Annotated in this window: 43 protein-coding genes; 18 read left to right on the top strand and 25 right to left on the bottom strand. The window is 53.1% G+C overall.

The features are described from left to right. The first annotated feature begins 267 nt into the window (after nt 1-267). Both fabI and ACKC9G_RS15810 read left to right on the top strand, forming a co-directional pair. Nucleotides 268-1,047, top strand: a complete 780-nt coding sequence (fabI, locus tag ACKC9G_RS15805; RefSeq protein WP_411407136.1) for an enoyl-ACP reductase FabI — start codon at nt 268-270, stop codon at nt 1,045-1,047. Between the two features lie 62 nt (nt 1,048-1,109). After that, a complete protein-coding gene (locus tag ACKC9G_RS15810; protein ID WP_411407138.1) occupies nt 1,110-3,059 on the top strand; it encodes an alkaline phosphatase D family protein in 1,950 nt (649 codons plus the stop codon). A 47-nt stretch (nt 3,060-3,106) separates the two neighbouring features. Here the strand turns inward: ACKC9G_RS15810 and pcaD are convergent, their stop codons facing one another. Both pcaD and ACKC9G_RS15820 read right to left on the bottom strand, forming a co-directional pair. After that, entirely contained in the window at nt 3,107-3,910 is an 804-nt protein-coding gene (gene pcaD / locus ACKC9G_RS15815) for a 3-oxoadipate enol-lactonase (RefSeq protein WP_411407140.1), read from the bottom strand. Nucleotides 3,911-4,040: 130 nt separating this feature from the next. After that, nucleotides 4,041-4,199 (bottom strand): YqaE/Pmp3 family membrane protein, encoded by a 159-nt coding sequence (locus ACKC9G_RS15820; RefSeq protein ID WP_411407142.1) that lies wholly within the window; start codon nt 4,197-4,199, stop codon nt 4,041-4,043. Between the two features lie 189 nt (nt 4,200-4,388). On the opposite strand from ACKC9G_RS15820, the gene ACKC9G_RS15825 reads away from it, so the two are divergent. Next, on the top strand, nt 4,389-5,048 hold the full coding sequence (locus tag ACKC9G_RS15825) for an HD domain-containing protein (RefSeq protein ID WP_411407144.1): 660 nt from the start codon (nt 4,389-4,391) through the stop codon (nt 5,046-5,048). 7 nt (nt 5,049-5,055) lie between these two features. On the opposite strand, the gene ACKC9G_RS15830 is transcribed toward ACKC9G_RS15825, so the two are convergent. Beyond that, nucleotides 5,056-5,712, bottom strand: a complete 657-nt coding sequence (locus ACKC9G_RS15830; RefSeq protein WP_411407146.1) for an HAD family hydrolase — start codon at nt 5,710-5,712, stop codon at nt 5,056-5,058. Between the two features lie 145 nt (nt 5,713-5,857). Between ACKC9G_RS15830 and ACKC9G_RS15835 the strand changes: the two genes are divergently transcribed. Beyond that, entirely contained in the window at nt 5,858-6,355 is a 498-nt protein-coding gene (locus ACKC9G_RS15835) for an RNA pyrophosphohydrolase (RefSeq protein WP_411407148.1), read from the top strand. Nucleotides 6,356-6,477: 122 nt separating this feature from the next. Beyond that, a complete protein-coding gene (gene ptsP / locus ACKC9G_RS15840; protein WP_411407150.1) occupies nt 6,478-8,784 on the top strand; it encodes a phosphoenolpyruvate--protein phosphotransferase in 2,307 nt (768 codons plus the stop codon). A 54-nt stretch (nt 8,785-8,838) separates the two neighbouring features. On the opposite strand, the gene ACKC9G_RS15845 is transcribed toward ptsP, so the two are convergent. Together ACKC9G_RS15845 and ACKC9G_RS15850 are read right to left on the bottom strand one after the other, a co-directional pair. Next, nucleotides 8,839-10,893: a DUF3365 domain-containing protein gene (locus ACKC9G_RS15845; protein ID WP_411407152.1), complete on the bottom strand. Its 2,055-nt coding sequence runs from the start codon at nt 10,891-10,893 to the stop codon at nt 8,839-8,841. Nucleotides 10,894-10,976: 83 nt separating this feature from the next. Further along, nucleotides 10,977-13,304 carry an ATP-binding protein gene (locus ACKC9G_RS15850; protein ID WP_411407154.1) on the bottom strand — a complete coding sequence of 776 codons (2,328 nt, stop codon included), beginning with the start codon at nt 13,302-13,304 and terminating at the stop codon, nt 10,977-10,979. A gap of 382 nt (nt 13,305-13,686) precedes the next feature. Here ACKC9G_RS15850 and ACKC9G_RS15855 point away from each other — a divergent pair, with 382 nt between their 5' ends. Together ACKC9G_RS15855 and lgt are read left to right on the top strand one after the other, a co-directional pair. After that, nucleotides 13,687-14,478, top strand: a complete 792-nt coding sequence (locus ACKC9G_RS15855; protein WP_411407156.1) for a sulfite exporter TauE/SafE family protein — start codon at nt 13,687-13,689, stop codon at nt 14,476-14,478. Nucleotides 14,479-14,523: 45 nt separating this feature from the next. After that, the gene (gene lgt, locus ACKC9G_RS15860) at nt 14,524-15,309 is read left to right on the top strand and encodes a prolipoprotein diacylglyceryl transferase (RefSeq protein WP_411407158.1); all 786 of its coding nucleotides are present in this window, start codon (nt 14,524-14,526) and stop codon (nt 15,307-15,309) included. Between the two features lie 84 nt (nt 15,310-15,393). On the opposite strand, the gene ACKC9G_RS15865 is transcribed toward lgt, so the two are convergent. Beyond that, nucleotides 15,394-16,245, bottom strand: a complete 852-nt coding sequence (locus ACKC9G_RS15865; protein WP_411407160.1) for a thymidylate synthase — start codon at nt 16,243-16,245, stop codon at nt 15,394-15,396. 316 nt (nt 16,246-16,561) lie between these two features. Here ACKC9G_RS15865 and ACKC9G_RS15870 point away from each other — a divergent pair, with 316 nt between their 5' ends. From ACKC9G_RS15870 to ACKC9G_RS15910, 9 genes are all read left to right on the top strand, one after another. Continuing rightward, on the top strand, nt 16,562-22,036 hold the full coding sequence (locus ACKC9G_RS15870; RefSeq protein ID WP_411407162.1) for an AvrE-family type 3 secretion system effector: 5,475 nt from the start codon (nt 16,562-16,564) through the stop codon (nt 22,034-22,036). Nucleotides 22,037-22,348: 312 nt separating this feature from the next. Beyond that, nucleotides 22,349-28,780 (top strand): AvrE-family type 3 secretion system effector, encoded by a 6,432-nt coding sequence (locus ACKC9G_RS15875; protein WP_411407164.1) that lies wholly within the window; start codon nt 22,349-22,351, stop codon nt 28,778-28,780. Nucleotides 28,781-29,180: 400 nt separating this feature from the next. Then, nucleotides 29,181-29,456: a hypothetical protein gene (locus tag ACKC9G_RS15880; protein ID WP_411407166.1), complete on the top strand. Its 276-nt coding sequence runs from the start codon at nt 29,181-29,183 to the stop codon at nt 29,454-29,456. Between the two features lie 106 nt (nt 29,457-29,562). After that, nucleotides 29,563-30,543: a hypothetical protein gene (locus ACKC9G_RS15885; protein ID WP_411407168.1), complete on the top strand. Its 981-nt coding sequence runs from the start codon at nt 29,563-29,565 to the stop codon at nt 30,541-30,543. A 221-nt stretch (nt 30,544-30,764) separates the two neighbouring features. After that, the gene (gene sctI, locus ACKC9G_RS15890) at nt 30,765-31,136 is read left to right on the top strand and encodes a type III secretion system inner rod subunit SctI (RefSeq protein WP_411407170.1); all 372 of its coding nucleotides are present in this window, start codon (nt 30,765-30,767) and stop codon (nt 31,134-31,136) included. Between the two features lie 9 nt (nt 31,137-31,145). Further along, complete coding sequence (sctJ, locus tag ACKC9G_RS15895) at nt 31,146-31,985, top strand: type III secretion system inner membrane ring lipoprotein SctJ (RefSeq protein WP_411407172.1); 840 nt, start codon at nt 31,146-31,148, stop codon at nt 31,983-31,985. Continuing rightward, the gene (locus ACKC9G_RS15900) at nt 31,985-32,578 is read left to right on the top strand and encodes a hypothetical protein (protein WP_411407174.1); all 594 of its coding nucleotides are present in this window, start codon (nt 31,985-31,987) and stop codon (nt 32,576-32,578) included. The genes sctJ and ACKC9G_RS15900 overlap by 1 nt, the downstream gene beginning before the upstream one ends. Then, on the top strand, nt 32,575-33,216 hold the full coding sequence (gene sctL, locus ACKC9G_RS15905) for a type III secretion system stator protein SctL (protein WP_411407176.1): 642 nt from the start codon (nt 32,575-32,577) through the stop codon (nt 33,214-33,216). Before ACKC9G_RS15900 ends, sctL begins: the two co-directional genes overlap by 4 nt. A 259-nt stretch (nt 33,217-33,475) precedes the next feature. Further along, nucleotides 33,476-33,895, top strand: a complete 420-nt coding sequence (locus tag ACKC9G_RS15910) for a type III secretion system chaperone (RefSeq protein ID WP_411407178.1) — start codon at nt 33,476-33,478, stop codon at nt 33,893-33,895. A 200-nt stretch (nt 33,896-34,095) separates the two neighbouring features. Here ACKC9G_RS15910 and ACKC9G_RS15915 read toward each other — a convergent pair whose 3' ends face one another. Genes ACKC9G_RS15915 through ACKC9G_RS15935 form a run of 5 tightly spaced genes read right to left on the bottom strand, consistent with a single transcriptional unit; the run spans nt 34,096 to nt 37,567 of the window. Beyond that, complete coding sequence (locus ACKC9G_RS15915) at nt 34,096-34,458, bottom strand: hypothetical protein (protein WP_411407180.1); 363 nt, start codon at nt 34,456-34,458, stop codon at nt 34,096-34,098. Nucleotides 34,459-34,479: 21 nt separating this feature from the next. Further along, the gene (gene hrpT, locus ACKC9G_RS15920; RefSeq protein ID WP_411407182.1) at nt 34,480-34,686 is read right to left on the bottom strand and encodes an HrpT family type III secretion system protein; all 207 of its coding nucleotides are present in this window, start codon (nt 34,684-34,686) and stop codon (nt 34,480-34,482) included. Then, a complete protein-coding gene (sctC, locus tag ACKC9G_RS15925; RefSeq protein WP_411407184.1) occupies nt 34,683-36,824 on the bottom strand; it encodes a type III secretion system outer membrane ring subunit SctC in 2,142 nt (713 codons plus the stop codon). The genes hrpT and sctC overlap by 4 nt, the downstream gene beginning before the upstream one ends. A 58-nt stretch (nt 36,825-36,882) precedes the next feature. Then, complete coding sequence (locus ACKC9G_RS15930; protein ID WP_411407186.1) at nt 36,883-37,359, bottom strand: hypothetical protein; 477 nt, start codon at nt 37,357-37,359, stop codon at nt 36,883-36,885. After that, nucleotides 37,346-37,567, bottom strand: a complete 222-nt coding sequence (locus ACKC9G_RS15935; protein ID WP_411407188.1) for a serine kinase — start codon at nt 37,565-37,567, stop codon at nt 37,346-37,348. The genes ACKC9G_RS15930 and ACKC9G_RS15935 overlap by 14 nt, the downstream gene beginning before the upstream one ends. Before the next feature lie 161 nt (nt 37,568-37,728). Here ACKC9G_RS15935 and ACKC9G_RS15940 point away from each other — a divergent pair, with 161 nt between their 5' ends. Beyond that, nucleotides 37,729-38,232 carry a dihydrofolate reductase gene (locus tag ACKC9G_RS15940; RefSeq protein ID WP_411407190.1) on the top strand — a complete coding sequence of 168 codons (504 nt, stop codon included), beginning with the start codon at nt 37,729-37,731 and terminating at the stop codon, nt 38,230-38,232. A 22-nt stretch (nt 38,233-38,254) separates the two neighbouring features. Here the strand turns inward: ACKC9G_RS15940 and sctU are convergent, their stop codons facing one another. From sctU to ACKC9G_RS16010, 14 genes are all read right to left on the bottom strand, one after another. Beyond that, complete coding sequence (gene sctU, locus ACKC9G_RS15945) at nt 38,255-39,352, bottom strand: type III secretion system export apparatus subunit SctU (protein ID WP_411407192.1); 1,098 nt, start codon at nt 39,350-39,352, stop codon at nt 38,255-38,257. A gap of 12 nt (nt 39,353-39,364) precedes the next feature. Beyond that, nucleotides 39,365-40,162, bottom strand: a complete 798-nt coding sequence (gene sctT / locus ACKC9G_RS15950; protein WP_411407194.1) for a type III secretion system export apparatus subunit SctT — start codon at nt 40,160-40,162, stop codon at nt 39,365-39,367. Nucleotide 40,163: 1 nt separating this feature from the next. Further along, on the bottom strand, nt 40,164-40,424 hold the full coding sequence (gene sctS, locus ACKC9G_RS15955; protein ID WP_411407196.1) for a type III secretion system export apparatus subunit SctS: 261 nt from the start codon (nt 40,422-40,424) through the stop codon (nt 40,164-40,166). 2 nt (nt 40,425-40,426) lie between these two features. Next, on the bottom strand, nt 40,427-41,095 hold the full coding sequence (sctR, locus tag ACKC9G_RS15960; protein ID WP_411407198.1) for a type III secretion system export apparatus subunit SctR: 669 nt from the start codon (nt 41,093-41,095) through the stop codon (nt 40,427-40,429). Further along, on the bottom strand, nt 41,092-42,243 hold the full coding sequence (locus tag ACKC9G_RS15965) for a FliM/FliN family flagellar motor switch protein (protein WP_411407200.1): 1,152 nt from the start codon (nt 42,241-42,243) through the stop codon (nt 41,092-41,094). Before ACKC9G_RS15965 ends, sctR begins: the two co-directional genes overlap by 4 nt. Then, on the bottom strand, nt 42,236-42,808 hold the full coding sequence (locus tag ACKC9G_RS15970; protein ID WP_411407202.1) for a hypothetical protein: 573 nt from the start codon (nt 42,806-42,808) through the stop codon (nt 42,236-42,238). The genes ACKC9G_RS15965 and ACKC9G_RS15970 overlap by 8 nt, the downstream gene beginning before the upstream one ends. Continuing rightward, on the bottom strand, nt 42,801-43,262 hold the full coding sequence (locus tag ACKC9G_RS15975) for a hypothetical protein (protein ID WP_411407204.1): 462 nt from the start codon (nt 43,260-43,262) through the stop codon (nt 42,801-42,803). Before ACKC9G_RS15975 ends, ACKC9G_RS15970 begins: the two co-directional genes overlap by 8 nt. Then, the gene (locus tag ACKC9G_RS15980; protein ID WP_411407206.1) at nt 43,249-44,604 is read right to left on the bottom strand and encodes a FliI/YscN family ATPase; all 1,356 of its coding nucleotides are present in this window, start codon (nt 44,602-44,604) and stop codon (nt 43,249-43,251) included. The genes ACKC9G_RS15975 and ACKC9G_RS15980 overlap by 14 nt, the downstream gene beginning before the upstream one ends. Further along, a complete protein-coding gene (locus tag ACKC9G_RS15985; RefSeq protein ID WP_411407208.1) occupies nt 44,604-45,488 on the bottom strand; it encodes an FHA domain-containing protein in 885 nt (294 codons plus the stop codon). The genes ACKC9G_RS15980 and ACKC9G_RS15985 overlap by 1 nt, the downstream gene beginning before the upstream one ends. Nucleotides 45,489-45,621: 133 nt before the next feature. Then, on the bottom strand, nt 45,622-46,752 hold the full coding sequence (locus ACKC9G_RS15990) for a GGDEF domain-containing protein (protein ID WP_411407210.1): 1,131 nt from the start codon (nt 46,750-46,752) through the stop codon (nt 45,622-45,624). Nucleotides 46,753-46,785: 33 nt separating this feature from the next. Then, complete coding sequence (gene sctV / locus ACKC9G_RS15995) at nt 46,786-48,876, bottom strand: type III secretion system export apparatus subunit SctV (RefSeq protein WP_411407212.1); 2,091 nt, start codon at nt 48,874-48,876, stop codon at nt 46,786-46,788. A gap of 48 nt (nt 48,877-48,924) precedes the next feature. Beyond that, nucleotides 48,925-50,046 carry an HrpJ domain-containing protein gene (locus ACKC9G_RS16000; RefSeq protein WP_411407214.1) on the bottom strand — a complete coding sequence of 374 codons (1,122 nt, stop codon included), beginning with the start codon at nt 50,044-50,046 and terminating at the stop codon, nt 48,925-48,927. Nucleotides 50,047-50,215: 169 nt separating this feature from the next. After that, nucleotides 50,216-50,848 (bottom strand): response regulator, encoded by a 633-nt coding sequence (locus ACKC9G_RS16005; protein ID WP_411407216.1) that lies wholly within the window; start codon nt 50,846-50,848, stop codon nt 50,216-50,218. A 34-nt stretch (nt 50,849-50,882) separates the two neighbouring features. Next, nucleotides 50,883-51,626 (bottom strand): sensor histidine kinase, encoded by a 744-nt coding sequence (locus tag ACKC9G_RS16010; protein WP_411407218.1) that lies wholly within the window; start codon nt 51,624-51,626, stop codon nt 50,883-50,885. 1,171 nt (nt 51,627-52,797) lie between these two features. On the opposite strand from ACKC9G_RS16010, the gene ACKC9G_RS16015 reads away from it, so the two are divergent. Beyond that, nucleotides 52,798-53,340, top strand: a complete 543-nt coding sequence (locus tag ACKC9G_RS16015) for an RNA polymerase sigma factor (RefSeq protein ID WP_411407220.1) — start codon at nt 52,798-52,800, stop codon at nt 53,338-53,340. Nucleotides 53,341-53,517 lie beyond the last annotated feature (177 nt).

The raw sequence follows: 53,517 nt of genomic DNA on the forward strand, positions 1-53,517 counted from the left end.
TAGGTCATTGCCAGGCATCCAACACCGACACCCTGATCAGAGATGGTCAGGGTGTTTTTTTATGCTTGGAAAAAGGCCTGGCCAGGACCAGTCAAACGCCGCTCACTCCGTACTTTCTGCGCTGGTTATGCAGCCCTATCGCCTGCTATTCACGTTTATGCTTTGCCAGATCTGGTTCATTATGCCACTGCTATTGTAAAACTAGGATGGCACTACTCTTGAGAATGGCCATACTGCATAACAGCATGAATGGTAAGGAGGGTTCTCATGGCATTATCAATCGATTTGACGGGGAAAGTAGGGTTAGTGCTTGGTGTTGCTAATGAGCACAGTATTGCTTTTGGTTGCGCTAAAGCGCTGAGAGAGGCTGGTGCAGAGATTTGTCTTACTTACCTTAATGATAAAGCGAGAGCATATGTAGAGCCTTTGGCCAGCATGCTTAACTCTCCTTTATTGATGCCTTGTGATGTGCGGGAGCCTCAGGCACTTATTGATGTTTTTCAAATGATCAAAGAAAAGTTTCAGCGTCTGGATTTTGTGATTCACTCGATTGCTTGGTCGCCCATCGACGATTTACACGGAAGACTGACAGACTCCTCTAGTGAAGGTTTTGCTGAAGCTATGGACATCTCCTGTCATTCTTTAATGCGAGTAGCGCGTTTGGCTGAACCACTTCTCAGGGAAACCGGGGGCGGGACAATCCTGACGATGAGCTATCTTGGTGCTGAGCGGGTTGTACCACATTACAACCTGATGGGGCCTGTTAAAGCTGCACTGGAGAGCTCTGTTAAATATCTTGCTGCTGAGCTGGGTGGCGCGAATATTCGGGTGCATACGCTCTCACCCGGTCCGATGCCCACTCGCGCGGCTTCAGGCATCGAAAAGTTCGATGAGTTACTAGAAGAGGCCAGTTCCCACTCACCGCTCCATCGTATCGGATCACCAGAAGATGTAGGAGCGGTGGCGGCTTTTCTGGTCAGCCCGTTGGCTCAGAATCTGACGGGATGTGAGATCTATATTGATGCTGGTGTAAATCTTATGGCGTGAGGCTGGGTTTTTCATCGACTTAACCTTAAGTATGGAGTTCATTTCTTCACCTCCAGAACTCTATGACGACAAATTCTTCAGTATCGTTACCTGTTCTTCTGTCGGGGCCTGTGATTCGGAGAGTAAGCAAAGACTCACTACTAATCTGGATCGTAACATCGCAGAACGTTGATTGGGATCTTCGGCTCTTCCAAGGCATTAATGAGGATTCTGATGTTTGGCTTACCCCTGACGGGGAGTTTTCCTATTTTCAGATGGGACATCGCTGCTATCTGCATTTATTAAGCTACACATTAGCCAAGCCCCTGCCAGAGGGGGTTCCGGTCAGCTATTCGCTTAGCTTTCTGCAAGGTGATACTGCCATTCCTGTTCATGAAGCTATTGATGATCTTTGCTATGAAGGTGAGTCTCTACCTTCCTTTCTCTGGCGCGACAAGCTGTCTCCCTTATTTCATGGATCCTGCCGGAAACCACATCATCCGTCAGGTGATGGTATGGTGAGAGCCGATAGTGCATTAGCAAGCAAACGTGCTGATCCCAGTAGCTGGCCAACACTAATGATGATGTCTGGTGACCAGATTTATGCTGATGATGTCGCTGGCCCGATGCTAAAAGCAATTCACCAGACGCAGGATTTATTGGGTCTATGGCATGAGAAACTTGAAGGCTCATTGGTAGAGAGTTCTGAGGATCTTCTTGCCAGTGCCTATTGTTACTATGCACGACAAGAGCTTCTGCCTGAATCCAAAGATGGTGAACAGGTGGAGCAACGCTTCTTCAAAGGTGTAAAAAAGCCGATCTTCACTACTGATTCTGCCCACAATCATCTGATCACACTTAGTGAAATGATCGCCATGTATCTGCTGGTTTGGTCTCCCACCTTATGGCCTTTACTAGAGCTTGAGGAAGCGCCAGAGGGTATCAGCGAAGATCACCACAAGGCATATACTGAAGAGCTGGCTACGATCAAAGATTTCGCGCTAGGTTTACCGCAGGTAAGGCGTTTGCTGGCACATGTTCCTTCATTAATGATCTTTGATGATCATGATGTCACTGATGACTGGAATCTTACTGCTGGCTGGGAGCAAGCTGCTTACGGGCATCCTTTTTCACGCAGAATCATTGGTAATGCTCTTGTGGCGTATTGCTTGTGCCAAGGTGCAGGAAATGAGCATGCAACGCTTAAGCCTCTCTTGCAAAGCCTGCGGCAAATGACAGAGAAGGCTGTAGCTGCAGGATTTTATGAACTGGATGAGCAAAATAAACTGATCGACCAACATCTGCAGTGGCCAAACTGGGGTTACATCGTCCCAACCACTCCCCCCATGGTTGTGCTGGATACACGTACTCGGCGCTGGCGTTCTGAAAAGAACCTCAACAAGCCTTCCGGGCTCCTGGATTGGGAAGCATTAGTCGATTTTCAACAAGCTCTCTTTGATCATAAAGCGGTGGTGGTTATCTCAGCCGCTCCTGTATTTGGCGTGAAGCTTATTGAAGCCGTGCAGCGTTTCTTTACCTGGATTGGTAAGCCACTGCTGGTCGATGCGGAGAACTGGATGGCTCATCCTGGTGCAGCGAATGTCATGTTGAATATCTTCCGGCATTCACGTACACCGCGTCATTTCGTCATATTGTCAGGCGATGTGCACTACTCCTTTGTGTATGACGTGCATCTGCGCTTTAAAAAACAGGGGCCGATGATTTGGCAGATCACCAGTAGCGGTATTAAAAATGAATTTCCAGGGAAGTTACTGGATATTTTTGATCGTCTTAATCGATGGCTCTATGCCCCATGGTCCCCGCTTAACTGGTTTACTAAAAGACGCTTAATGCAGATACATCCCAGACGGCCTGAAGAGGGAAGCCGTGGTGAGCGGCTAATTAATGCCTCGGGAATGGGGTATGTTAAGTTGGATGATGATGGTAAGCCCATACTTATCTCGCAGCTTACGTCAGATGGGCGCGATTTGAACTTCAGTGTGTTTGAAGGAGAGGAAGAGCAGTGGGAGTGATGAGTTGTTCACTCTTCTCTCTGCTCCGCTAAATCTTCGTGCACAACTTAAAGCAGTGCGTATTCATCATAAAATGCAGCCAGCATCCGGGCGAGTTGCTGGGGCTTCTCTACCGGTAACATGTGTGCAGCGTCGTCCAGAGTATGCATCTGGGCTCCGCAAAGGCTGGCTGCGAGTTCCTTGACAACATCCGGGGGCGTTGAGCCATCCTCTTGACCTACGACACACATCGTGGGTAAACGAATCCCTTCCAATGATCCTCGATAATCTGCCGTTTTCAGTGCCTCACAGCTGCCTAAATAGCCTGTTTTACTTGTTCTTTCTAGCTGTTTTTTGGTGTCTGCAACCTTCTCTGGGTGCTGCTGATGAAACTGCCGCGAAAACCAGACTTTCATAATGTTGTCGCTAAGGCTTACAAGTCCCGCTTCATTGACTTGCTCGATACGAGTATCCCAACTTTGCTCAGAGCCTATCTTTGCTGCAGTGCCTATCAGCACCAGCCCCTTCACTCGGGATACATGATTTTTGGTGATGCACTGGGCAATAAGGCCACCTATAGACAGTCCACAGAAGACAGCTTCTTTAATTCCTAGCTTATCAAGCAGCGCCATAAGGTCTGCGGTGTGGTCTTCAATGGTGTATGGAGGTGCAGGCGTGGGTGATTTTCCCTGACCGCGAAGGTCGTAACGTAATAGGCGTACCGTGGGGAGATGACACTGAATCTCTGACACGAGGCCGTTCCAAAGCGAAAGTTCGGTTCCTAATGCATTAATCAGAACAAGAACTGGGCCTTCGCTAGGGCCATCATAGCGATAGTTTAGTTGGGCAGTGTTAGTGAAGAGGTTGCTCATGAATCCTTCCTTCAAGTGGAGCATTACCTAAACCATAGACGCCAACAGGAAGGGAAAAAATGAAGTCTGATGGTACGCTGTGTCGTCGGTATGTAACGACACAGCGAAAGTGATTAGCTCCATCCGTGATCTAACGTTTGGCGATAATCCAAACCGCATGAACAATGCCTGGAACATATCCGCAGAGAGTCAGCAGAATATTCAGCCAGAATGCGCCTCCCAGACCGACTTGCAAGAATACGCCAAGAGGAGGAAGGATAATGGCAAAGATGATTCGTATCAGATCCATGATGTGTTTCCTTTAACAGTGTTAGGTTGTTTGATCACTGTATTGCCATTGGGGACACAACGTTTGAGCGACAAGACATTGCCATTTCATGCATAAGCGTCTACCGGATCTAGAGGCTTTACACTCAGTAAAGACGCTGTATTGAGGCTTTGCTTCTATGTGTCACATAGCATTTCCAAAGGGGGAGTTGTGCGTAACTATCCATTGTTGCTTCAAGGTTTCGCTACGGATGTCGCCCATGATGTGGCTCACATCAGGCGTGTAGTGAGTACTGCGAAAAGACTATGTGAGCAGGAAGGAGCGCATTCCGATATTGTCGAAGCGGCCTCCTGGTTGCATGACTGTGTGAACTTGCCGAAGGATCATCCCGAACGTCACCTGGCTTCTCGCATGAGTGCTGATAAAGCGATGCAGTTGCTTGAGGGGCAGGGCTTTAGCCTTGAACAGAAGCGGGCAATTCACCATGCCATTCACGCTCATAGTTTTAGTGCTAATGTCGAGGCGAAAACCCTGGAAGCCTGCATTGTGCAGGATGCCGACCGGCTTGATGCGTTAGGTGCTATCGGTCTTGCCCGCACTTTCATGGTGGGCGGGCAGCTTCAACGAGCGCTCTATGCGTTGAATGATCCGTTTTGTCAGGAGCGTTTACCTGACGATAAGCGTTATGGGTTGGATCATTTTTATACCAAGCTGCTTTTGCTAGAGGAAAGCTTCAAGACGGAGGCTGGACGGCAGGAGGCAAAAAAGCGCACGGCCTACATGAAGGAGTATCTGGAAGAGCTGCGCCGGGAAATCGGTGAGCCATTGGATGATACCGATGAGCAGGACACATCATCGGTATCCGCATGATTGCTAATTAGCGCAGGCTAATACTGGGCCAGCCCCGCTCGGATGCCGCCTTTTGCAGATTATCATCTGCATCAACCGCTACCGCGTGTGTGGCACGCTCCAGTAGAGGTAGATCATTAAAGGAGTCACTGTAAAAGTAGCTGCCTTCCATTGTGATGTGAGGATGCTGTTCCAGCCAGGCCTCCAGGCGCGTGACTTTACCTTCGCGGAAACTTGGAATGCCCGTAGGCTCGCCGGTATAGCGGTTATTTTTAATCTCCGCATCACAGGCGATGACATCATCCACCCCCAGGGCTTCAGCGATGGGCGCAGCGACAAAGTGGTTGGTCGCGGTAATAACCAGCAGAAAGTCACCTGCGGCGCGGTGTTTGGCCAGTAATTGATGAGCCTTGGGAAGCAGCATCGGACGGATTTTGCGAGCGAAAAAGTCCGCATGCAGCGAGGCCAGTTCATCCATACTAAACTGTGTCAATGGAGACAAGGAATGGCGCAGATGGGCAATAATGTCCAGAGTGCCTTCCATATACTGCTGATAAAACGCACGGGACTGCGCCTGAAAAGCCTCGGCATCTACCAGACCCTCCTCAGCCAGATACTGGCCAAAGGCCTGATCACTGTCGCCGCCGATCAAGGTGTGGTCTAGGTCAAAAATGGCCAGGGCCATAGCAATTTCTCCTCGTTGTGCAGTGCATTGTCATCATACGGGCTAAGCTGCTGTTTCCAAAAAGTTTTGATGATCATCAGCCCTTGGTGAATCCCGCCAGTTATGGAAGAATAAGGGAAATATCAAGTTACAGCAGGATGATTCCGTGATAGATGAAGACGGATTCCGGCCCAATGTGGGCATCATCCTGGCGAATGGTCAAGGGCAGGTGTTGTGGGCTCGTCGTGTCGGGCAAGATGCCTGGCAATTCCCTCAGGGAGGTATCAAATTCTCGGAAACGCCCGAACAGGCGCTGTTCCGGGAGCTCAAGGAAGAGGTTGGGTTAAGTGCCGAACATGTTGAAGTGCTGGCCTGTACCCGAGGGTGGCTTCGCTACCGCCTGCCAAAACGTATGGTTCGTCATAACAGCCATCCTGTATGCATCGGCCAAAAACAGAAATGGTTTTTGCTACGCTTACTGGCTGAAGATGAACGCGTCTGTATAGACGGTGGCCATTCGCCAGAGTTTGATCACTGGCGCTGGGTGAGTTATTGGTATCCGCTGGGACAGGTTGTGTCCTTCAAGCGGGAAGTGTATCGCCGTGCCATGCGGGAGCTGTCTGGAAGACATATGCGCCTGTTTCATGGTCAGGAGCCTTTTTGAACTGAAATGCAGGCTGAATCCGGCACACCAAGGAGGTGGCCTTTCAGTGCTGTCCTGCCACAGGAAAGAGGGCATCAAGCCTAGTACGTGACACATTAGTACGTAACAAAGAGGGAACCGCGATGCCCAAGCTGGAGACATTGCGAAAGATAGTTCAGGAAGTCGACAGCGCTGAAACGCTGGATGCGGCACTGGAGCTTATCGTCAAACGCATTCGTCAGGCCATGGGCACTCATGTGTGTTCGGTGTACCTCTTTGATCGCGATCGTGACGCTTTTGTCTTGATGGCAACAGAAGGTTTGAATAAGTCTTCTGTTGGCCAGGTTACTATTGGTGCGCATGAAGGTCTGGTCGGTTTGGTGGGACAGCGTGCTGAGCCTATTAACCTTGATGATGCGGCACAACATCCGCAATTTCGTTACTTTGAAGAGACCGGCGAGGAGCGCTACAAGTCGTTCCTTGGTGTGCCGATTATTCACCAGCGTCGTGTCTTGGGCGTTCTTATCGTTCAGCAGCGCGACCAGCGCCGTTTTGATGAAGGTGATGAAGCCTTCCTCGTCACCATGTCAGCTCAGTTGGCCGGTATCCTTGCTCATGCCGAGGCAACTGTTGGTATTAGCCCTTCGCGCCATCGTAATCAGAGTACCAGTGCAGAAACACGCTATGACGGTATCGCCGCATCGCCGGGTGTTGCCATTGGTACTGGTGTTGTTATGGCGACTCCGGCTGATCTTGACGCAGTACCTGCCAAAGCCATTACTGGCGAACGAATTGATCAGGAAGTGCAGCGTTTCACGGCAGCCCTGAAACTGGTTCGACGTGACATCAAAGCTGTAGGCCGGACTCTGGAGAAGCGGCTTCGAAAAGACGAAGCAGCACTCTTTGATGTGTATCTGCGCATGCTGGATGATCATGCCCTGCCGGCAGAAGTCGTCACTCAGATCAAAACGGGTAACTGGGCTCAGGGCGCATTGTGCACTGTGGTTCAGGGCCATATTCGCCAGTTCTCAATGATGGATGATGCCTATCTGCGTGAGAGAGCATCGGATATTCGGGATCTGGGTCGGCGGATTCTTGCCTATCTGCAGGAAGAAGCGCGTACTGAGCCCAAGGAATATCCACCCCAGACCGTACTGGTCGCGGAAGAAGTGACGCCCGCCATGCTGGGTGAGGTGCCTCCTGAGTGTCTGGTTGGTCTGGTATCGATGATGGGGTCATCGAATTCCCATGCCGCGATCCTGGCCCGTTCCATGGGAATCCCTACCCTTATGGGGGCGGTGGATTTGCCGATGACCACGCTGGAAGGTCAGGAGCTGATTGTCGATGGCTACATGGGGCGTGTCTTTGTTAATGCCAGTGCGGATCTGCGTCATTACTACGAGCTGATTTTGGCGGAAGAACGTAGCCTGACAGAGGGTCTTGAGGCGCTGAAAGATCTGCCTGCCGAAACCTGTGATGGTTATCGAATGCCGTTGTGGGTCAACACCGCGTTGGGCGCCGATGTTACCCGTTCACTTGAACGTGGCGCTGAGGGGATCGGTCTCTATCGCACCGAAGTACCGTTCATGATCCGTGAGTCCTTTCCTACGGAAGCTGAGCAGGTTCAAAGTTACCGGATCCAGCTGGAGTCCTTTGCGCCGCGTAATGTGACCATGCGTACTCTCGATATTGGTGGTGACAAGGCGCTGCCTTACTTCCCCATTGAGGAAGATAACCCCTTCCTGGGTTGGCGTGGTATTCGTGTCACGCTGGACCATCCCGAGATTCTCAAGATCCAGGTGCGAGCGATGCTCAAGGCCAGTCAGGGCCTGAATAACCTGCGGATCATGCTGCCGATGATCACCTACGTCAGCGAAGTGATTGAGGCAAAACAGTTTATCCACGATGCCGTATCAGAGCTGCGTGATGAAGGCCTGGAGATCAAGACCCCTGAAATTGGCGTCATGATCGAGGTGCCAGCCGCGGTGTATATGGCTGGTGATATTGCTCGTCATGTGGACTTCATGTCGGTGGGAAGTAATGACCTTACCCAGTACCTGCTGGCGGTCGACCGTAATAATCCCCGCGTTGCAGGGCTTTATGACTCTTATCATCCCGCGGTGCTAAAGGCACTGCAGCATGTGATCAATGAGGGCCATAAAGTTGGCGTGCAGGTCAGTATTTGCGGCGAGATGGCAGGTGATCCTGGCGGCGCCATTCTGCTGATGGCAATGGGTTATGACGTGCTTTCCATGAGTCCGATCAACCTGCCTCGGGTGAAGGCAGCGATTCGCGCGACAACCATCGAGCGTGCTCGTACCCTGCTGAATTACATCATGACCCTGAACGATCCTAAGGAAGTCGAAGCCGCTATTTTTGACGTACTGAACGAGTCCGGCGTAGGGCGACTGACGAACCGGCGAGCGGCAGCTTCTGATTCTCTGAACTAGTGTGTCGACCGTCTGCGGTCCTTAAAGAACCCGAGGCTATTGTCTCGGGTTTTTTTATTGGCTGACGGGTGTCTCGGGATTATTGATAAGTAGCCGAATACCACAGAGCTCACCGGAGCTGCGCTGTGCTATCTCAATTGTCGCACCGGCGCTGGCCTGAATACTTTTGACTTTGTCATTAAGGCCAAAGCTATCCAGCAGGCAGGGTTGCCATTGTGGTAAAAGTGGCAGAAAGGGAGCGCACAGGCTGATCTCAATCTGCTGCATTGTCCCTTCTTCGAGCGTTCGGGTGATGAGTTTCCAGTGCTTCGGCTCGATGCCCTCAAGTTGCTCCGCTGAGAAGATCAGAATACCCACCAGCAGCTTGCTCAGGGGCATGATATTGGCCATGTAGGGCGGCAGAGGGTGGAAGTCAGTCTCGAGGCTTAAACGGCCATTCAGCGTTGGGGCCAGCGCTTTTAGCACCTGTGTAATCAGTCCATTTAATTCGACAGGCACATAGCTGCCAGGTTCGGCTTCAGCCAGTTTCTGCAGATCATGAACGCAGCGCTCGATATCCGTCAGGCTCTGGTGCAGGTCGCGTAAGTATTCACTGGGGTGCTCATCCGACTGGCGCTCACGATCCAGCAGTAACTGGGATAGTGCCAGCGGCGCATGTACCTCAGCTACCAGCCCTGAAGTGAGCTGGCCCAGCGCGATCATTTTTTCCTGATGCAGCAGGCGGGACTGCGCACTTTGCCATTGATGAATAAGCTGTTGTTGGCTGTGTCGTTCTGTCTCCAGTTCCGCTGCTGTTTGCTGTAGCTGAGCATTAGCGGCCTGTAAGGCTTCTGTACGCTCCGCCACTCGTAGCTCAAGCTCACTATTGAGCTGTTCCATCTTGCGCAGGAATTCAGACTTGATCTGAGAGGAGGCAAGTGCCTGGTCGCGGGCTTCAGACAGTGTTTGCTCAAGAGCGCGTTGCTCTGAAACATCGCGGGCGACAACGACGTACAGTGAAGGTTTCGCATCGGCCACCCGGGTGATCTGCGCCAGAATCGGGAAGCTGGTGCCATCTTCACGCACAATCTCAAACTCAATAGGTGCGCTGTTGCTGGTTAGCCATTGGTCAGGCGGTGTATTCAGAGTGGGGATGAAGTCGCTGAGAGGCTGCATGCGCAGGTTTTCCCATTGGCTGCGAAGTAACTGCAAACCGGCGGGATTGCTTTGCTGAATGCGCCACTGCTGATCGACCAGCATCAGGCAGTCGGCGATGCTGTGAATAATGGCAGAGGTTTTTGACGCCGTCAGACGCAGCTCCTGCTCAGCCTCTTCTCGCTGCATGACCTGCAACTGCAGTTGCTGATTAATGCTCTGAGTTCGGTCATTGGTGGCTTCAGACTGATAGAGCGCGCGCTGCAGTCGGGTAACCACCAGCCAGAAAACGCCAAGTAGAGCGATGATGATCAGCGATTGCAGCGCACTGTAGGAAAGCAACAGGTTGGGCACCGAGTTCGGCCCAAAAGTACGGCTCACCGCCATGGCTCCGCGAACATCACCGGCTTTCCAGTCATGCTTGTTCGTTTGAGGCGATGCGTTATGGCAGCTGATACAGCTGGGTGAGAGCAGGTCGGCTCGTGCATAGCTCAGGGTCAGCTGGTCATGCCGGTAGTCGAAGAGGTAATAAGGGCTAAAGGCATTGGAGTTCACTGCCCGCAACGAGTCGCTCTCAAATTCATCCTGAGGTTGGGAGCCCTGACCGTTCAGCAGAGGAATATCGCTGTACATGCGGATGCGCAGGCCGGTGTTTTCTTCCATCAGCTGGCGGGCGAGCAGTCGGGTGAACACATTGGGAAGTGGCAGCGTGTTGTCGTCCTGGCGATATTCATCGCCGATCACCATACCGGCCTTTTCCGCCTTGGGAATCACCTCGCGGGAATAGAATCCCCGAATTTGAATCAACAGATCCAGATAGTCATCAGCCTGCTGGATCGCTTCTTTCTGCACTCGGGCCAGACGCTGCTGGTAATCACCCCAGACCAGCAACAGGCTCATTACCATCAGCAGGATAATCACGGCGGCAAAGCGGGGGCCGGAAAAGAGCAGCGCCAGCTTTGGAGGTGTTTTCAAGTCCACAATCTATCCTTTTGCCGCTGTCCCTGCGGGCATCTTTGCAGGCTATTTGGTCAATGGGCCAGTCTGAAGAAAGCGTCTCAGTGCTCAGGTGGCGTCTGGCGGATGGGCAGCCAGAGGGTAAAAGTTGTGCCTTCACCGACCTTGCTCTGTACTTCAATCCGACCGTGATGTTTTTCCATAATATTGTAACTCATGGCCAGTCCCAAGCCCGTTCCCTTGCCAACGGGCTTGGTAGTGAAGAAGGGGTTAAAGATTTGATTCAGATTATTAGGCGCAATGCCACAGCCGGTATCGCTGATGGCAATAAACGCCTGGTCACCTTGAGTTCCGGTGCGAACCGTCACTGTGCCCGAGTTTTCAATGGCCTGCGCTGCATTTACCAGAAGGTTAAGAATAACCTGATTGATTTGTGAGGGAATGCACTCGACTTCAGGCATATCGCCGTATTCTTTCTCGACGGTGGCTTTGTACTTCAGCTCATTGTTGGCGATGTTGAGCGTACTCTCGAGCCCTTTGTGCAAATCCGTCCTGGCCCACTTATCGTCGGCGGTGTGGGAGAACTCACGCAGGTCTTCGATGATTTTCTTGACTCGCCGCGTTCCTTCTCGGGACTCGGTAATCAGTGCCTGCAAATCGCTGATGAGGAAGTCGTAATCCAGCTGTTCCTTGAAGTTGTCCAGCGAGGTTTTCTCCGGCGTAGGCTCTTCAGGCAAGGCTTGTTCGTAGGCTTCATTCAAGGCCACCAGGTCATGAACATAGTCGCCCATCGCCTCGATATTCGCGGAGATATACGCCATAGGGTTATTGATTTCATGGGCCACGCCCGCTGCCAGCTGACCGATGGAGGCCATTTTCTCGGATTGGATCAGTTGCGCCTGAGTTTGTTGCAGCTCATTGATCAGACGAGCATTAGCCTTGTTTTCCGCACTGAGCTGACCGTTCAATTCCTGCAGCTCTTCTGTGCGCGTCATGACGCGGGCTTCCAGCTCCCTGTTGAGGGTTTCAAGATTGGTTTTCGCTTCTTCCAGTGCCTGTGTGTATTGGCCGAGCTGCTGCCCGGTCAGTACCACGCCGCGGGCGGTATCATCCAGCTCCTGCAGATTGAAGTGAGGCAAGCGCTGGTAATAGTTGCCCTGACCGATATTGCGAATCATGCCGGAAACATCGCGCAGGGGATCTGCCACAGAGCGGGCCAGTGAGCCAGCCTTGCGATAGAGGAAGATAAAGAACACCACATAGAAGGCGACCAGTGCCGCAATCATCATAAAGCCGATGCGGTTAAAGCGACTGTTGAGGGCGATGGCATCGGCGAAGATATTCTTCTCTTTGGTCATCGCCATCAGGTACCAGTTGGTGCCATTGATCTGATGCCAGCTGATCAGCATGGGCTCTTTCTGCATGGTCAAAGTGGTCATGCCACTGGTGGCGCCTTCCTGCATGTGACGCATGAGAATCTGGGTATCACTGCGTTTATTGAGGTTATAGGCATCGGGCAACTCCTCGCCGTTGTTATTGGCAATCGAGGGTAAAGACCAGTCGGCCTCGCCTTGTGGTGGAATCGCCAGAATATTGCCTGAGCGATCAATCAGCACACCGTAACCATCCCAGGGAACGTGAAGGGTTTTTACCTGGGTAATCATTCGATCCAGCGTGACATCCAACCCGACGACGGCTTCCGGATGGCCGCTCTGACGCTGATCATTGAGATAGACCGGCGCGATACTGGAAGTCATCCAACCCTGGCCAGCCGGGTCCTGATAAACATCGGTCCAGACCGTGTCACCACTTGGGTTATGCGCGCCGTCAGCTTCGTAAAAGAAATTGTATTCGGGAATGTTCATGTCGTGGGGGAACTGCTCGAACACATCAAAGGCGGGGTAAATCCGGTTCATGGATTCCTGGGTATTGATATACACCTGCGCCACCAGCGGCTGTGACTCGACAATATTACGAAACAGCGGGTCGAGCTGGCTCAGCTGAATGGCACGTTCACGCTGCTGGGCTCCCGCCGGCGTGAGGTTGGACATAAAAAATGCCGCTTCGTTAGGTTTGGAATTCGTGGTGTAGAGCACGCCGTCAGCAACGTTATAACGGGACTGTTCGCGCTCGCTGCCTGCGAAAGGTGTCATGTAGGCTTCGGTTGCACGCTTTTGCAGTAGTCGCGTCATATTGGCGACCCCCTCCAGCTGATCGGCGATGCGATCTGCCTCAATGGTCGAGACCGCATCCAGCTGTGTGCGGGAAACATTACGCATGCTTTGGATGTTTTCATCACGGATGATGCTGTTGGTCAGCAGATAGGCAACGACCAGTGCGAGCTCGATCAGGATGATCGGGATCAGGGCGCTCTTGAGGTACGAGCGCCATACGCGGCTGAAAAATGTAGGTGAGTTGGCATGACTCATGGCAATTTCCAAAGCTGACAAACGTGACGATAAGGCCGTTAGCTGCCTTGCTGACTATGTTTTACCGGATGGACTACTATCGCTATCCCCCCGATGGGCTGCAATAACCGGGGTTGCGCAAAGCTGACAGCTTTTACTTTTATCCTGAAAAAGATAGACCCTGCGCTCACATCTGCCCAACCCGAGCGAGGAGTAGGAACGAGAGAGGCAGTAGCTGTCATGATCGAGGGTTTTGTTTGAATTTTCTGTTGTCTGCCCCAGTGCCGTACATTGTGCTGCTAGAATAACGCCGCGTTTCAATGCGGGTCATCTGCCGCTGACTTCAGCGCTGTTCGCAACGTGGCGAGCAGTCGGATGGTGAAGAACGAAGGAGAATATACGTATGCTGGTCTTTTTGCTGTATCTGGTGCTGGGCGCCGTCGCCGGGGTGCTGGCCGGGCTGTTTGGTATTGGTGGTGGCATGGTTATTGTGCCGGCACTGATTTTCGCCTTTGGCGCACAGCATGTACCGACTGAGGTGCTAACGCATCTGGCTATCGGCACGTCACTGGCCTGCATCATCACCACCTCCATCAGCTCTATTTACACTCACAATCAGAAAGGGGGGGTGCTCTGGTCTATTTTTGCCAGTTGTACCCTCGGGATTCTGATCGGCGCGATGCTGGGCGTGCAGACTGCTGTGATGCTGCCAGGGCCCTTGCTACAAAAATTCATAGGTGTCTTTGCCATTCTGGTAGCGATTCAGATGGCGTTTAACCTCAAACCCAAGGCCGGTCGCGAATTGCCCGGCAAGCCCGGAATGGTGGCTGCTGGCGGAGTGATTGGCTGGGCATCGGCTATTTTCGGTATTGGTGGCGGCACACTGACCGTGCCTTTTCTCACCTGGTGTAACGTTCGTATGCAGCAGGCGGTAGGGACGTCTGCCGCGCTAGGGTTACCCATCGCCATTTCCGGTGCGCTGACCAATATAGTGGAAGGGTGGAATGTCGAAGGGCTGCCGGAATGGAGTCTGGGCTATGTCTACCTGCCCGCCGTTCTCGGCATCATGATTGCTTCAACCCCCTTTGCCCGGGTGGGCGCCAAGCTTGCGCATCGCCTGCCTGCTCACGTTCTGAAACGCGCCTTCGCTGTACTGCTGGTTATCGTCGGTGTACGGTTTCTCGTTTCCGGCTGAACCGGCTTCGAGTTCAAGGATGTTATTCGAAAGGTATTCCTTACTATGCTGACTTATCCCCAGATTGATCCTATTGCAGTGGAAATCGGGCCCCTCAAGGTGCACTGGTACGGTCTGATGTACCTGATTGGTTTTGCCGCAGCCTGGTGGCTGGGACAAAAACGTCGTGAACGTTTTGGTATTTCCAAGGAACAACTGTCGGATCTGATTTTCTTTGGTGCCCTGGGTGTCGTGCTCGGCGGGCGTATTGGCTATGTCCTCTTCTACAACTTTGACCGTTTTCTTGATAACCCGCTGTGGTTGTTTGAAGTCTGGGAAGGCGGGATGTCATTCCACGGTGGCTTGCTGGGCGTGCTCTGTGTAATGGCCTGGCAGTCGAAAAAGCTGAATCTGCGTTGGTTAAGCCTGGGTGACTTTGTTGCTCCTCTGGTGCCTATTGGATTGGGAGCCGGTCGTATTGGTAACTTCATCGGCGGCGAGCTCTGGGGGCGGGTGACGGATGTGCCCTGGGCGATGGTATTTCCTCGCGCTGGCGATCAGCCGCGTCATCCATCCCAGCTGTATGAACTGCTGCTGGAGGGCGTCATTCTCTTCACTGTACTCTGGGTTTATTCACGTAAACCACGGCCCTCGGGTTCGGTCTCCGGCCTGTTTCTGGTGGGTTATGGCTGCTCGCGGATTATCGTCGAGTTCTTCCGTCAGCCTGATGCGCAACTGGGCTTTATTGCCTGGGGCTGGCTCACTCAGGGGCAGCTACTCAGCGTGCCCATGGTGCTGGCGGGCTTGGGGCTGATGGTATATGCCCACAAGGCTGAGCGTCCTCGCCACTAGTGACTCCCTAAATAAATCGACGAAATAAAAAAGGGCGGCCTTCTACAGGTCGCCCTTTTTTTCGATCCTGAGGGTTAAACGGCATCAGACCGAGAAGGGATACTGAATCGCGGAATGGTACTCATAGCCTTCAACCCTGAAGTCATCGAGAGTGACCCAGGTTTCCAGATCGTTCAGGCTCTTGATGTCGGGATTAATGCTAAAGCGAGGCGGCGCCAGAGGCTCACGCTTTAGCTGCACATCGCGCATCAGTGGCAGCTGATCTTCATAGATATGAGCATTCACAATCTTGTGGTACGCAACGCCGGGTTTGTGGCCGGTGATTTGCGCCATGATCGCCAGCAGGAAATAGACCTGTACCATATTGAAATTCAGCCCGAGGGGAACATCGCAGCTGCGCTGGGTACTGTTTAGATACAGGGTGTCACCCAGCAGTGAAAAGTGATGGCTGTACATGCAGGGACGCAGGCAGCCAAGGTGAAATTCGCCAGGGTTATAAAAACTCAGGATTTCTCCACGATCATCCACGCCGCGGGAAAGCTCATCAACAATCTTGGCCAGCTGATCAATCGGTGTGCCTTCCGGTGTCTGCCATGCACGGCCCTGCACCCCGTATACGCGGCCCATATCATCTTCACCCTGACGAGCAGGGTTGGCCAGCCAGGCTGCGTTTTCATTGGCGTTGGCATCCCAGGTTTTTGCGCCCAGTTTGCGAAAATCTGCGGCGCTGCTGTAACCCCGGATATAGCCCAGCATTTCCGCTATCGCTGCTTTCCAGAAGCTTTTACGAGTCGTTATTAATGGAAACTCGCCCTTGGCGACATCGTAGGTGAGGTCGGCATTGATGACCGTCAGGCAGCGCTTGCCGGTGCGCTGGTTTTCGACCCAGACCCCTTCATCGACAAGGCGCTGGCAAAGATCAAGATACTGTTTCATAGGTCCTGCTCGCCGGAGAAATGGCCAGTCATGGCTGGTGAAAGAGTGGCTATTTTACGCGCTCAGCTGTGCTTGTCATCTCGACAGATGAAACCTGATTTTATGGAGTGATCTGGCAGGACGAAAATACGACTTTTCACGTCATGGAAACGTTTTAATGATGGCTGCGTGGGAAGTGAAAGTGATAATCTGGCACTCCCGGCTATCTGATAATTGCTAATAAAAATAAATGCTAACCGTATGTCAGTTAGTGCTATGCCGAGGCAACTGATGGTTCCTGTTCACCCTTAGAGATTGGACAAGGAGGCATCACTCTATGCTTCGCGTTTTTCAACGCTCGTCCATAGCCCAGGAAGTCGATGCTGCACGGCACACGCCAGCGCTTCATCAACACCTGTCACAACAATTAAATGCAGGAGCTACGCGTACGGATGAAGTCCGGCCTATCGCAGCTTCCGCCTTCGATCGCCCGCAGGTTCTGCAAGGTAATGCGGATGGTCAGCAAAAACACCGCACTCACCGCTTCTCTGGCTTGCGTGAGCGTCTGCACCTTGGCAAACGTCACAAGGAGAAGGAGCGGCCGGTCATTTCAGCGCCGATTGTGCCTGCGCAAACGCCTGTTGGAACATCGCCGCTGGCACAGCGACAGGGTGATATCCCTGTGCAGCCGCAGTTACCTCCGCCGCCTCCACCTGTCGTTGCGGCTCCTGCTCCTCGATTGCCTGAAACGCCGCCGGTGGATGAGGCGGGTTACTGGGCACAGAATCTGTTGGAGGAATATGGCCTGAACCTCGCGCCGTCTGATCAGGAGCGAAGTGGAGTGCAGCACGCACCCGTGAAGGAGTTCTACACGCCCAAGCCTGCCATCAACAGCGATGACGAAAGCCGCAGCCCCAGGCGTCAGGAAGGTGTAGAGCCCAAGGTGCAGGACCGCGCCGCCGATTTCAAAGCAATGCCTTATGAGGGGATGCTCAAAGGTCAGGCGCCTGCTACGGATACAACCCCAACCGAGGCTCCGGTACGACGCAATCCCTTTAAGCGCCTTGATCACTGGATGACTCATCATACGGACGGCTCCCCGATCAACAGGCTGCGTAAACGCAACCCCAACCCTGCGCCAGCGCCTGAGATGAAAGGCAAGGGTGTGCATATGGAGCTGGGTTTAGGGCAGGAAGGGCAGCTCACTTTCGGACCGGGCACCTCCCCGCAAATGCAAACCTTATTGACCAAAACGCTGGTCGATAAAGGGCGCCGTTTTGAAAAAATCAGCACACTGAGTAAAGCTGACAGCGATAGTCCGCTGGCGGATCAGGAAAGCCGGGTGCTGCTGCGAGACACTCAGGGCTATGCCCATCATATTCGCGGTGATGAGTTCGGGATGTCGGCGATGCACAGCAGTGTGCCGTCATTGCCAGGCACCTTGCCTTTACCGGACAAACAGCACGAAGCACAGTTAACTCATACCCATCTGGATGCGCAGGGTCAGGCGTTTCGCCTGCATGACGGTTTGCTGATGCACTTCAATCGGCAAAAGCAGTCATGGGAGCCGACGCTGAACCCGCATGATCAACCGGATAAGTGGTTGTCACTGCACAGCAGTGGTAATCGGGTGAGTGCCTGCGCGCGCCATAATAATGTGTTCCGCATTGTCCAGTTGTCGTCTCAGGGGGCGGGTCTCTACGCCACCCGTGACCCGATTCTCGCGCATCATCAGGATGCCGAGGGCCGGCTGGCGGTGCTGGGCGGCACTCTTGAAAAACAGCACATCAGCCTGATCGATCCGCCGGAATGGGGGCGTAAGGTGCAACTGAAAAAGTTGCCGATCGAATTGCCTGCGCATAATCATCCAACGGCGGATGCCGTGCTGTCTCCCGGACTGCCCAGTGAAGTGGCGATCAGCGGCGACCACCTCTATGTGACTGACAAGCATGGTGCCCTTTACAGCATCACCCTGGAGGAGGCGCACAAGGCGGCGGAGGAAGGCAATAGTGTTCGCCTGCGTCATCATCATCCCAGTTTTCTTGGCGCCTTAGGCAGTGAGCAGCGGATCACCGGTTTCTTCACCGATGGCCGGGGGCAGTTGCAGGCACTGGTGAAGGATATTGCCGGACAAACCCATGCCTGCCCCGAAGCCGAGCGTGGCAACTTCCGCCCCGGCTGGAATCTGGGCGACTCCTTGGTCACCACCAAAGTGAACGGTCTTGAGAATACTGCCAGACCTGAAGCCGCGATTCATTTTGACCGTTTTGGCACTTTGCGGCTGTCCGAGGGCAAAGTGTTGTTCCGTGATGCTGTCACCGACAGCTGGCGAACCGCACCGGGGCTGGAAGGCGTCGATGCGCTGTCACGCGGTTTGGATGGCCGCAGTTATGCCATCGTCAACGGCAAGCTGCGCATGCTCGATATCCCGGAAAAAACGCCAGTGCAGACGCTTGGGCAAACCCTCTATAGCCTGCCATCCCAGCGGCATTTGCCTAAGCTCAAGGCGCCTCTTCGTGGCTCCAGCGAAGAGGATCAGTTCATCAGTGCCGCCGTGGTAAACAGCCACCATTACATCGGCCTGGATGTCACCGGCCAGCCGATCGTGCGCCAGCACTCCCGCACTAATCAAAGCGCGCAGCGCCAGCCGCTCGCACTGCCTCTTAGCGGCTTGCCAGAGCATGATTTGCTGGCGCAGCTGCATTTGGATAAAAAGCAGAATCTGATTGGCTGGACGCAAAGCGGGCGGATGTTCGCCATGAGTAAAGCCCAATGGTCGCATCCGCTGGCGGATCGTCTGGGAAGTCGCTGGGAAGAGATTGCTCTGCCAGAAGGGCGTCATTGCAGCGCTGAATCGCATATTTTTACCTCGGGGCGGCATGACCTGGTGCTCGAGGGTAGTGAAGAGCGGTATCAGCTAAATGAGCAACTGCGCTGGCAGGTGGCGGATGAAGAAACACCGCCTCAGGGACAGGCACCGAGTACCGCGTTTGATAAAACCTTCGAGCGGCTGGCAGCGGCCGACAAGCAGAAGAAAATCAAAGGGCGCGATGTGCAGTTCAATGTAGGTGTCGCCAACTTTAATAACGTTGAAAAGCTGCCGCAGGTGGGCAGTGGTTTCCGTGAGCGTCTGCGGGCGCACTACGTGCGTATGAATATGGAAACCCCGCGGCCGCTGAAAATTGCCGGAGATGCGATTCAGCATCGCTATCAGGGACGTGAAGGCCTGAGTGATATCTACCGTGAAGCCACGCGTTTGCACCATGAGTTGGATGGCATGCAGTCCGCGGCTCGCTCTCGCCAACCGGTGATGGCGCTGGATGAACGCATGACCCGGCTGGAGCTGGCAGGGCAGATTGATGATCGTCAGGCGCTGGGTGAAGACGGCGTGCGGCTGCTGGATGCGGTGCGTCAGTTCCGGGACGAGCTGGACCGCTCCTCATTTCATAATCTTTCCTTGCTGACTGCCCAGGCCAAGGTGCTCGACAGTCATGGTCATATCAAGGAAAAGGCAAAGGTAAAGACGCGTCAGCAGCAAGGCTATAACCATGCGAACGAGCATAACTTCACGCAGGAGCTAAAGCAGGTCTGGGATCGTAATGGCATGTCTCGCGGAGTGACAGGCAAACTGCTGGCGATGCTGGATGAGCGTGATGTGGCCCTCGGGCACAGCAAGAGCGAGGCACCGCTTGGACGTCAGCGCGATATGCAGGACGAGGCCGCCATCGCCAAGGCCCGCCTGACACTGAATACCATCACGCTGGAGAAACTAGGCTCGTTACTAACGCGCCTGGAAACACTGGCCGATGGCAGTGCTCCGCCCAGTCAGGCGCAGCTTCAAACCCTGTGGGAAGAACTGGTCAATGCGCGTGATACGGAGTATCGCGACAATCCGATTCGTCGGTATTCGGATATGGGTCATGCGGGTTTCTCGGATCTCGAAGCCAATTACGACACGATCAAGGGATTCCTCAAGGCGTTTCGCAAGGATGATCATGGTGTGACCATGACCAGTCGCTCGGCGCTGGATGCCAAGGATCGCGACCTGCTTAAAGAGCGCATGAAGGATATTCTGCACTCCCTGCGCGAAGGTGAGACGCTGGCATTTGGTCGTGCCTATGAAGGCGGACTAAGCACGGTCTACATGCCGACCACCGCGTTTCCCTTCTTTGCTGCCATCATGGCAGGAGCGACGGCCGGGGTGGGGCGCTCCATGCTGATTACCCGCGATGAAGGCTCGATGGTGGTGTCTTTTGCCCGAAATAAAGCCCAGACCCTGTCCGTAGGTGGCTTTATGGGTCAGAACCTGCTGCCACTGATGGCCGGTGTCGATGTGGATAACCCTGCTTTCGCCAATGCCTTCCAGCATGATATCAACAGTGGCCGCAAGGCCGGGATCGATATTCGTGCGGCAGTGGCGCTGTCTAATGCGTTCTCGCATGCGGCACGGCATGGCATCGATTTCACCCTGAGTGAGCATGATATCGACAGTTTCGTCGATAAACTTTTGGATGTGGAGAATTCGACCGCCCCTCAGGATCTGCTGGAGAAAGGGCTGGAGCATGTGAATCGCCACGGTCATACCCTGTCTTTCAGCATGGATCTGACCGGACGCATTGGCTTTCGGGCGGGCGTGGATATCACCAACTCCCAGGATAACCCTTATCTGGTGTTGCGTGGCGAGGCAGGCGCAGTGTTCACAGGAAACATCGCTCACCTGTCACGTACCGAAGATCATGAGCGCGGCGAAACATCCCAGCGCGATATGGTGGAAACGCAGGTGTCAGGCTTCGATAAGGCAAATGCCACAGTAGGGCTGTCGCTTCAGGGCTTCACAGCGCCGAAGATAAACGAGCGGGGCGACCACCTGCATGAGTACACCAATTTCACCGGTATCGAAGGCAAGATCAGTGTTGAGGACACCAAGGTCAAGCAAGTGGATGTGCACGTTCGCCAGCCGGGCGCGTTGAGCTTTGATGCCCTGCCGGAGGTGATTAAGGGGCTGGAGCTACTTTTCTCGGATAAGGAAACGCTGGCCTCGCTGCAGGCTATTGCACGTCAGCGAGGCGGTGATTTTAACCCACCAAAGAGCCGTCAGGAGCTGGAGCTGCATCAGCTTCGCAGCCTGAGTTCACTCTTTCATAACCGTCAGGGAATGACGGTGGATCAGTGGCGCGGTGTACGTGCGCTGCAGAAAACCCACACTGCCGCACTGGCTCATGCCAACCACAGCTGTGTGCTGGGTCGTGAGGTGAAATACACCACGACCTTTACCAACCTCAATCGTCTGGATCATAACGGCTTGCTGGGCGCGCTGGTCTCTCATCTTGACCCGGAACGGCAGCCAACCGCCGCGCAGCAGCTGCAGCACATTATTGAGCATGATCCGCAATTTGCCACACTGATGAAGTCTCTCAAGGAGACGCCCAAGGCGCGTGGCAAAGTGATTATGGAACTGCGGAGTGAAGTGAAGCAGCGTGCCAGTCGTTTGTTGGCGGAGGGACGTATTTCTGCGGCGGATGTCGCACTCCTGATGAAAGACCCGCGCAATCTTCGCATCAAAGAGATCAAAGTGGTGCAAATCACCGGGTTAAACGAAAGCTTTACGCCTATCCAGTTTGTCGCTGGCGGGAACAGTTCGTCCTCAGTCGGCATGGAAAAACTACAGTCCAGAATCAAATTCCACTACGGGCCGGAGGATCAGGCGCTGCCATTGCATTACACCATGATGGGAGCCACTTCCCTCGCAGACCAGAGCACACGTGAGGCTGCGACTTCACTGGCACGTGAGTTCGGGCAGGAGTTGTCCTGATACGGACGGCTTTTGTCACTCAATGAGAAGGGCGCTGTCTTGCCACTGAGCGCCCGTCTTTCTTAGACTTTTTGATACCCGCACCATCTTGGCTCACCTATTGCTTCTGTGTTGCGTTCTGGCTATACCTTGATGACCTAATAAGGCGCAAATGTTAGCCAATAAAGTTTAATGCAACGTTATGTAGTTTCTAGGAACCCTCAGGATTAGAGGGCCACAGAGTTAACTACCCGGTGAAGGGTTCCTGAGCTGATCGCCATGGAAGGTCTGAAGTCAGCCTGAGTAGTACCGTTTGGGAAAAGGACGCGCGCAGTGGCTATAAGAGATTTATTACATCGTTCATCGCGTACCCAGGAGCTCGATTCTTCGCGCTTCCAGGATCAGCATCGTTCGAGCCTTTTGCAGCAACGCACGCAACAGGCCACTCGAACCGATTCTGTGCGCGCGGTGGCAGCCTCTGCTTCGGATAGTCCCCAGGTCACTCAGGGTCGTGCCGACGGCCAGCAAAAGAACCGCATGTTCAGCATGCATGGCCTTAGAGACCGTATTAAAAACCGTTCCTCAAAAAATGCGGCTTCCTCCTCTAACACCAGTTCTGCACCTGCTCCTCGGATGGCTTCAGCTGAGGAGCTGCGTCAGAACGGACGGCCACCGTCACCTACTTTTCAGAATCCGCGTACTCCGCCTCCCGTACCCACTTCGCGCCAGCCAGCGGCGCAAACGCAGGTGAATAACAGCGCCCAACGTAATAACTTTGCCGGGCTTTCGCAGAATTCCAGCTCGGCGCTGCAGAGTCGCACCACTGCGAATCCGCAATTGCAGGCACGTACTAACGGTAGCAGCCAGTTGCCTGGCAATCGTGTGATTCCCGAGAGATCCAGTTCTCTTGGCTTTGAGAAGCAAAGCTCGTTGCCACCTGCTCCGCCGCCCAAGATCCGTGAAGACGGCACTCAAGTCGAAATGTCGATGCGCTCAAATTCTGAGAGGCTGATGTCGCAGGCAGGCCGGTCTCAGGGGGGGCATGCTTCCTTCACCTCAGGCGGCACCGATGATTTTATTCGCCAGAATTACACCATGGTGGATCCGGAAGTGTTGGAGGCCGAGCTTGATGCGTTAAATGCCGAGCCTGCGCCGATCCGCGATAAAGGCAAAGGGCCGGAGATTCCGCTTAAATCGCCTCTGCGAAATCAGCAGCGTAATGGCAACCCGCCCGAGGTTCAGAAAAAGATACCGGGTGAAGGTGAGATCAACCAAAGCAGTTGGTTTGATGATGCTAACTCTTCAACCACCTCCCTCCCGCTGATGCGGGATGAGTCGTTTAATAAAGGTCCCTCCGGTAAAGGGCCTGAGGTTCCGCCCAAACCGAAGCAACTTCAGGATCAGATGCGTAGAGAGCATCTTTCACTGGATACCAGCGACTCGATTCTCGATGCCGTAATGAAAGCGGCGGATAACGCCAGCGCTTCGAGCGACAGCCCGGTGGACCCCTTCCTGCAGCCACGAACCTCTGAGCGCAGACTGCCTGAAGACCGTTTCAAGTTTGAGCAGCCTGCGAAGCAGCCCAAGCTTGATGATGTAATGGACTTGGCGTATTTCGAGCCAGGCCAGAAAGGTGCGGTGGAGAATCACACCGGCTCACGTTTTGACAACGCTGCGACCTCTCTCAGCAAAAAGCCTGCGATTGATCCGAGTCAGTTTTTGCGGGGCGATATCGATCTGGATGCTTATCTCGATGAGCCGGATACGGAGGACTATCCCTTCAGGCCCGGCTTTGAGGGTGAGCAGCCTAAGAACCCGCATCCGGACGTACGTGTCGGCCGGGAAAGCTTCGCCAGCAACTTTGCCAATCAGCGCGTTGAAGCGCCTAAAAAACCTCAGGTTGAAACGCCTGAGCCTGCACCCGCAGCGCCTGAGGCCAAGTCCAGTAATCCGTTCAAGCGCCTGGATAACTGGATAAACACCAATAGCAAAGGTGAGCCCACCAACAAATTACGCAAGAAAGCGCCCAAGACGGATGAGGAAGTCGCTCAAAACGGTAAGGGTGTGCAGTTTGATATTCGTGTACGTGACGATGGCCGCCTGCAGATGGGTAAGAACAATTCCCCGCAGATGATGGAGTTGTTGAACCGGACGATTGCAGCGAATGGCCGACGCTTTGAAAAATCTCAGATGCTGGCGGGTAGTCAGCACTCACCGGACAGCAAGGCGCTGATTCGTGATACCGAAGGCCTGACGCATTACATTCGTAGCTCCTTCACCGGACTGACGGCAATGCACAGCAGCTTGCCCACCAAGCCCGGTGAGGGCGCGCTGGACCTGCCTGACTATCAGCATGAAGCGATCATGACCGATGTGCATACCGACCGTAATGGCGGGACTTACCGCTTGCACGATGGTCGACTGATGCAGTTCAGCCATGTCATCAATCCTGAGTATCCGACTGAGGCAGGCAAGGCTGTCGAGAATGGCGAGTGGAAAACACTGCCAAATCCTTTCCATGAAGAGAGCCGCTTTATCAGCATGCAGACCAGTGGTGGTCGTGTTACCAGCCATGCTGCGGTAGTCGACCTTGGTGAGGGCGGTGAGCCGGTCATGAAGGATGGCAAGCACGAGATTTCCCAGGCGCTGATCGATATGAGCTCCGGTGATAACAATGTGCTGTTTTCCACCAAGGATCGCATTGACTCTTATCACCGTGACCAACGTGGTCGGACTGCGGTACTGACCGAAGGCGAGAATGGCCACAAAATTTCCCTGAAGTCTGAGCACAATCGCGGTGAACCTTTGACGTTCAGCTTCAGGCTCAACCCCCATGAAGTGGGTGAGTCCAAGCTGGAATCCGCTCCTGCTGGCAAGCCTTCACACATTGCCCTGAGCGATAACACCATTTATGTCTCTGACCGACATGGTGAGCTTTACAGCATCACCACTGCAGAGGCAGAAGAGGCGGCAGCTAACAATCGTGCGATTCCCATGCGCCATCACCCCAGTTCGCTGGGTGCGCTTGGGAATGAGCACAAAGTCACTGGCTTCTTCACTGATAACAGCGGCAAGCTGAATATGCTGGTGAAAGATGCCCAGAATAATCAGCATGCCTGCCCTGAAACCGCTCGCGGTAACTTCAAGCCAGGCTGGAATTTGGGTGATGCACTCATTACCCACAACCACACTGGTCTCAAAGCCAACGAAAATGCCGGCGGTGCCTTTGTGCATTCGGACCGCTTTGGCACCATGCGTCTGGATGCTGGCAAGCTGCAGTACCGGGATGCGCTCAGTGGTAACTGGCGCGTGATGGATGGTCACAATGATGTCCGTGACGTTAACCGTGGCTTGGACGGACATAACTACGCCGTCATTGATGGTCAGGTGCGCAAGCTCAGCTTCCCTGAATCTTCCGACAAGCAGAACATGGGTGCCAACGTATACAGCCTAGGGGTTCAACGTAATGAGCCTTCGGTCTCCGGACAGCTGCGTGGCGGCACCGCGAACGATAATTTTGTCTCCGCTGCGGTCGTCAACTCTCACCACTATGTCGCACTGGATGCCGACGGTAAGGCCACGGTATTTGCACACTCACGTGCGACCAATGCGCCACTACGTCAGCCAGTCAGCCTGCCAACACAGGGCGTGCCTGAAGGCAGCAAACTGACCCAGATTTATCTTGATCAGAAGAAAAATCTGGTGGGTATCACCGATAAGGGCGAACTGCTGAGCATGCCCGAAAGTTCCTGGGAAGATCCGCTGGCCGCGCACCGTGATGTCAGCTGGACACCCATGAATGTCCCGGCTCATGAACGTGATGACAACACGCCCGTGCATATCTCCATGTCTGGCAGCGGCGAGCTGATGCTAAGCAGTGGCGAGTCCAGGTTCCGTCTCAATGGTAATGACTGGACTCCGGGGGAGATTGATCAAAACCACGATGCGACAGCATTGGGTAAATCAGCTTTTGACACGACGTTCGAGCGTCTTGAGCATGCAGAAGTCACCAAGAACATCAAAGGCCGTGATGTTCACTTTACGGCCGGTGTTCTGGGCTGGAATAACGCCGAGAAACCGCAAAAAGTGCAGAGTGGTTTCCGTGAGCGTTTGCGCGCGCACTATGTACGCTTTGATATGCAGACCCCGCGTCCCTTCAAGATTGGTATGGATGCGGCGCAGCATCGTTACCGTGGTCGTGATGGCTTACAGGATCTCTATAGCGAGACGTCCCGTCTGCACAGTGAGCTGGATGGTTTGCAGCGCACCACTGGCAGAACACCCGTTGCCAATCTGGCTCAACGCTTTGCCAATCTGGAGCTTGAGGGCAACCTCGGCAAAGAAGGCAAGCGTCTGCTGGATGAAATTCGTCTGTTCAAGGATGAGCTAGACCGCAGCGCGTTTCACAGTCTTTCGGTCGCCGCACTGAAAGCAAAAGTGGTGGATGTGCACGGTCATATCAAAGAGAACCCGAAAGCCAGACATCAGCATGGTGTGACCCATGCTTCCGGTCATAACCTGGTCACAGAGCTGAAAAATCTTTGGGATTTCAATGGTATGTCTTCCGGCGCGACGGGCAGTATGCTGCAAACGCTGGCCGATAAGGGTGTCGATCTGGGCCACGCGAAGTCGGATATCCCTATGGGGCGCCGCCGTGACCTGAATGATGATGCGGCATTGTCCAAAGCGCGACTGGCGCTAAACACCAGTGCACTCGACAAGTTGAACGGCATTCTTTCCCGTCTGGAAGATCTGGGTCGGGGCAACGTTGCGCCTAACGAGCGTCAGCTCAAAGGCCTGTGGGAATCCTTCTCCAATATCCGTGATAACGAATATCGTGCCAACGATGTACGTCGTCTGACAGATATGGGCCATACAGACTTTAAGGATGTCGAAGCCAACTACGACACCATTAAAGGTTTCCTCAAGGCCTACAGTAAAGATGACCACGGTGTCACCATGACTACGCGTTCTGCGCTGGATGTGAAAACCCGCGAGGAAATGCGTGAAAAGATGAAGAGCGTGGTGCGCTCGCTGCGTGAAGGGGAAACCCTCGCCATTGGTCGTGCCTACGAGGGCGGTGTCAGTACTGTTTATAATCCGGCGAATAACATTCCTGTGTTCACCGCTGCGCTGGCGGGCGCAACGGCCGGCGTTTCCCGTTCCATGGCGATTACTCGTGATGATGGCGAGATGATTGTTTCTCTGGGACGTCAGAAAGCGCAGCGTATTCAGATTGGTAGCTTTATCGGCCAGAACGTGTTGCCGCTGATGGCGGGTCTGGATATGAGTGACCCCGCGTTTAGCGAGATATTCAAGTTCTCCGACTGGAGTAATGGGACGCGTGATGCAGGCTTTGACTTGCGTGCCGGCGCCATTACCACCGCAAGCTTCTCACATGCGGCGCGCAACGGTATTGATTTCATCCTGAGCGAGCATGAGATCGATAAGTTTATCGATGGTTTGATCAGCGGTGGTCTTGAGCCTCAGGAACTGTTGGAAATGGGTATGGACCACATGAACCACCATGGTCATACCCTGGCATTCAGCCTCGACTTCCAAGGGCGTTTTGGCCTGCGTGCTGGTCTTGACCTGACCAATGAAAATGCCGATCCCTATTCCATGGCTCGTGTTGAGCTGGGCCTTAATAGCAACCTGAACCTCTATCAGGCTTCGCGAACCAAGGATCAGGAGCACACTGAAACGGGTGGCCGTGATTCCAAGACCACTTCGTCGGGTTTCCTCAACCGCGGTGGTGTGAATCTGGGTCTGCAGGTACAGGGTTTCTCACAAAAAGATATTAATGATCGTCCTGATCAGATTCAGGAGTACTCCTCTTTTACAGGTATCCACGGGCGCATCGCCTTTGAGGACTCCAGCAGTAAGAAAGTGGAAGTACAGATCAAGCAGCCAGGTGAACCCAACTACAATGAAGTTGAGAGTCTGATCAAAGAGCTGTCCGGAACCTTTACCGATGCGGACTCCAAAACCCGACTGGATCGGATCAACAATCTGACAGCCGCTGATTTTAATGAGCCGATGACGACTCAGGGTCTTGAGATGATGAAACTCAAGATGCTGAGCACCGAGTTTGCCGATAAAAAACATCTCAACCATGATCAGGCGCTGGCCGTCGGTAACCTGCGTAACCTGCAGAGCCGGGCTATCGCCCATGCCAATCACACCAGTGTGATGGGTTATGAAGTCAAATACTCCACTGACTTTAATAACATGGAGCGGCTTGATCATGATCGCATCATTGATGTGCTGCTTTCGCATATTGATGACAAGCGTGCAGCAACAGCATCCAAGCAGTTGCGCGAGTTTGCCAAGAGCGATCCTCAGCTCCGTCATCTGTTGGATGAATTCAAAAAGACCAAAAATGCCCGTGCACGTATCTCCATGGAGCTACGTGAGGATGTGAAGCAGAAAGCGAACCGTATGTTGGCTGAAGGTAAAATTTCTGCCGCTGACGTGGCGCTTTTGATGACCAAGCCTGAGAACGTGCGTATTCGTGAGTTCAAAGTGCTGTCATCCACGGGTCTTGCTGAAACCTTCACGCCGATCCAGATCATTGCCGGTGGCGGTAGTGTCTCATCAGTGGGAATGGAGAAGTTGGCCGGGCGTGTGATGTTCCATTACGGCGCTGATGACTCGAGCTTGCCAACGGACTACAGCATCATGGGCGATTCAGCTCAGGTGAGTAAGGAAACCCGTGAGGCGGCCTCCACTCTGGCGACAGAGCATAATCAACAAGTGGTGTGATCGCGCTAAGACCGAAAGAGCGCTCTTCGGGGCGCTTTTTTCGTTAAGGGCGTTGTGCAGGTAAGCGAGCTGCATTAAGGCAAATTGATTTGAAATGACGGCATAAAGTGCTGCCAGTCTCGGTGAACTTCCGAGCCAGGGAATCACTTTTTCGCGACAGGAATAAAAAAGATTCACGGGAAAGTGTACGAAAAAGCGGATTAATACGGCTTTTTTGTTATTTAAAGTTCTCAATGTCGTGAAAGACAGTTTCTGAGGGGCGGTGGCGAAAAAATATCGAAAAAACCGCAAAACTGATGCGGAACTACTTTCCTCCTCCGCTCACTTAATAGATGTACGGAATGCATAGCACCGTCAAACAACGAGATACTTGAGAAATATCTAAAGCGAGGATACTACCATGTCAAGCTTAGCAGCATCCGCAATGAACGGCATGAGCTCCCTGGGCACTCTGGGTTCTATCGGCTCCCTGGGCAGCAGCAAGTCTCTGGAAGCGTCTCAGGACGCAATGCAGCAGATGGACGAAGCCTCTGCAACTGCAACCAAAATGAACGCTCAGTTCCAGTCTCAGAAAATGATCACTGACACTGTTAACTCTATCGCTAACGGTATGGTTGACTCTGCCTCTAAAGCCAACAACGCGGCTACCCAGAGCGGCAAGGCAATCAACTACTAAGATTGCTTGAAACACCTGGTTGTTTGAACGGGCTGTGTTGATCTGATTAACACAGCCCGCTCTGCTCAACGGGTAAGCAAATCAAGGTTATCAGGGGAGGTGTCCTATGGCGATGTCCATAGCCGGCGGCGCAATGCGTATGCCTGGAACGACTACCACTACCACCACGACTACAACAACCACAACCACTACTACTCAGGGTTTCGGTCAGGCGGGCCAGAACTTTGGTAATAATGGTGTTAATGGTTCCCGTAGCCAGGGTGCGAACGGTGCTAGTAATTCCATCAGTGATGACCAGTTTGACAGCATCATTGGCAAACTGGCCGACATGCTTTCAGAATTGCTGTTTGATGGCGAAGACAGCAATGGTGGAGCAACTATCAAAAACTCTGCTCGTGAAGACGACAGTGGTGCATCAAGTCTGGGCGCTGGTGGTGGCGGCCTGCTTGACGCAGTAGCTGACTTCATGGACAAAAGTGGTAAGTACGGTCAGCCCGACGATGCCACTGGTAGTGTTAAATCCTGGAAGGACGAGCTGGGCGAAGATGATTATCTGAGCGGCACCGAGCTCTCAACCTTCAAAGAAGGCTTGAAAGACTTCCTGAAAAGCGTCATGTCCGGCAACAGTGGTACCCAGAGTTCTCAGGGCACTGGCCAAACCGATTCCTGCGGTTGTTCTGACAAGTCTCAGGGCACTGACGGTACCAGCCAGTCTGGTAACGGTTCAGGTATCGACATGAACATGCTGCTTGAGCTGCTGATGAAGCTTCTGACCGGCGATCTGTTCGGTGAAGAAGACAGTCATGGCGGCGCTACCATGAATAAAGAGGGCAAGACCGACGGCTCCTCTAACAGTGACATCCTGAGCGCTATTGCTGACTTTATGGACCAAAATCCATCTAAGTATGGTAAGCCTGATGATGCCTCTGGCGGCGGCCTTCTGGCGATGCTGAAAGGTGACAGTGTTAACTCCTGGAAAGATGAACTGGGAGAAGACAATTATCTGAACAAGCAAGAACTCGGTGCTTTCAAAGAAGGCCTGAAAGACATGCTGACCCAGATGCTTTCACCTGAAGGTGCTCAGTAATCAGTTGTTCTGAGCGCTAGCGATGCCTCCCTTTACCTTGTGTGAGGGGAGGTTTCTTACCCTGCCAATAAGGATGTTGCGAATTGATCGTCAAGCTATCGAATAATTCGCATTTGGATTGTTTGATATAACAGGGCGCAAGCCGCTGTTCTCTTGATGATTTCTGCCTGCTTGAAGACTTCCTATGTGCAGGTATTTCAAACGAGTCGGGAGAATGAACTATGTCTATCAAACACGTTGAAGGCCTGGAAGATTCAGGTCTCGGTTCTGGTTTAAAAGCCGAAAAACCCTCTGCTCAGGCAGATGCGTCCGACGTCGAATGGTTCAGCGCAGCTGTCCAGCCTACCAACAATAAAGAAGCAACCAATGTGGCAGAGAACATCGTTTCTCATCTGTCCGGTTCTTCTGAGCATTTGCAGAAACTTTCCGAGAAAGCTGATCGTGCATTAAAAAAAGCATCCAAGTCGACTGACCCGCGTGATGTGATTGATGCCAACCGATCTTTGTCAAACTTCTATCTTGAAAGCCTCTTAACGACTAAAGTAATTAGCAAAGGTTCTCAAGCCGTCGAGAAGCTGACCAATCTGCAATAAGGTTTAACCATGTCTCGCTCACTTTTCCTGCGCGCCCTTGTGGTAGTGCTGACGTTGTTGCTTGCCGGTTGTGGCAAGGAAGTGGAACTCTACAGACAGTTGAGCGAGGTTGATGCCAACGAAGTGCTTGCCGAGTTGGCCTCGAAACATATCGAGGCTGAGAAAGTTATAGCCAAAGATGGTGTCACCATCATGATCGACAGCGACAGTATGGCGCGTGCTGTCGATATCCTTGAAGCGGCGGGTTTGCCTCGCAAGCGTCGCGACAATATGGGCGATATCTTTAAGAAGGATGGGGTTATTTCGTCCCCGCTTGAAGAGCGCGCCCGTTATATCTATGCCCTGTCTCAGGAGCTTGAGTCGACGCTGTCCCAGATTGATGGTGTGGTTGTCGCTCGCGTGCATGTGGTCTTGCCTGAGCGCGTTGCGCCGGGCGAAGCAGTGCAACCTGCATCGGCAGCGGTCTTTATCAAGTACCTTCCCAGCCAGTTAGATCCTGATGTGATTTTGCCGCGTGTTCAACGCATGGTGACCAGCAGTATTCCGGGTCTGGCGGATACCAAAGATGAAAAAGACAAACTGGCAGTCGTTTTTGTGCCTGCAGAGGCCTACAAAGACCCGCAAACGCTGGTGCATTTTGGTCCGTTCCTGGTTCCTGCCCAGTCCGTATCCATGTGGCAGTGGATCACTGTCGGCGGCATCCTGTTTATTCTGGTGCTGATCGGCTTGATCTTTGTGTCGCTGAATTCTTCCATGCGTGCACGCTTCTTCGGTAACAAGAACGCTGTACCAGCGGATGTCAGCGCCAGCGTCGCCCCTCAGATCCCACCTGGCAAGCCTAAGCTGTGATGGCCGATCCACGTTTGTTGTGGCTGGTTCTCTGGCAGACACCCTGGAAGGTGGCAGACAACACGTGGCGTCGAAGTCTCACTAATGATGTTCCTGAACGTGCACTGATGCTGCTTGATCCTGCAGCATTACGTGCACGACAGTCGCTTGCCGGACTGCCTCCCAAACCTGCTGATACGCTGCTTGCCTTAGTGAACTTTAGCCCAGAGCAACAGCTGAAAGCCTTGCATATTGTGGCTGAGGTGGTCGAGCGGGGCGCCGGTGGGCACGATCTCGATCATGAGACGCGCCTTTGGTGCCGACGGTTGGCAAAGGCGATGATGCCTGGTCAATGGGTCTACCGGGAACGCGAAGATGCTCCCGGTGAATTGATTGGCCTGGGTCTTCTCAGACAGTGGCTCACTGTGAGTTCCTGGTCACGGGTTCGTTACCTGTATCGCAAACCCTGGGTCGATGAAGTCGAACATTGGGGTGGTGATGCTCCTCCACGTAAACTCAATCAGTTATGGAATGCCGTGATCTGGCTGATCAGTCAGTCTCCAGCGACTGCAGCCCCGTCGGCTCCACATGTGCAAGAGGGTGATGCCTCATGATGATCAAACGTCGCCTGAGTGCAGGCAGTGCAGATCCTGTAATGGTTGCGGGACTGCTTAAAGGCTCGACGTTACAGGGATGGGTCGATAGTGAAGCCATTCTTGATAAGGCAAAAGCTGAAGCCCGGCATCTGCTGGAGCAGGCAGAGTCAGAGGCTGAGCGTATTCGTGCGGAAGTGCAGGAGAAAGCTGATCATTGGCTGGGTGACTATCGCGAACAGGCTTCTGCGGAATTCTGGTCTCAGGCTAATGCGATGCAGGAGTCCTGGGAGGCGCAGCATCAAGCCTTGTGGGGTGAGGTCGAGAATATCCTTGAACCCTTGCTGAAGCAGTCCTTGAAAAAGATTCTGCAGGAAGTCCCGGCTGAAGAGCGTATTCGCAGTGTGGTTCGTCAACTCATTGCTGCCAAGCCATCCTTTGGCTCAGAGGTGCGTTGTGCTCCAGAATCTCAAGCGCCGATTGCAGAGCTTTTAGCGCCTTATGGTGATCGCTGGAAGCTAGTGCCGGATGCGCTGGTTTCTCGTGAGGAAATCGTATTTACCTCATCTGCTGGCTCTTTCACCTGCGACTGGAAGTCGATCGTCACAGAGCTCACAGGTGCGACCGAAGAAGGGCAGGGCGAAGACGATTCTGAGTAACCGGATGCGGTTTATTTAGCGACATATCAAACCCTTTTATTTACGAACAGCACTGATTTGACAGGTAATTTAGCAGAACTATGCTTTCATCTGGCGCCAAATCAAAGTAGAGTTTAGGCGTTTTTTTGGTGCGCTTTGGCTGTGAAGTGAGCTTTTTTAGCTCTGCCTTGTAGCGTCACTTCACACTAAAGTAATCATGCTGCACATCAGCGCTTTAGGCTAAATTTATGGATAGCCTAAGGTTGTTTGGGAAGAAAGAATGGCGATGACGTCAGCGCAGCAGCAAGTGAATAAGTTGCTGCAACATTTTGGGAAACGTGTAGGTGCCGACCTGTCTCTGCAGGACGGTGTCTGTGCGCTTTATGATAATGCCGGTGAGCAGGCTGCGGTCGTTGAGGCTCATGGCGAAACGGATACAGTGATTATTCATTGTCGGATGGCCGACTTTAATACGGTGGATAATCTGCTGTTACATCGGCAAATGCTGATGCTGAATTTTGAAATCAGCGCTATGCGCGGTACCTGGCTGGCACTGGATGATGATGGCCATTTGCGTTTGTGTGCAGCCTATTTCATCGAGATCCTGACGGATAATAGCTTCAGCGATATGCTCGAAGGCTTTATTAACCATGCCGTTGAAGTGAAGTCATTTATTGCAGAGCGCCTGCAGGACTCCTGAAATCCTATAGGCACTAAAAAACCGCAACAGGCATATGCCTGTTGCGGTTTTTTATATCTGCGGTTTGGATGGCAGTTTTACTGCTACCTTCAGGCTTCTCTGATTAACCTGTCCGTATTAACCGCGGTCGCAGAGTGACTAAAAAGCCCCAACCGGATCCGGTATGGGGTTTTTTGTTTTAGTGTAACCAGAAGCTCTTGTCAGAACTCATTAAGCAAGTCGGGAAAGGGAAGGCCTGCGAGGGCCACCAGATTCTCCATCATGCGTTGCGGAGTGCCTGGCTCATGATCGTACTTGGGCCAGCTGTGCCAGAGGATCAGTGTCTGCTTGCCATTCATGCTCACATAGCAATCACGAAAGCGGTATGCATCCTCAAAGCGACGGCTCAGGGTCTCCTGCGCCATATCAGGAGACTGAGCATTAGCTTGCACTGTCAGTGCCATTCCCCAGCCTGTCTGACCATTTTGGCAGCAAATAGCCAAGCCAGGTTCCCAGGTGATTAAGGCATCAACCTTGTCGAGGGCGGAGCGTACGAACTCATCTCTGTCCATCGCGTTTAACATGGGCGACTCCGTAGCTGCGGCTCAGGGATTAAAGGTATAGACGGTGATTTCCTCATTGGAATTCACGCTGTCGCGCATACTTTGTGGCCACCAGATCACCATTTTTTGTGGTGTCGATAGTGGGCGCCCGCAAAGTCCTGCGCACTGAGTATCACTTTTAATGCTGCTACAGCCAGCCAGAGCGGCAAGCATCAGTGCGGCAAATGTCAGTCGGAGCGAATGTTTCATGGCTGTACAGCTCCAGTTGATAATTCTTGAACCGGGGTGGTGCGAGCAGGCTCGGCAGCCGGGGTGATCAGGCTGGCACGACGTGGGCCTGGCTCAGGCTTGCGAACCGCAATAAAGACTTCCGCCTGCTCATTTGGCGTCAGGTCGGTATCGGGCCACACAGTGACGCCCAGTACGTTGTGGTTGTCGCAGTCAGCCTCATCAAAGCGGCGACGGAAAGGCGTATTGTTCTTCGCTACGGCAACCATGATGTTGTAGTCACGGCCAATGTACCATTGTGACTGAGGCATCATGCGGGTCAGGCGAGGGTGGCACAGTGCGGTGGGCAAAGGATGCTCCGCATCGTTACGCTCGACAAAGCCTTCAGGGATCCGCTTGTCGACCAGAGTCGCGAACGAATTAGTGATGCTCTTGCGTGTTAGGCCTTCGCCCTCGCCAGTACGCACGCCAATGTTAGCCATGGCTTCGCGTGCTGTCTGACGGTTCTTCTCGGATAGATAGCGGGTAGGGTTGAGTTCATTACCAACGATGCGTGGAGTGATGATGAAGACACGCTCACGACGAGTCTGGGAGTCATTTTTGTATCGGAAGAGGCCGCCGATACCAGGCAGATCACCCAGCAGCGGAATTTTGCTGTCAGAGTTGCTGCGTTGCTCAACATTGAAACCACCGACAACCAGTGAACGATCAGCGCGAATAACGGCCTGTGTGGAGATCGTTCCACGGCTTACATCCGGGGTATTGGCGTAAGTAGTACTGGTGCTATCCGAGGAAGAGGAGTCACTGGAGGAGCTGTCACTTTGCTCAATGCTACCGTCTTCAATATTCAGGGAAAGCTGAATAGTTTGTTCGCTGCCGTTAAGAATGGCGCGTGGAATCACCTGCAAGCTGGTGCCAGCGGTCACTGGAGAGATATTCGCAACGCGTTCGCCAATCGCCGTAATAAAGGCCGTCTGGTTAAAGTCGATCACAGCTGGCTGGTTCTCGATGGTCAGAATCGAGGGGTTGGCGACCAGTGAGGCATCCCCTTTTTGCTCCAGTGCATGGATCTCGGCATAGAAGTGGCTGAAGTCCTGAATCAGTACGGTCGCAGTGGACCCTGAGGCCAGGCTTGCTGCATTGAAGGTTGCTTCAGTTGAGCCGCGACCAACCTGCCAGTTAAGGCCAAGTTCTGAGAGTTTGCTACGCTCGATATCCAGAATGACCGCATCGATTTCGATCAGGTTACGCGGTACGTCGAGCTTTTCGATCAGGCTTTCGTACATGTCGTGCTTTTCCGGATCGTCATGGATCAGGATCGAGTTGTTACGAATATCGGCGCTGACTTTACTGGACTTGTTGCTGCGGTCCTTGACCAATGAGGTGATCTGGGACTGCGTCATATTCTGGTTATCCACCTGATTCTGCATACGGTTCATCGCAGAATTCGTCAGAGACTCCAGACCGCCGAAGGCATCAGACGGAGAGATGTTGCTGGAGTTCATGTTCAGGGGAATAGAGTCTTTACTCTTGGTGCCAAGCAGCTCACCCAGAATGGTGGCGACACCCGGGACAACAATAGTCTGGTTGCGGTAGGTGACCTGTCGATCATCGGCGAGCGCATAGCGAAGCGGGAAGACCATGAAGTCGTACTTGTCTTCACCCTTCTTCTTTTTCTTGCTCAGTTCTTCAACGAAGTTAACGTAACTTTTTGGACCGGAAACAATGACCACGCCTTCGTCAGGGAGTTCACCCCAGCCGAAGCGATCGTCCAGCAAACCCACCTGAGTTAATGCATCTTTCAGGTCCGCGACCGCATCCTCAGAGACATCAAGGCTGACAGAAGTCTGTTCATCGAGGGGGCTGATATAGAGCACGCCATTGTAGACGTACCATTGAAAGCGGTTATCGAGGGCGAGACGATCAAGAAAGTCTTTGGCGCTGTCGGCGCGCATCTTGCCATCTACAACGCCGGTGACGCCGTGCATGTCCAGACGGACGCCAAATACACGGGTGAAGTCATCCAATGCCTGACGTAACGAGGTGTTGTTAGCGTCGTAAGCATACGCGTTCTTTTTCCAGGTGGCCGGAACAGCGGCCATTACCGGCGTGGCTATTGCCACGGAGAGTAACAGGGCGGCAACAATTTTCTTGACCATGGTGTACTCGAACTACAGAGAAGATTGGGCGGATTGTTACCAGATATTACACCATGGTTCAACCCAGAGACTGTCGGTGCAGTGACTCCATCAATAATGCCGATCCCAAACTCTGAACCTGTGACACTGTTCGGCTTTGTACGGGTTTGTTAGTCCTGGTTGGCACTGCACTCAACATACTATGCCATGTATCGGCCTGGTTGAGGATCGATTCGAGGCGTCGAACCATGAGAGAGATGCCAGTTTCTCGCGGAATAGTGTCAATGAGACAGTAACATTCCGTCTCACGTCGCCAGGCAAGGGCTGCAAAGAAGGAGGCCATGCTGGGCCAGACCATCTTCAGCATCATGCTCTGATCATAGGCAATTCCGGGGATGTCCTCCTCCAGATCGATGGAGATGTGCACCATATCACCGTCTTTACGGAATACGCTGGTCATCCCATCGATATAGAGGTGGTAGTCCTTCTCGGCGCTGGACAGCCAGTCGCTTAACAGGCTGTGCAAAGAGGGAGAGTTGGACTCAGTTGATGCCATTGAGAATTGCCTTTGCCAGGTTGTGTTTTACGGTCACTTCCTGGTTAACCGCCCAGCTGGCATTCGCGTTCTGGCGCATGGCTGAGTTGAATGCATAGATATCATCCAGTGATGCGCCATCCAGATTGGTGACCAGGTCATCCATGTTTTTCTGGCTACGATCAAACTGAGTGTCGAGGCGGCGTTGGATTGCGTCTACAGAGGCCATGATGAACTCCCAAGTACTGTGGTTTGTGAGTTTTGTGTGGCATTGCTTTGGGCGAAGTTCCCGGATCGATACACTTTCTTGGTTGCGCTGCGATCATGGGGAAGATGAGGTAGAGTGTAGCGCTCTTAATCAGGTAATCCAGAAGTCAGCAAGGATCTCTCATGAAAGTAGCAGCGATTGTCGCAACAAGTCTCAATGGCGTCATTGGTGTTGAGAATCGGCTGCCTTGGCATATCCCCGAAGACCTCAAATACTTTCGCCGGGTGACCATGGGCAAGCCTGTGTTGATGGGGCGAAACACCTTCGATTCTATTGGTCGCGCGCTGCCTGGACGGACCAATATTGTGCTGACGCGTAATCCTGAGTGGCAACACGAAGGCGTGGTGGTGGCTCATGAGCTAGATGAGGCTCTTGAGCAAGCCAAAGCTGCGGCGCAGAAAGCCGGAGCGGAAGAGGTCATGATTATGGGTGGCGCGCAGCTCTATAACACCATGCTGCCTCATTGTGATCGTCTCTATCTTACGCGCGTACACACGCAGATTGAGGGCGATGCTTTTTTCCCGGATGTGAACCCCTTGCAGTGGCAGGAGGTCAGCAGAGAATCACTCGGTGCAACGGATGAGCGCCCTGCCTGTGACTTTCTGGTATTGGAGAGGATTGCCTGAGGTTTAATGCTCAGGTTGTTGCTCAGATGTTCTCGATATCTTCGATTTGCATCACATCATTGGAGCGACCGGCTTCATTATCCAGCTCACGAATGACCTGATAAATACGCGCTACATAACGCAGGGTCGGGCGAGGAATAAACTCGCCCTCATCGACTTTATGGAGTGTGCGTGCCAGCCAGACAAAACGAATGACCGGAATCTCCCGCTCTTGTGCCTGAGAGATCAGGTCCAGCGCATCATCATCAACGCCTTTGGTCACCACGACCGGTAGCGGTGTCAGCTCGGGGCGATAATAGAGTGCCACGGCATAGTGTGTCGGGTTTACAACCAGCGCATCTGCCTCACCCAGCTCCGGACCCTTGGCAGGACCGTCACTGGATGCCAGTTCACGGGCAAGAGATTTACGGTGACCTTTCATATGGGGGTCACCTTCGGCGTTCTTGTATTCCTGCTTAACGTCGTCCTTACTCATCTTGAGGCTCTTCAGGTGGAAGTACTTCTGCATGCCAAAGTCGATGGCGGCGAGTACCAGAAGAAGCATCAGACAGACGCGCTCAAGACGCACAAATATCGCGGCAATACCCTGCCAGGCGGAATCCAGATCCGTCAGTGGTAGCATCAGCAGGGTGTCAAAGGCGGGCGGCAGGATAAACCACAGCAGGGAGCCAATAATGGCGGCCTTACAGATGTTGGTGAATAGCTCAAAGAGCTTCTTGCCGGAGAACATCTGTTTGATCTGGTTTAGCGGGTTGATCTTGTTGAGATCGAACTGCAGTGCTTCCGGCGCAAACAGGAAGCCAAACTGCATCCAAGTGCCGGCAAGTCGCATAATCACCGCAATACCCAGCGCAATGGCCAGCATGGAGCACATGATAAGAAAGCAGTTGGTCGCTACCGCTTTGACAGCATAACCAAAAGGTTGGTCAAGCACTGTCAGTGGTGAACTCACCATGCTTTCCAGCTTGTTCATGCCGGTTTCCACCATGGAAAGCACCGCTTCCAGAACACCTGCAGTGATAAGCAGTTTGGGAACGTCCTGACTTTGCCCCACCTGGCCCTTTTTTCGGGCATCTTCTATTTTCTTGGGTGTGGCCTGTTCCGTCTTTTCTCCGCTCATATGCCCTCCTACCTATTCGCCGATGTTGAGTTTAAACATCTGCTTGAGCACAGCCTGGAACGTGGTGAACTGCACACCTTTTTCCTGCGCCAGATAAAGAAGCGTCGGGGTGTACAGCACAAGGAAACCCAGACCAACCAGACATTTGAGTGGCATGGCCAGAACAAATGCCTGCATCTGGGGAGCATAAAGACTCAGAATCGCCATCCCGAACTCAATCAGCAACAACAGGCCAACGAGGGGAGCAGCATAGAGAACAACATCATGAAACGCGGTTGATAGCAGGCCCTGGTAGACATCCATGGCATCCGGTGCCGGAATCGGTAACCAAGCTGTCGGTGGCCATAACAGGTAGCTGTCCCAGATTACCTGCAGCAATGACAAAAAAGCGCCTGTGACTACAAAGAGCACAATAACTGTCTGCTTGATAAGAAAGCCCAACGAGGTTTCATTCTGACCCAGCGCTGGGTTGAGCTGACCGCCCATCAGCGCGCCACGCTGGTTATCAAAAAGAGAGCCAACGGATTCATAGAGCCAGAAGGGAATACCTAAAAGCGTGCCCAGCAACATGCCGAGAATGGCTTCTTTGGCATACAGGCCCGCAAAGGACGTCCAGGTGCCATCGTCAGGCAGGGCATCCTTGATGCCGGGCGCTACCATCAGGCTCATGATAATGACGAGGGCATAACGCAACATGCCCTTCAATTCATGGAAGGAGAAAATGGGAACCAGCAGCATGCAGGGGTACATGCGAGCCATGCCCAGGGTCATGGACATGACCCATTGGGACAGGACATCAAAGTACTGCATGCTACATCCCGGGGTTGGGTATCAGGTTAAACATCTGCCCGGTCAACTGCATCAGCTCGACGCCTACCCAACGCCCGGTCAGGGCCAGCGTAAGGCCTACAGCAACCAGTTTCACCGTGAAAGGCAGGGTTTGATCCTGTACCTGCATCAGTGCCTGTAACAGCGAAATAATGACACCGACGAGGAGTGCAACCAGCAGTGGTGGCGCTGACAACATTACGACCAGCACCATACCCTGTTTAAAGAGAGTCAGGACGTCCATAGCTAGAGCCCGCCGGTTTGCACATAGGTATAGAAAAGGCCATCAAGCAGGCGCCCCCAGCCATCGACCAGCACAAAGAGCAGTATCTTCAGGGGGAGAGATATCGTCATGGGCGACACCATCTGCATACCCAGAGCCAGCAGGACGTTGGAAACGATCAGGTCGATAACGATAAAGGGGATATAAATCAGGAAGCCGATTTTAAGACCTGCTTGCAGCTCCGACAGCATAAAGGCCGGAATCGTGATCAGCAGGTCGTCCTTGTGAACCTCTTTGGCCATATCTTTTGGCCAGAGCATGGCGGTGTTTCCCATCAAATGGGTGACAACGTCCGGGTCTGAGTTCCTGGACATGAACTTCTGAAGCGGGCCCACAATCTGGTTCACACTTTCCTGCATGGCATCCAGAGTGCTGAAATCAGGCGGAGTCTCTTTGACCTGTTCAGAAACCTGCTTGAAAACAGGCGCCATAACGAAGAGCGTCGCCGCCAGGGCAATACCGTAGATCGCCATGTTAGGCGGTACCTGCTGAACACCCATGGCGTTACGGGTGATCATCAGTACCATCGAAATCTTGAGAAAGGCACTACAGACAATCAGCATGATTGGCAGTAGAGATAGCCCCCCGAGAAAGACGGCAAAAATTAACGGATCGACTTCACCGAGATTCATGCTGGCAAGTTCACATCAGTCAGCTGGAGACCCAGCTGTCCTTCCACTTCTACCAATTCACCGCGTGCGATAAGGCGCTGACCCTGATACAGGCCGGCTTCACCCGGTGTGGCCCCCTGAACCAGCAGTACCGAACCTGGGCCGACCTGCTGGAGCTCATCCAATGTCATGCTGACTTCGCCAATCTTGATGGTCAGCGTGGTATCCATGGCTTGTGTCAGTCCTTCATGACCAGTGCTTTCCTGTTCTCCGTAAGCCTGATCAAAATTCTGATGCTGGTCGTAATTGTCATAACCCTGTTGTTCCTGGTCATCCCAGCCTTGCTGATAGTCAGGGTTGTTCTCGTCGCCATGCATCTTGGCTGCCTCTCTGGTTATGACATGGGTTTTAGTGACTTCGAGCAGAACCTCGGTTCCCTCATCCTGATAGAAGACACCCAGCTGCAAGGGGCCCAGTTGCAGATAACCAAGGCCCTCAGGGGTAAATTTAGGTTGTTTTGGGACAATCACATCGCCACGGCTCAGGGAGCAGAACTGCTCCAGTGGCAGGCGTACATGACCCAGCACCAGGGGGGCGCTAACAGGCCAGTAGCCTAGCGATGCGGCGGGCATGGACTGCCAGTAACCGCGCTCAAGCCAATGGTTAAAAGTACGAAGCGGCATCGCCAGCGGCGAGGTGATAACCACATCACCTTGCTGGAATTTCAGTTCTGCCAACGTGGGAGTGATGGGTGCTGAACTCTGCCCCAAGGGCTGGATTTCGCCAAACAAACTGCGAAGGCCAGGGTCGAGCAGGGCATTGTAGAGTTCTGTGTACCAGGCTTGCTGATCCGGTGTTTCCGCCGGCTCAGTCACGAAAGGCGCCTGGGACCAGTGATTCAGCAGGGACTCACAAAGACGCGCAGGGAGAGAAAAATTACCACTGCCTGAACTCAGATTGATCCACTGCAGGTTATCGCGGGCGGTATTCTGAGTGGCCTGTCGGATTTCCAGCAGGGCAGGGCCGCCTTGCATGTCCGGTAGCTCAAGACGCCAGCCGCGACCAATGCGGTGACGCAGATCGACTTCTGCGTTACTGATATTTCGAAGTTTTAGCGGGGTGGCGCTTGAGGCCGACGCACTCTTAAAGAGCGCATACACATTACTCATCCAAAGCGTCTCCGCGTAACGCCAGACTCAGGTTCACTGGCCGGCCAAAGCTATCAGTCAATTGCTCGCCAATCTTCTTGCGCGAGCGTTTGGCCAATTCTAAACCCTGTTGTTGCTGGAAAATAAGCTTCACTTGCCAGCTTTCTACTTCCGGGTTGGCTTTAACCATCACTTCGCCCAGATGTGGCATCAACAAACTGCACTCAAACGCCGCTGGCGTGGGAGGCATCTGGTCGGAGATTTTCTGGCACATCTGCATGAGCGCTGCGGACATCGGCGCAGTTCCGCGGGCGCCGTCAGAATCCTGTGCCATGCCTTGCTGATCAGAGTGGCCGTCACCCCCCATGGAGTTCATCCCCAGAGAAGGCATCATCATCTGCTGAAAGAGTAGCGCATCCTGCTTAAGAACTTCGCGGGTTTCTCCACGGTTCTCTTTGCGAGAGGCATCCTGACTCCCTTGGGCGTTGCCCTGTTTGTCGGCTCGATTGTTATTCTGCTGACGTGGGGGGGCTGGGGGCTGTTGGGTGGCCGTTTTGGTATTGATGGCGCTACGAGGATCAGCCATTGAGCTCTTCCTCCATAAACTTCATGCGTTCAGCCTCACGTTGCTGGCGCATAACTTCCTGACGTGCTTTTTCCAGACGCTGCTCCTGTTCGTCAGCTTCCTTCTTCTTTACACGGGCTTCTTGATACTGGTCCTGAACATCCTCAACCAGACGCGTCTCGCGTCCTTTCCATTGATCAAGGCTTTCCAGGGGGATTTTGTTGTCCTGATACTCTGCGGCCAGATCTCGGCGTTTGCCGGGTAATTCTTCCCGTGCCTGCTGATAGGCCGTCTGAGCGCGCTCCTCAATAGTACGAAGTTCTGCCAGCCGGCGCTTTTCGCGGCCAGCCTGACGTTCCGCCATCAGCATACGATGCTGGCGAATAGGCTTGAGAAGCTTAATGGCTTTTTCGAGTTCTTCTTCTGCGGGGTCTCGCAGGGACACGCTTTCTTCGGGGATGTTATATCTGCGCATGACTGCTTACCTGACTCAGAATCTGTAACGTATCTTCGTAAGGCGTAGGGTCGCGCATGGCTTGTTGTAGGAACTGGTTGATAGTCGGATTCAGCTCTACAGCCGCATCGGTTACGCGATCATGGCCCTTTTCGTACTCACCCAGTCGCAGCAGCATCTCCACTTCTTTGTAAGCAGACATCAGATTGCGGATGCGACCAGCAGCACTGATATGTTCCTGCACCGTAACATTGGTCATCGTACGGCTGATACTGCCTAACACATCAATGGCGGGGTAATGGTTCTTTTCGGCCAGTTTACGCGAAAGAATAATGTGTCCATCGAGCAGGGAGCGCACCTCGTCAGCAACGGGGTCACCGGCGATCACGTCGCCTTCGATCAGGACGGTGTAGAGCGCAGTGATGGAACCTGCGCCTTCCATATTGCCAGCGCGTTCAACCAGGCGTGGCAGCATGGTGTAGACCGAAGGCGGGAAACCACCACGGCCTGGCGGTTCACCGGCTGCTAGACCGATTTCACGCTGGGCACGAGCAAAGCGGGTAAGAGAGTCGATCAGTAACAGCACCCGTTTTCCCTGAGCGCGAAAGCCCTCGGCAATAGCGGTTGCTGTTGATGCTGCACGGGCACGCTCCATACTGGTTCGATCGGAAGTCGAACAGACCAGCACTGAGCGGGCTCGCAGCTCATCATCCAGTTCATGGTCGAGGAATTCACGCAGTTCTCGACCACGTTCCCCGATCAGGCCAAAGACAATGGCGTCACAAGGCATGTTTCGGGCCAGTTCTGCCAACAGGGTGGTCTTACCGCAACCTGCACCAGCAAATACCCCAATACGTTGCCCTTCACCAATAGTCAAAAGACCATCGATGGCGCGCACGCCGGTGGGCATGGGGGATGAAATACGAGGGCGTTGGGTCGGAGCCAGTGCATCGGCTATGACCGGGTGTGCATCTTTGGGAGATAGCGTGAAGGCTTCGGTAGGCCCTTGCAGCTTACGGCCGAAACCGTCCAGTACGCAGCCCATCAGCGAATCATTAATCGTTATGCAATGGGACTGATAGTAGGGTTGAATAGGCGCGCCGGCCTCGATGCCATCAAGAGCACCCAATGCCGAGAGCAGAGCTGTGTCGGCATTAAAACCAACAATCTCGGCCAGCACGTCAGCACCGCGGTTTCCTTTGATGCTGCACAGGTCGCCGATTCGGGCAGCAGGAAGGCTGCACTCCAGTAGAATCCCGTTGACTTGAATTACCCGTCCCTGAACTTTAACAGGAGAGAAGGCGTCGAGCCGTTGTCGTGCCTGATCCTGCCAGCGCGTCAACCGGTCCAACACCTCCTGCATTACCAAGTAACCTCAATATCCTGATTGCCTTTAAAGACGACTTTGTTTTCGTTGACGGACACAAGGCGCAGGCCATCGATCTGGTCGCCGATAAAGATGCGACGGTTATCGCTGGTGACAACGTGTGCCATGTTGCCTGCAACGATCTGGGTGATCGTAAACGGCAGCTGTGCTTTGAGTGAGCCTGTTTCGTTCTTGATGTTGACCGGGGTCGAGAAGCGCAGCTGGAAACGTGCCAGCATACGGCTCACCAGTTCACGATCGCTTTCATTCAGGCCGCCGGTCAGTGCCAGCTCACCTTGGTGAACCTTCACGGTCACCAGTGAACCCAGCTCGCGTTCTGAAAGCATCTTGCGCAACTGGCTGGCCACTTCGTTAGCATCGCCCAGCACTGGCTTGGCAGAAATGCCTTGCTCAACGCCTACTTTGCCATCGCCTTCAGGGGACTGGGGAGACAATGCCGCCCATGTCGTGGAAGCAACGATCGTGATCGCGCTCAGAAAGCCAAATACGAAAGGCAGAACAGGCTTCTTCTTGGGTTTGGCTGCTTCAATTTCAGCCTGCTCATCGGTGTCTTCTTCTGGCCATGGCACAGAAGCATCACAGATGGCGAACCATACGCCATGAAGTGCGAAAGGAATGTTCGGTGCCAGGTTTTCCAGTAAATCCAAACGATGGCCTTCACTGTCAATCACCTGACCCTGATCACCTTCAATCGACCAGCCATTTTCGGTCTGGAGAATCTGACAGTGACTTAACTGAATGCCTGGGTCGAAAAGAACCAGGTCAGCGGTTTCTGCAGCACCGATGCTCCATTGCTCACCACCTACCAGTGGGAGCGCGGCGCCTCGGTGAAGACCGGTCAGGACGCGAAGTTCGTACATATTCTCTTGTCCTCTGCTCGGGTTGGGCTATTCGCCTCGTCTAACCATTGGGTGGCTAGGTGAGTGAACCGGTTCCCTCCGGTTTGGACTATATCTTCCTGACAGGTCTGGATTTTTTCTTTGTGGCTGACTATCAGGCCATATGGGTCTGATTACGGCCTTTGTCTTTTGCCTGATGCAGCGCATGATTACTGCGAGCCAGCATGGAACGCAGACTTTCCTTGGGAATCAAGCCGCTAACACCCGCACTGACACTCAAGTGCACCTGCTCTCCAGAGAAGCTGAAGGTCTGATCGCTGACCAGCTTGCGAAGTTTCTCTGCCACCAGACAGGCACGATCCGCCGGCGTATTTTTCAGCATGACGATAAACTCATCGCCACCCCATCGGCACAGTACATCAGATCCCCTGAGGGAAGTGCGCAGTGTCGCAGACACACGTTTCAAAACAGTGTCACCTGATGCATGGCCGTAGTTGTCGTTAATGTTCGAGAAGCGGTCAATACCAATCAATATGATCGATAAGGCCTGGTTGGTTCGCACCGCCTCGCTGACACCCTGATGGGCCAGCAGGTCAAAGCCGCGACGGTTAGGCAGGTTGGTCAGAGGATCGGTGACGATCTGCGCCATGTGCTGGCGTTGCAGACGCTTCTGGCTGCTGATGCCGGTGTACCAGACAAAGCCCATGGCCACCAGACCGCCCAGCACAATCAGATAATAAGGCGCGCCAATCTCACTGAGTGGGCTGTCGGTTGAACCGTGAGCGACAAGAATCAGGCCGCTGTCAGGCAGCGCCTGCAGTACAGCGTAATTGCTCATGCCGTCACTGGAGTAGCTGTAATAACGGGCCACATCGCCTTTCACCATGCCGCTGGAAATTTCTTCCAGCAGTTTGGGATAGGGCAGGCGAACACTGCTCTCGCCAGTCAGGCCTGCACTATCAAGAAGCACGCGGCCATTCGCATCTGCCACCAGAAGCGCAATATGGCGCGCCTGACGGAAAGACTGAACCAGATCGACCAGTTTGTCCTGAGTCGCTTTAGGAAGTGAGGTGAGGTCGCCGGGCATCATCGAACGGCCTTTTAACTCGGCCTGCATCAGATGAATACCCAGGGGCAACAGCTGATCGTTGAACTCTTCACCAGTGGTGGCTTTGTGCTGCTGATAACTAAACCAGGCCAGAAGCCCAAACAATAAGGCCAGAATACCCACCGGGAAAACAGGTAAGGTGCGGCTGGTGGGTAACTGCTGTGTAAGCGTGCTCATAAGACTACTTCCATTATCAGCGCCGTTTCGGCATCAGTATTCCAGTGAAATTCGACCAAGCACGTTCACCTGTGATGTGCTCAGCAGCTCGGAGAATGACAGCACCGGGACATGGTTAAACTCGTCCTGTAAAAGATTGCGCATGACGCGACGCAAATCCTGTGCCACCAGTAATACCGGTCTTGGAGAGGCCATTATCGGGAAGGCTTCCCGCAACTGCTGAACCAATGCCTGACTAGCCTCCTGCGTCAGGGCAAAAAACGCTTCTGTCTGGGTCTGTCGCATGGAGTCGCGAAGTAGTTCTTCGGTTTCCGGCGTCAACAGCCAAACGTGCATGCCGTCCTCGTTGGCATACTGATGACAAATCTGGGCCTTGAGCGCAATACGTATATAGTCGGCAAGAGCGCCCGCATCACGCTCGTGCTGACCATGTTCGATCAGGGCTTCAGAAATGGGGCGAATAGCACGAAGCGATACTGCTTCCTGTGCCAAACGCTGTAGTACAGAGGCAAAGCGCGATGTGGGAATCACACGTTGCAGTTCTTTGGCGAGTTCAGGCTGATCAGCCTCAACCCAGCTCAGGATCGCGCGGGCTTCCTGCAGGCCGATAAACTGCGGGCCTGTGGCAAAGAACAAGCGCTCAAGACGTTCGACCAGCATCCGTAGCGCCGGAATAGGGTTCATCTCGGCGGTTTGTGCCAGCGGATGGCCCTCATCAAACCATACCCAGCGATCTTCCTCGCGCTCGAGGGTGCCAGGGGTGCCTTCCGCTATCTGTTCTTCAGTCAGCAGTCTGCGCTCAATAGCCACCTTGCCCGTCGCATAGGTAGCACGCAAGCGTGGCACTTCGTAGACGCAGAAGCAGAATTCATCTTCGGGTAGCTGGTCACTGTAATCGATATCGAAGGAGGGCAGGGTGATGCCGTACAGGTTGACGATACGGTTACGGGTTTTACGTGCCTCGACGATCAGGCTGACAGTCAGAGAGTCATTAGGATGATTGCGAGCGCCAGAGAATTGCAGCAGATAAGCGCGTGCCGGATTAAAACGGCGGATATCCTCAAAACCGTTATTCTCAGGGGCAACCGCGACCTGACCGGACTGCTGCTGGGCTTGCAGCATCAGGATCTTCTTGGCCTTGAATACCTGAAATAGCCCGCTGAACAAGGTAATGAAAGCGATGGTCAGGAATACCGCTGTTGGCATCCCGGGAAGCATGGCGAACCCGAGCATGCCGACAGAGGAGATAATCCAGGCTTTTGGCTGGCTGGTAATCTGCTCGGCCATTTCGCGGCCGATGTTGGCATCCATCTGCGAGTTATCAGAGCTGACGCGGGTGATAATCATACCGGCGGTCAGGGAGATCAACAGGGCAGGAATCTGAGCGATCAGACCATCACCGATAGTCAGCACAGAGTAGAGATGCATCGATTCGCTGGCGGTCATGTCGTGTTGCAGCGTACCGACAGAGAAACCACCAATCAGGTTGATCGAGACGATAACCAGACCGGCAATCGCATCCCCTTTTACGAATTTCATCGCACCGTCCATCGCACCGAACAGCTGGCTCTCTTTTGCCAGCTCGTTACGCTTGGTACGTGCCTGGTCAGCATCAATAAGGCCTGCGCGCAAGTCAGAGTCGATCGACATCTGCTTACCGGGCATCGCATCCAGGGTGAATCGCGCAGCAACCTCGGCCACACGCTCCGAACCTTTGGTGATAACCAGGAAGTTAACGACGGTCAGAATCAGGAAGATAACCAGACCTACGGCCAGGTTACCGCCGACTACGAACTCGCCGAAGGCCTGAACGATGTGACCTGCGTCTTGCTCCAGCAGAATGAGTCGGGTGGTCGAAATCGACAATGCCAGCCGGAACATCGTTGTCAGCAGCAGTACTGCCGGGAAGGAGGAGAATGCCAGAGGGCCAGGCAGGTACATGGCCAGAGCGATCAGCAGGGAGGAAATAGAGATGTTTACCGCGATCAAAACATCCACCAGACCCGTTGGCAGGGGGATGATCATCATGAAGACGATGGCGATGACGAAAGCCGCGCCAACCACCTCCGAGCGCTTCATTGCGCTTATCGCAATACGATTAAGTATGAGAAATGCCTGATTCATAAACTGCGCTCGGTACCTGTATGCTGCTGGGTGGTGCCTTCCCTAGAATTAGGTATTCTGCTCTTGCCGTGACATATCTGCCATGACACGGTCTACCACTTCCATGACAGGCGCACGCATATCGTCGCCCCAGATAGATACCGGTAATTTATCTTTCAATAACTGTTTTAGCGCATTCATAAACGTCATCTGCATAGGTAATTCGCCGCCCGCACAGTCATTGGTCAACTGTTTTACATCCCTTGGCAGAATACGTGACTGGGTAAAGTCGAGCAGGCGGCGGGTCAGTCGTGCTGCTGTCATGCTGGTGTCGGCGCCTTTGCGCTTCATGCGCCTTAGCAGATCACCTGCCTGATTCAGTACCGAGTTAAGGTCCTGACTGGCAGTCATGTCTTTCAGCAGCATGCTGATCACATTCTTGGGCTTGGACGGGTTAGATGAATTCAGGTCATCGTTCATGGCGTTGATCAGCACATGAATGCCCTGGTTGAAGTGCTTCTCATCAAAGCGGCTCAGTAAGGCATCGAACATGGCAATGAGTGAGCCCTGTGAGCCTTTGCCGGCGATACCTGCGTAATAGACATCACGCATTTGGGCACGATTTTTTGGGTCCTTGCTGAAAGCGGCAATGGCAGCGGCGGTATTGATGCCTGCACGGGCCTTGGCACCATGCTCTTCATGCTGCATCAGGTCATCTAGCGCACCGTTGAGCTTGGCGGCCTCGTCGGTCTTGCCTTCTTTATTGGCTTCCCCGATCGCATGCTGCAGTGCCAGGTTAGCCAGTGCAGGGTCTGACTTGGACTTGGACAGGACATCATCGAGGTTGAAATTGGGGTTCTGGGCGATGCGACGCAGCTGTGAGCTGATGTCTGTCAGGCCACCGTTACTGTTCTCTTCCATCAAGTGGTAAAGAGACATGATCTTCTGCACACGCATGCGCTGATTGGGGCGGTCAGTAATCTCGCGGTCGCCGATGCCCTTGGACTCTTCCTTCTCGCTGAAGGACATGGAAATCTCTTCCAGGTTATCCGACAGGTGTGTATCTACATGCTGCGACGCCAGTGGGTTAAGCGTCTGGGAAGGCGTCTTTAAATCTGCTTGTTGTTGCTGCAAAGCTGCACTGTTGGTTTGTGCAGCCTGCATACTGCGCTGTAATGAGCTGAATTCCATGAAATAGTCCTGCAATCAACAAGTAGACCTGTGGATGCTGTTTGTGTGGTGGTGAGTGTCCCGTGGTTCCCATTGATTTGGAGGAATAATATTGCACATAGTGCCAATTCCTACAGGGATCACACCCCAGTCATCCAGCAGCGATTAAGACGCTCCTTGTCAGATTGAGTCAGGTGATCAGCTTATATTGCAGCGCATAGCGCACCACATCCGCCTGACTGTTAAAGTCCATCTTCTGCATCATTCGAAACTTGTGGGTGCTGACGGTTTTATTGCTGATACCCAGCTGTTCGGCAATGGCATTGATGCTGATGCCGCGAGCCAGCAGGCACAGAACATGAAACTCCCGGCGCGAAAGCGTTTCATGCCGCGGTTGTTCCTCCTGCTCCACATCATGAAAGGCCAGGCTCTCAGCAATATCCGACTGGATGTAACGCCCTCCACGAGCCAGGCGACGAATCGCCGAAGTAAGGGTCAGGGCATCGCAATCCTTACTGAGGTAGCCGCGGGCGCCAGCCCGAATCGCACGGCGGGCGATTTGAGGCTCATTGTGCATGCTAAGAATAAGTACTGGCAGGTCGGGAAAACGGGTATGCAGTGTTTCGATCAGCGCAAGACCGCTAAGGCCCGGCATCATCATGTCCAGCAGGACAATATCCGGCTGCTCAGTATCCAACAGGCTCAACAATGCCTGACCATTTTCCGCCTCGGCGACAAGACGAAACTCCTCGTAGTGCGAGAGAAGGTGTTGAAGGCCTTCGCGGACAATAGAGTGGTCATCAGCGATTACAAGGCGGATCATGACGGAATTCCTTCTTATTACCTGCTGCCGCGGATTATGAATTCTCCAATGGCAGCTGAACTTCCAGGTGCGTTCCTTGACCCCTGGCACTAAACAGATAGAGCTGCCCATTAAGGGTGCTCACTCGTTCTCTAATACCGATCAGCCCATACGAACTCTGGGTTTTTTGCTGAACTTCAAAGCCGATGCCGTTATCCCGGATGCACATTAGCAACATGGGATCTTCGGTTCTGTGCAGCACAATGCGCACATCCGTGGCATGCGCGTGCTTGGCAATGTTGTTCAGCGCCTCCTGAGCAATGCGGAACAAGGCGATAGCGGTGTAATCATCCAGCTCCAGCTGGTGGCAGTGCTGAATGAGTCGACAACTGATACGGGTCGTCCGCTGGAATTGCTCCACCAGCCATTCCAATGCAGTTTCCAGCCCCATGTCGAGAGCCGCAGGGCGTAATTTGGTCACCATGTCACGGCTCATGGCAATTGTGGCACCCAATTGACGCGTCAGGTGCTCAAAAGCCGGTTTCAACTCGGGCTGCTGGCTTGTGGCATCCAGCTGCAGATGCATCAGCCCCAGCCGTAAAGCGGTTAATTGCTGCCCCAGCTCATCGTGGAGTTCGCGCGCGATCACCTTGCGTTCATCCTCTCTGATCATTTGCATGCGGCGGGAAAGCTCACGTAACTCGTCTGGGGTTAAGGCTACTTCGCTAGGAGCCTCATCACTGGCACTGAATTCAGATCGGCTTATCCAGGGCAAGTCGGGAAGTGTTCGCTGTGGCATCTAGAGTCCTCCCCGGGCAAAGACGTGTTTCGTCGTGTGTGGCTCATCGCAGGTTTGCTGCTTATAAAAGCAGTGGAAAATGTAAAGGTTGTAAATGAGATTGGATTTCAACTGCAATAATTACAGAATTTTTGCACGAAGGGATGAAACCTGTCTCGGGTTTTTTTCACTAAGGTTCTGCAAGGTGATAAAACTCACATTTTAGTGACAAGGAAAAACGGATGTTTTTGTTGGTGCCGTTATTTAACTCCTGCCTTACCCCATTCTCTGACGCCGAATCGCAGTCTACTGGCGCGATCTTGGTGACCCGAATGCCCCGCTTTGTTCAAGAAAACTCTCTGCAGTCCGATAACTGACTCAGTCATGTCGCTCTAGCGTAAATGTACATGAACGATAGAGTGATAATAACCTTCAGCTAATTGGCTGAAAACTCTTCAAATTTTGCTTTTTAGCACGCTTACGGTTTAGTCTGAATGCTGGGATAGACGAACGAAAGGGTTTTAAAATCGATTGTTGCAAATAGGTCTTGTGATAGTTTTATTAATGCAACTGTTGTTGTCGTCTTTAGTGAGATTTTCCTCTGACCGGAATGACAAAAAAGTATATAAATGCGCTTATTAAAATATCTATTTGCGCGATTCATTACTCAGAGTAAAAAGTCGTTTCAGTAAAACTGATTATTTTTTGCGGTTGACATATATAAATTAGATATTTTGCGATGTTTGTCAGGTTTCTTGTAATCATTTAAGAAAAAGTTCTGTAATCAAATTCCTACCTGTATGTAATTCTTTTTTTATTTTCATTCTGCAATTCCTACAGTAAAAAATTCCAATTCATGTCTTTTGTGACAGGTGTTTATTTTATCCTGTTTCGGTTTTTTACCTTTTTATACGTCCCATCTTTGACCTCAATTCTATGATTTATATAAGTTTTTTTATTCATTGATGGGGGTCAATAATTGACGATTTCCTTACAAATTTATGAATGTGAGGGAGAGTGTTGCTCTTTCTTTCTGCATTTTTTATATGTTTAAGGGCGCACCACGGAGATAGGGACATCACTATCCCACCCTTAAATCCAGAAATGTCGGGACTGGCTAACGGATGAACGGGGAGTGGATCACGAATCGAGCATTGCTCAGAAAACTAAAAGTTAACATGAGGATACACTCGTGCAGTTCGCTGATTCCCGAGAGGCTTTCCCTGAGAAAGCTGCCTTAGACCTGGATTTGCTGTTCCGCAGTCAGCAGAAACGACTGACTCACTTTATTGCCAAAAAAGTGTGGCGCAGCGAAGATGTTGAAGACATTGTGCAGGCAACCTTCCTGGAGGCTGTTCGTTGCCAAGACCGCTTTGCGGGCGCATCCAAACCTGAGACCTGGTTATTTGGCATTGCAGTTAACCTGGTTCGTAACCACTTTAAACAGCATTACTCACATCCGCAGACGGATGAGATCACTGAAGAGCTAATGGCATGTCTGCAAAGCGAGCTGGAAGATAACCCTTCTGAGCTGGTGGAGTATGAGCGCTCTCTGGATCGTACTATCGAAGCCATTGATGCATTGCCTGAAGACATGCAGCGTATCTTCAACATGGTCGTTGATGCTGAATACAGCTATCAGGACACGGCAGATCAGGTTGGTGTACCTATCGGCACTATCCGCTCTCGTCTGTCCCGTGGTCGTCAGCAGCTGAAACGTTGCCTGGGCCTCTGAGTTATCCACTTTACGATCTGTTTATTACGATGTATCTCCCCTTCTAGGGGATGAGTCCTACCGAAATACACCCCCGCCTGGGGGAAAGTAATGTCTTTACGTCATGGGTCTTAGTAGCCTCGTTCCGAGGAGTCTGCCCTTGCTGTCTTTTGCTAACGCAATCTCAAACTGAACGCT

The organism is Pokkaliibacter sp. CJK22405, from assembly GCF_046614695.1.
Classification (GTDB): Bacteria; Pseudomonadota; Gammaproteobacteria; order Pseudomonadales; family Balneatricaceae; genus Pokkaliibacter.

Excerpts from the sequence above, each read along its gene's own strand:
- ACKC9G_RS15970 (WP_411407202.1), bottom strand. The coding sequence starts at position 42,808 with ATGGCTGATCCTCGTAGCGCCATCAATACCAAAACGGCCACCCAACAG.
- sctT (WP_411407194.1), bottom strand. The coding sequence starts at position 40,162 with ATGCAGTACTTTGATGTCCTGTCCCAATGGGTCATGTCCATGACCCTG.
- sctC (WP_411407184.1), bottom strand. The coding sequence starts at position 36,824 with ATGGTCAAGAAAATTGTTGCCGCCCTGTTACTCTCCGTGGCAATAGCC.
- ACKC9G_RS15830 (WP_411407146.1), bottom strand. The coding sequence starts at position 5,712 with ATGGCCCTGGCCATTTTTGACCTAGACCACACCTTGATCGGCGGCGAC.
- ACKC9G_RS15975 (WP_411407204.1), bottom strand. The coding sequence starts at position 43,262 with ATGCGCAGATATAACATCCCCGAAGAAAGCGTGTCCCTGCGAGACCCC.
- ACKC9G_RS15810 (WP_411407138.1), top strand. The coding sequence starts at position 1,110 with ATGACGACAAATTCTTCAGTATCGTTACCTGTTCTTCTGTCGGGGCCT.
- ACKC9G_RS15870 (WP_411407162.1), top strand. The coding sequence starts at position 16,562 with ATGCTTCGCGTTTTTCAACGCTCGTCCATAGCCCAGGAAGTCGATGCT.
- ACKC9G_RS15915 (WP_411407180.1), bottom strand. The coding sequence starts at position 34,458 with ATGTTAAACGCGATGGACAGAGATGAGTTCGTACGCTCCGCCCTCGAC.
- sctS (WP_411407196.1), bottom strand. The coding sequence starts at position 40,424 with ATGGACGTCCTGACTCTCTTTAAACAGGGTATGGTGCTGGTCGTAATG.
- ACKC9G_RS15885 (WP_411407168.1), top strand. The coding sequence starts at position 29,563 with ATGGCGATGTCCATAGCCGGCGGCGCAATGCGTATGCCTGGAACGACT.
- sctJ (WP_411407172.1), top strand. The coding sequence starts at position 31,146 with ATGTCTCGCTCACTTTTCCTGCGCGCCCTTGTGGTAGTGCTGACGTTG.
- sctL (WP_411407176.1), top strand. The coding sequence starts at position 32,575 with ATGATGATCAAACGTCGCCTGAGTGCAGGCAGTGCAGATCCTGTAATG.
- ACKC9G_RS15990 (WP_411407210.1), bottom strand. The coding sequence starts at position 46,752 with ATGAGCACGCTTACACAGCAGTTACCCACCAGCCGCACCTTACCTGTT.
- pcaD (WP_411407140.1), bottom strand. The coding sequence starts at position 3,910 with ATGAGCAACCTCTTCACTAACACTGCCCAACTAAACTATCGCTATGAT.
- ACKC9G_RS15940 (WP_411407190.1), top strand. The coding sequence starts at position 37,729 with ATGAAAGTAGCAGCGATTGTCGCAACAAGTCTCAATGGCGTCATTGGT.
- ACKC9G_RS15850 (WP_411407154.1), bottom strand. The coding sequence starts at position 13,304 with ATGAGTCATGCCAACTCACCTACATTTTTCAGCCGCGTATGGCGCTCG.
- ACKC9G_RS15855 (WP_411407156.1), top strand. The coding sequence starts at position 13,687 with ATGCTGGTCTTTTTGCTGTATCTGGTGCTGGGCGCCGTCGCCGGGGTG.
- ACKC9G_RS15820 (WP_411407142.1), bottom strand. The coding sequence starts at position 4,199 with ATGGATCTGATACGAATCATCTTTGCCATTATCCTTCCTCCTCTTGGC.
- ACKC9G_RS15965 (WP_411407200.1), bottom strand. The coding sequence starts at position 42,243 with ATGAGTAATGTGTATGCGCTCTTTAAGAGTGCGTCGGCCTCAAGCGCC.
- ACKC9G_RS15980 (WP_411407206.1), bottom strand. The coding sequence starts at position 44,604 with ATGCAGGAGGTGTTGGACCGGTTGACGCGCTGGCAGGATCAGGCACGA.
- sctI (WP_411407170.1), top strand. The coding sequence starts at position 30,765 with ATGTCTATCAAACACGTTGAAGGCCTGGAAGATTCAGGTCTCGGTTCT.
- ACKC9G_RS16010 (WP_411407218.1), bottom strand. The coding sequence starts at position 51,626 with ATGCCACAGCGAACACTTCCCGACTTGCCCTGGATAAGCCGATCTGAA.
- hrpT (WP_411407182.1), bottom strand. The coding sequence starts at position 34,686 with ATGAAACATTCGCTCCGACTGACATTTGCCGCACTGATGCTTGCCGCT.
- sctR (WP_411407198.1), bottom strand. The coding sequence starts at position 41,095 with ATGAATCTCGGTGAAGTCGATCCGTTAATTTTTGCCGTCTTTCTCGGG.
- lgt (WP_411407158.1), top strand. The coding sequence starts at position 14,524 with ATGCTGACTTATCCCCAGATTGATCCTATTGCAGTGGAAATCGGGCCC.
- ACKC9G_RS16000 (WP_411407214.1), bottom strand. The coding sequence starts at position 50,046 with ATGGAATTCAGCTCATTACAGCGCAGTATGCAGGCTGCACAAACCAAC.
- sctU (WP_411407192.1), bottom strand. The coding sequence starts at position 39,352 with ATGAGCGGAGAAAAGACGGAACAGGCCACACCCAAGAAAATAGAAGAT.
- ptsP (WP_411407150.1), top strand. The coding sequence starts at position 6,478 with ATGCCCAAGCTGGAGACATTGCGAAAGATAGTTCAGGAAGTCGACAGC.
- ACKC9G_RS16005 (WP_411407216.1), bottom strand. The coding sequence starts at position 50,848 with ATGATCCGCCTTGTAATCGCTGATGACCACTCTATTGTCCGCGAAGGC.
- ACKC9G_RS15985 (WP_411407208.1), bottom strand. The coding sequence starts at position 45,488 with ATGTACGAACTTCGCGTCCTGACCGGTCTTCACCGAGGCGCCGCGCTC.
- ACKC9G_RS15880 (WP_411407166.1), top strand. The coding sequence starts at position 29,181 with ATGTCAAGCTTAGCAGCATCCGCAATGAACGGCATGAGCTCCCTGGGC.
- ACKC9G_RS15935 (WP_411407188.1), bottom strand. The coding sequence starts at position 37,567 with ATGGCCTCTGTAGACGCAATCCAACGCCGCCTCGACACTCAGTTTGAT.
- ACKC9G_RS15865 (WP_411407160.1), bottom strand. The coding sequence starts at position 16,245 with ATGAAACAGTATCTTGATCTTTGCCAGCGCCTTGTCGATGAAGGGGTC.
- sctV (WP_411407212.1), bottom strand. The coding sequence starts at position 48,876 with ATGAATCAGGCATTTCTCATACTTAATCGTATTGCGATAAGCGCAATG.
- ACKC9G_RS15930 (WP_411407186.1), bottom strand. The coding sequence starts at position 37,359 with ATGGCATCAACTGAGTCCAACTCTCCCTCTTTGCACAGCCTGTTAAGC.
- ACKC9G_RS15900 (WP_411407174.1), top strand. The coding sequence starts at position 31,985 with ATGGCCGATCCACGTTTGTTGTGGCTGGTTCTCTGGCAGACACCCTGG.
- fabI (WP_411407136.1), top strand. The coding sequence starts at position 268 with ATGGCATTATCAATCGATTTGACGGGGAAAGTAGGGTTAGTGCTTGGT.
- ACKC9G_RS15910 (WP_411407178.1), top strand. The coding sequence starts at position 33,476 with ATGGCGATGACGTCAGCGCAGCAGCAAGTGAATAAGTTGCTGCAACAT.